This window comes from Acetomicrobium sp. S15 = DSM 107314 (assembly GCF_016125955.1).
In the GTDB taxonomy this organism is placed as follows: Bacteria; Synergistota; Synergistia; order Synergistales; family Thermosynergistaceae; genus Thermosynergistes; species Thermosynergistes pyruvativorans.
Genome location: NZ_JADEVE010000184.1, coordinates 1 through 57,671 on the forward strand (window position 1 = coordinate 1; position 57,671 = coordinate 57,671).

The following is a 57,671-nucleotide window of genomic DNA, read 5'->3' on the forward strand; positions in this document are numbered from 1 at the left end:
AAAGTTTCACTTCCTCATATGTAGGATAAAAACAGATGATTATATATTGTGTGTGTTTTTTAAGAAAGAAGAGTTTCAATTCCTCATAGGTAGGCTAAAACCGACGAAGGAAAGAGAAGTGGAATTGTGGGAGTTGTAGTTTCAATTCCTCATAGGTAGGCTAAAAACAGTATGTTGAGGGACGATGTAGAGCTTTTGAAACATTGTTTCAATTCCTCATAGGTAGGCTAAAAACCAGAGGATAAATGGTTGCTTTGGGAGTGGTCTCAAGTTTCAATTCCTCATAGGTAGGCTAAAAACTTGGCATAGACCATATTGAGAATATGTTGTCTTGTTTTGTTTCAATTCCTCATAGGTAGGCTAAAAACAGTTTCCTTCTGCGTTCAGCCACTTTCGCCAATCTTGTTTCAATTCCTCATAGGTAGGCTAAAAACTTTATACTAATGATGAATATTCTATTACAGTTGCAGTTTCAATTCCTCATAGGTAGGCTAAAAACTAGGGACATAAGCGAATTGCCCACACCTAACTTCAGACGTTTCAATTCCTCATAGGTAGGCTAAAAACATAACCCTATCGGGAGGCTCGTATTCCCAAGATCCCAAGTTTCAATTCCTCATAGGTAGGCTAAAAACGGAAAAATGATAGTTTGAAAGATGAACAACTTAATGAAGTTTCAATTCCTCATAGGTAGGCTAAAAACTGCCTCCTATTCGATGCCTAAAGCAGCTCTAACTTGTTTCAATTCCTCATAGGTAGGCTAAAAACATCTATTCGCCAACTTTGGAATGGGTGAGATGTGCCGTTTCAATTCCTCATAGGTAGGCTAAAAACGCGATCTATTTTAAAGCGAATAGAATTTTACTATAAAAAGTTTCAATTCCTCATAGGTAGGCTAAAAACGTAGTCCACGCTTGTAGCATCAACACTCCGGCTCTAGTTTCAATTCCTCATAGGTAGGCTAAAAACGCTGGTAACATCCTCCACGGCCTTGAGATTAAAACTGCGTTTCAATTCCTCATAGGTAGGCTAAAAACCGAGAAACGATGAGCTTATAGCCCAGCTTATCCAAAGTTTCAATTCCTCATAGGTAGGCTAAAAACGAAAAGTTATTTGAGACCATTGCTATATAGTATTAAAAGTTTCAATTCCTCATAGGTAGGCTAAAAACCGATCACAGAGATCGTGTTTTCACCCGCTCCATAGAGTTTCAATTCCTCATAGGTAGGCTAAAAACCTGCTCATCTGCGAGCTACCCCATTTTAGCAAATAGTTTCAATTCCTCATAGGTAGGCTAAAAACTTAATGTCGTCTCCCCACTTTAGCCATGCCGCTACACGTTTCAATTCCTCATAGGTAGGCTAAAAACTCCTCTAATTATGTTAAGAATTTTTGCTCGTTCAGCTGTTTCAATTCCTCATAGGTAGGCTAAAAACCAAAATATGCAGGACCAATAGGTGATGATGGTAATTAGTTTCAATTCCTCATAGGTAGGCTAAAAACAAGGATGGGCGCATTCCTCATTGATTCCTCTAATTAGTTTCAATTCCTCATAGGTAGGCTAAAAACCATGGAGCGACCAAGACTCCCTGTCGTATCCCACGCGTTTCAATTCCTCATAGGTAGGCTAAAAACCTGGGCCTACATCATGGCGGCATAATAACACATTTAGTTTCAATTCCTCATAGGTAGGCTAAAAACTATGTTGCAGGCAGCGATAGCACCTATAATATTAAAGTTTCAATTCCTCATAGGTAGGCTAAAAACAGATTGTCTGCAAAGTATTTCAAAATACCTTCGTCGCGTTTCAATTCCTCATAGGTAGGCTAAAAACTATCTAAAGCGTCTTTTGGCGGCTCTCGTTTTTCAAGTTTCAATTCCTCATAGGTAGGCTAAAAACACTTTTAGGTGATGACTGTGTTGAGATTGCACCGCCTGTTTCAATTCCTCATAGGTAGGCTAAAAACATCGGCCCAAAGGTAAAAGTCCATCGGTATCAGAAGTTTCAATTCCTCATAGGTAGGCTAAAAACGTGGCAGGGATCACTTGATAGGGGTAGAATCGTTGGTTTCAATTCCTCATAGGTAGGCTAAAAACCAGTTGAAAAGATTGCAAAAGAGTTATTGATGAAACAAGTTTCAATTCCTCATAGGTAGGCTAAAAACGGATATGCAGAAGCTACGTCATAGTCGTAGAAAATCCCGTTTCAATTCCTCATAGGTAGGCTAAAAACACCTGATTCCTTACAAGAACTCAAAAACAGGCAAGTTTGGTTTCAATTCCTCATAGGTAGGCTAAAAACACTAACAGTGCAAGCTGCTCCCGCTACAACAACATTGGTTTCAATTCCTCATAGGTAGGCTAAAAACTTGGCACTAAACGCCTATCTTGGTGCGGAGGTGAGCAGTTTCAATTCCTCATAGGTAGGCTAAAAACAAGCCAAGGCATGGCGGATCAAGGAGGGCATTTATAGTTTCAATTCCTCATAGGTAGGCTAAAAACTTTAATGATGCAGCGATTGCTGAAAACACTAAGGACTGTTTCAATTCCTCATAGGTAGGCTAAAAACCATAGCCTGAGACTGCTCTTCCCAGCGCTTCTGCTGTTTCAATTCCTCATAGGTAGGCTAAAAACCGTATTGGTCTTTTACAATATATTGCTGAATGTCTTAGTTTCAATTCCTCATAGGTAGGCTAAAAACCAATTCCGTATCCGATGGCTACAGAAATTATAACTTACATGGGTGTGGAAGTCAAGCGCTTTTTCAAGTTGAAGGATAGTGATAATTACTGAGTTTAGAGGTCATCGGGAGCTTTGTCGATCCCCAGGCATTTTTACACTACCAGGGGTCGACAAAAATTATATCATCGTGGTTTGACCGCCTTTGTTTAGGCCTAAGGTTTGCCTTTCGAGATATTGTTCTCGGCGCGATATATAAAAGACAACAGAGTCCTGCTCATCGTTGATTATTTTGTGTAGATCTGCTTTAAGTCTGGCAAGTTGTGCCTTGGTGAGCTCGCCCTCTAAGAGGGAGTTTTGAACCCAATTTAGATACCGTCTTCCTACGTGCAGGACCTTTGTAACGCGTTCTACGTTAACGTCATAAGCCATAATTACAAACATATTTACCACCTTGAAGCATAAGGCTCATAAGGCTTATCTCCTAAAAGGTGTTTTTCAATTTTGTACAGATCAAGCCTTATTAAGCTGCGATAAGAGACTTTTCGCTTTAAAGGGGGATAGTCAATGGTTGTTTTTAGCTTGTTTTCCCATTCTTCTATAAATGTTTGCCGTCCTGACTCAGAGAGAAATACCCCTTCAACACCGGTAGAGAAGTCCTTTGCCTTCAGTTGGTTTTTATTTATTAAGGAGAATATCAATCTGTCGACAAAGATGGGCTTAAACACTTCTGCCACATCCAAATTTAGGCTAAAACGCCTAAAATTGGTAGAGTGCAAAAAACCGATTCTGGGATCTAAGTGCGTTCTGTAGATCTCACTTAAAACGGTAACGTAAAGCAGAGAATTTCCGAAGCTAATCAGGGCATTAAGACGATTCTGCGGAGGCCTTCGCGTCCTTTTGGCGAAGGAAAAATCTTCACTGTCCGTAATGATATCAAAGGCACTGTAGTAAATTTCACGAGCGTTGCCTTCGATTGCCATCAGCGCCTCAGGCGAGTCCTGGGTTTCGACAGCAGAGCTAATGTGACTTAACTCTTCCAGCGTAGTTGAAAGCTCTTCGGCTCCTCTTCTTATATAATATTCTAAAACTTTATTCATATTATTGATGGCACCATAGACGAATTTTTTCGCTAAATCCATCCGTTTTAATATATCTAAATAATATTCTGCCTGTTTTAATATTAAATAACCTGAATTATAATATTCCCTCGGATAAAACGAGCCAATATAGTAACCATAATGGTTAAAGAAATGCAGAGTGATTTCGTTTTGGGTTAGGAACTCAAGTAACCGTTTATTAAAGTCGAGTTCGCCAAATACATGGATATCGGCTATTGTTTCGACCGGCATATACCGCTTTTTGCCATCGCCATCCTTGAAAACTAATGTGTTCTGCTGCCTTTCGAGGGTTCCACTTGAAAATATGTATATAGGTTTTCTCATATTCCTACCCCCAACAGAACTCCGCGTAAGCACAAGGGCGGCATATACCAGACCATTCGACAATGGGCGGACTTGGAGGCTCGATTAATTGCGCTATATTCTGTAGGGCTGCTTTAACTTCTCCTTCTTTTTCCTCGGTTAATATCACGTCTTCTTTTCTTTTCTGTCGCGGGAAGCGCAATTCACCGACCAGTCCATCAAAACCCTTGCGCTTTAGGTAGTAAAGGTAATACAGCACTTGCAGCCTTGAAGCTTCTATCATTTTGCTCGAATATTTTACTTCAAGAATTTTGCCGCTTTCTTCTAAAACATCTATTTTGATTAAAGAATCAATCAGCATCTCGCGTTTCTTCAAACGTGGGTAACTTGTTTCGTGAAGGAGGGCACCTAAAGCGACCTTGTCGCTCGATTTTTCTAATTCTACCCGATGAGAGTAAAGCCAAAGTTTTCTATGGCATATTACATAGTAGTACACTTGGGTGCCAGTGTAGAGGAATTGCTCCTCGTTATAAAATTCAATTTCATTACCTTGTTGCGGTTCTTTTTGCTGTTCCATGATTATATAAATATGTCCTTTAGACTATGCGTTTTAGACATATCATCTTGATCTTCCTCCAAATAAGGCGGCAGCAGGCCAATCTCGCTATTATAAGGAAGGTCAGCAACGGGATGTTGAATGTCTTTACATGGAGGGAATCGATCGCTAAATTGATAGATCCACCAAATTGGCACTGGCGTTAGGTATTCTACTATACGCCAAGCCTCGCCTATTTCATAAAGATGATATACATCTTGTAAAAACGCCGCAGGTATTACATCAACAGATATCTGGCCTCGACGAGTGATGAATTTGTCGCGCATATTTTCATCCGATAAATCTATTGTGTAACATCCTAAGATGTTTTGAACTTCCTCCAATGTTTGAGCCCCTTCGTTAAATTCCTTGTTCCAACTTTCTAAAGCCATAATGTGAGAATAAAGTCTATCGGTGGCATTGGCCAAATCCTGGTCGGTTGGTGATGCAGGTAGCTCTTTTAAAATTTCAAGGCTATAGTCAAGTATTTCTTTGCCATAAACATGCTTAGAGTTTTCGGAGTATTTACAACACACAATTACTGGAGTTTGAGGTTGGTCGCCACTTCGGTTAACCCGACCCATGCGTTGGACTAATGCGTCAATTGGAGCTATTTCGGTTAAAAGCATATCATAGGAAATATCTAAACTAACTTCGACTATTTGAGTGGCGATAAAAATGGTACCTGGCTTGGGGTCTTTTACTTTTTCTTCTTTTTCTTGTCTGTCCCTAAAGGTGAAACGAGCATGCAGTAAATGGCATTTATCCCAATTTAACTCGTTTTTCAATGTTTGATAAAGCATTTGGGCTTCGCGAATAGTATTAACCACTATTAGGACCCTTTTGCCGCTAGTAGCGAAAGATAAAGCTCTTCCTAAAACATTTTGCAGCAAGTCATCTTCAAGGTGTAATCGATGACGAGTCCGTTGCCATAGGTTGTGTTCGGCCTCTATTAACGTTCCTTTGGGGAATAGCTTTAATAACGACGGCGGGAGTGTGGCGCTGGCTATCGCAAAGCGAGCAGGTGCATCTGTTTTAAGCGCTTTCACAAGAAGCCCCAACGTATAAGGTTCATAAGCATGAATCTCGTCCAAAACGACCGTAGCTTGTTTAGCAAAGCATCTGCGCTCTTCCCAATGGCGCCCGTTAAGGTGCGCGAACAGGTACTGGTCGAGGGTTGCTACAGTTACGGGTTTGGCGAATACAGAACCGAACAAGCGCATTTCTAAGGGGTCTTCATCACTTTCATTGCGAAGCATGTAGTTAGCTCGCTCATGCGCCAGTGCTACATAGTCATCGCCATAGATACATTGCAGGCGCTTCCACATGGCATTGACAGTAGCCTGGGTGGGTAGCAAATAGATTAAACGCTCAGCGTCGTTTGCCCATAGCAAAAGTGCTTCGGTTTTACCTGTACCTGTGGGGGCTCGAAGTTGAATATTATCATTATAGCTATCTTCTGCTTGTCGTTGGAAGTTTCGTAATGGGAATTGACTTGTAAAGGATTTGACTATCTGCTTGCCACTATTCAAAAACAATACAGAAGCATCATGCTTACCTGCCGAGGCTAACCAATCTGCAAGATGCAACACTGACTTTACTTGGGCAAAATCATGAGCTGGCAAAACTTGCAATAGGCCTCTTATGCTGTATTTCAACTGTCCCTTAGCATGAATTACACAATCGAGAATGGTAGCAGGCGAGCTATCCTTATTAAGTAATGGTTGTGTAAATTGTAAAAATTGTTCTACACCTGGTAGCCCATTTACTTCGTAAGATTCAAGTAAATTCCATAGATCTCCTAAAAATATTTTTAGATTAGGATGATATCCTGGAGCTTCAAAACCTCTATAAAGTTCAGGCCCTAAAGGGGAATGATGAGTTAAGACAGATGCTGTTGCCGTTAATTCGTAGCTGTCCCAACGATAATAATTGTTCATCATGCCTTCAGCTGCTAATATAAGCGGAAAAGAAGCCAGAGCATGGGGATAGGCTTTTCTTTTTTTACGACGTATATATTCCTGAAAGTCTATTGTTGCCTTTCCTATGTCGTGTAACGCGCAAGCAAGTAAAGCTTTCAGGCGTAAACGACTATTTAGCTTCATACGGTTAGCAAGGTCATTGCCTAAATGCATTACATCTGTTGAATGCCTTAAAAGAGACATGTCAGGTTTAGCTAGCAGTTCATCCATACGAAGTTTCTCCCTTGATATTTTAGGGCTTGCATTTCCGGTATTTCCATTTTTAACTGAAAAGGCAAAAAACTTAAAACGGCATAATTTTGTGGATGGCGCAACCTTTTATTGTCAACACTAAAATTCAAAGGAAGTTCAGCGATTATGGGTGGTTCAAATTGTATCCCTGGTTCAAGCATCGGATAAATCTGCATTTTTCTTACATCACCCGCTATTACTGTACCGTAAAATATAGGTTCACCCGGAGAGGCTTCATCTATTGTTATATTTTCTACTAATATCAACTCGTCTTCTCGCCCAAGCGATAAGGGATAGGCAGGGTTTTGAAAAGCTTGATATAAGTTTGTAAGTAGCTGTTCATCAGCGTTATAGATGATCGTATAAAATACGCCAAACAAAAGTTCACGCATGTAAGGAGAGCGTTCCATTTTCATATCTTTAATTTTCAACAATGTCCACATATCACTAGCACGGCCCGGTTCTTGATCCATCCAGACTGAAACTTTTACATCATTTAAAAGACTATTTTTTGCCCAAAGCTCGCGATCTGAGAGTCCCAATGCAGAACCAGCAAGACCAATGAGAGTAGTAGGAGGAGGTAAGGTCAGTGTACGTTGATAGTTGTGATCTAAAGGTCGTCGGAAAGAAACAACTGGCGACTGAACTTTCAAGCAAAGTATCATTTCCACAAGTCTTCCACCTCTTTTTTGGCCTTTTGAAGGGCCTCATGCACAGACACAACTCCTCCATAATTTTTAAGGCAGTCTCTGATTTCAAGCTCATTATCAAAAACACCCGGTTCTAATCCGAATATTGTGCTCTTGCGATACGTTTCAAACTTATATAGTGCATTTAAGAGGGGCTCTAATTCCAGGACATATTTATTATTTTCATATTGAGCACTTAGGGCTTCAAGGAAAACTGGATGTTTGACGTTAAGTCTGCTGTATGCGATAAATTTTGGCGAAAGATCCGTAAGCATCCTGGCAGTTCGTCCTCCGCCCCACAATATATTCAGAGCCTCCAATAAATCTTGTAACCTTTTTCTGCGGTCAGGGATAGGAAGTTCTTTTTGTTCTTTTTCTTTGATCTCTAAAGTAGGGAATACACCTATTCTGTCGAGCTCAACCAAAATCGTACCTTTAAATAGATTTGCATATAATTCCGTTTCAAATATATTGCCTCCCGCCGACATTGCTTGCCCAAAACGCTCAAACGACCTAGTTCCAAGATCGCGATCACCTTGAAAAGGGAATAACCCCACTGCCGCAGATACCCTTACAGGTGAAGTCCGACGATATCCTTTGGGGTCTAGATAACCAAAGAAATCTTCATCTACATACTCCCAGGGACGAATAGGCGGGGTCACTTGCTGTCCACTAACCTCGGCAAAGGGCTCTGATAGGGCATGCCCCAGTTCAGCCAATCGATCTCTCAACATTCGGCGTATAGCTTGCCCAGAAATATAGGGTATTGTGCTGCCATCAGGAAGGGTTACTTTTTTAGTGACTATGACGTTACCCTCTGTATAGGAGGCGTTCACGTTTGCTGCTGAAACTTTGATCAAATAACCTATAGCAATCGCCTTGCACATGTTTACTCCTCCTTTTCTGAAGTTGCAGAATCTTTTTCTTGTTTAGCATTTTCTCTCAAATAGCTATTCATTGCATAAATTGCAAGTAAGGTTTTGACTCTTACCCAAGGCACACCGGAGATACGTTCTCCTTTTTCAATGCGAAGCAGAGCTTCCGGGATGGTCATTTCTAAGCGAAATTGTGCATCATTTAATACACGATAAAATTCTTCTGGTTTTTTCGCGTTGCGTAAAGCATAAAGCAGGCCCATTTCACTATGTTCTTTTGCTGCCTTTCCTAGTGCATAACCGAACCCGGCAAGGGTTCGTTGAAACTGCTCATCCATATCAAGCACCTCCCTGAGATAGACATTAAACATATCTAAAGTCCCCATTACCAAAGGTTTTGTGGGGTTTTCCTTAGCACGTACGTCAAAAATGAATGTTTCCAGAAACGGAAATGGATCTGTAAAATGAAGTATTGCCCAAGCAATCTTATCACGCCATAGTGTTTCTTCTTTTTTATTCTCTTGTCGAGACACGAACTGTCGGAATATCCATGCTATTTGTTGGGGTGGATTATTTATTTCTTTTCGTTCAAGCTCATTTACCCATTTTTCATAAATTCGATAAACGAAATGAAGTTTTGTAAATTCTTTTAACTTCATAAAAAAATGCTGCCCCATTATACCTGTAACTGCATAAAGCGTAATAGGTTGGGGTGGGAGGAAAGACATGGAATCTACTTTAAACAAGGAAACCAAGCATTTGTTCGTCTCTTCGGGAACATCCTGAGGATCTGAAATGTATGAAAAAAGCGAAAGCAACAGTCCAAGGGTTGTTTCATGGATATACAGTCCCCAGAAAGGCAAACGAGGAGTATTGCCGCTCTTATCCCCTTCTATTCTTAAAGGCACAAATACCTCACGATGAAGTCTTTCCATTGTTCTAAGATCAGAGTGAAAGATAAAAAAGTGAAGCACACTCCTTTGAGCCTTTCCTTGGCCCTTTCTTTGGACCTTCCAAAGCCATCCTATGTAACCCGCCAGTCCAGCCAATGCACAACGAGCACAAAACTTAAAACCTTGTTTTGAACCTGAATAGAAGTTCCCAAACTTAGATGGTTCTACTATGAAAGGGAATATCCACATCTTAGCGTCTGTAACAGGAGCCTTTGTTCCACAGATATCGCAAACCCCGGGTGTTTTACTTAAGCTTAAATTAAGGTCAAAAACAGGCGGTTGAGTGGGATAAGTTTCTCCGTCGATTTCAACTTTTTCATCAGATTTTCCTGACACTCTAATAAATTGGTTCGTTGGATATTTCCAATTAACCTTTTCGTACTCCACGATTTCTTTCTTTTTTTGATCGAAATATTTAGTTTTTCCACCAGTTTTTAGCACTAATTTTTCCGTTAGTTTTTCTAGAATATAATCTGAATCATAATCACCCTCTCCAAATTCACAATACAGGGTAACTAACCCGTTATCTATCCAGAAATTACCAGTGGGACTAGATAAATTGATAGACACGCTGTGACTCATTATATCCACCTGCTTTAACTATGACATTTAGTTTCTAATGTTTTTGGTTTTCAAAAAACATCCCGCTTAAATCAAACTGTCTTAATCATCCCAAACCCCTGACTGTTTTTAGCTCCCAAACCGGCATCATAGGCGAGGTAGAAGAAGTCTTCTGGCAGGTCTAATTCATAGACTCCTGTCCAACCTTTGATCACGGTGTCGCGATATTTCACAATTCTTAAGTCTTGTTTGCCTACGCGAATCGGTTTAATCCGTGCCCCTTTTAAGTATTCTGGGTTTTTGGGGCCTAAACCCAGTGCCTGACTTTTTCGCCACAGATTTGTGAGGACTTGGATTTCCCAATCTTGTTCTGTTGGGCTGTAGTAATAAGTCTTTTTGCGCCCATCACCCATTGTCAGAGTGCTATAGACCGTAATGGGCGAAAGCGCTTTGAATTTTATTGGTCGAGCTAACTTTGGCCTTTCTTCTACTTCTATTCGTATAAGTTCACATAGGTTACCTTCTAATTGCATTTGCCCTTCCACGAGGAGATGTTTTACCATCGATTCTAAAAGGTTTTCATGGACTGAAGATATATATATTTTGGCAGGGCCCGTAAACTCAATGTTTTTGTCATTCATCATGTATCTTCCGGTTATGCGGCTAAAGGTGAAGAAACGGAACTGTCGTTTCTCAAAAGGCGTACCTTCGTTGTGGAGGTGGTCTGAAATAGCTCGATCGATGTGGTTGTAGATAAAACCTTGTATTATGCTATTATAGTGAATGGGGAGTATAAGCTTCCCCGCTGTAGGAGCAAATTCTAACGCTATCCTCATATTTTCTTTATCACCTCCCAGATAAAGCACGCCATTTTTGCGAAAACGCGCTTAGTCGGAGCATCAAAGACTCCGAAGACTTTACTGCAACCTCGACACTTATGACCACCTATGCCTTTGTGTCGTTCGGCCACCTCAGGCAAAACATGAGCAGGCTGTAGAAAAATCATAACATCGTAGTAGAATGAAAGCAATAGTTCGACGGTTTTTTGTCGGTTTTGATGAAACCGAGCGGCAGTTGATGGCGCTTAGCGGTGCATGTCGTCGCAGGTGTCCAAAACATGGCGGTAGATGAGGTTTGATGTAACATAAGGAGACATCGAGCCACAGCAATGGGAGTGGTTTTTATGAAGAAGTATTTAACCTTGGCGGTGCTGCTTTTTGCCCTCATATCGGCACAATGTGGGCATGCTGAGCTTCTTTATGGCACCGTAAAAGAAGTAGTAGATGGCGACACGGTAAAGGTAGAGCTTGCTTCAGGTGCTGTGGAGACGGTGCGGTATCTTTTGATCGATACTCCCGAACTTCACCACCCCAAGCGCGGGGAGGAGGAGTTAGGGAAAGAGGCATACTTGGCCAACAGGGCGCTTGTGCAGGGCAGGCGGGTGGCCCTTGAGCTCGACCAAGTGACAAAAGACAGATACGGGCGCTTGCTGGCTTATGTGTGGCTCGAGACGCCGTCGGGAAGGGAGTTGGTCAACGCCGTTTTGGTGGAGAGGGGATTGGCCCTTCCTTACGTATTCCCCCCAAACGAGCGATATCTGCCTCTCATACGCGAGGCTGCTTCGAGGGCGCAACGTCGGGAAAAGGGCCTGTGGGGCAGGGCAAAATGGAGGTTTTTTACGCCCGAACAGATGTGGGCCGAATTGCCGTACCTTGCCGGATTTTTCGTCACCTTGAGGGTAAAGCCGGAGGAGATAGTGCACAGCGGCAGTCGATACTTATTGGTCCAGGGTAAAGGCAGGAGCGTCGTTGTGGTCTATAAAGACAATCTGCACCTCTTTCCTTCCCTGGACGAGCTGAAAGGGCGCCCTTTTAGGATAGTAGGCAAGGTTACGGCGGGATACAGAGGGGCCGAGGTCGTGTTGAACGACCCGCTTCAGATAATGGCCGTCCAGAGACCCGCCGAATTGGCGCAGATGTAACAAAAGTGTAAATTTTTGCGATTTATCCACAATTGGCTCCACTTATCCACATCCCAGGCTAAATCCATAAAGCTACCGACCTCTTCGCCAGGCGGCAGGGTATAATAAAAAGGTAAATTTAGGAGGTGAACGGCGTGGATAAGAAGAAGTTATCCAAGTGGATTTTGATATGCGCCGGCATCGTCGTAGCCGTTTTGGCGATAGGGTTCATCGTGCTTTTAAACAGCGACATAGGAAGCGAGCAGGTTGCCAAAGAGTTGGAGTCAGCCGGCCAGGCGATCAACGGCGATATATCGGTTTCGTCGGTCCGCGGAAATCCTATAGTAGGCTATTCGATAGAGGGACTTTCTCTCACCTCCCCTGTGGGGCTTGACCTCTCGGCCGAGAAGATCAACTTAAACCTGGACCTCTCGGGCCTGCTGAAAGGAAAGGTTGCGCTGAGTTCCGTCAACCTAAAAAGGGTAGCAGTCGACATAAAGGACCCTGCGAGATTGAAGGAACTTTTCCCGGCAGGGCCGGGAGGGGAGCTCGTTCTGCCCGAGCTCGAGATCAATGTCAGCGATATCGCGGTAACGATACCTCAGGTCAGTTTTGCCATATCGCAGGGGAAAGCCAATCTCTCCCCTTCCGCCGTTGACTTTAGCTTCAAAGGGAAGGTTTCGGATATAGAGGTCGAGGAGGAGGGAAGGGTCAGGATAGACAAAGGCACCATCGTTTTAGAAAAAGACACAGTGAGGATGGGCGGAGCCGTGCTTGAGGCCTCGGGAAAGCTCTATCCGGAGCTCGATCTTTCTGGAAAGCTCGAAGGGCTCGATCTCGTCAGATTGACGGCACTTTGGCCGGCCTCCCAAAAACTGGGCGTAGAGGGAAAGCTATCCGGCGCCTTTACCGCTCGAGGCCCGTTGAGTGCTCCTTCGATCGAGGGAGAATTGGCCGTAAGCGGCGGCAAGATATACGGGACCGCCATCGATAAGGCCACTGGCAAGTGGCGCTTTGCCGAGGGCAAGCTGTACGTAGAGCCCATCGAGGGGAAAGTCCTTGGCGCATCGGTAGGCGGGTCGCTTGCCTTGACGCTCGAGAATTTGCAGACTAAGTTGACACTAAATGCAGAAGGGTTTGATCTCGCTCAAGCGCGGCAGATATTTCCTAAACTCCCGCCCGTGGAGGGAAAGGTAGAGAAGGCCACGCTCTCGCTGGCCGGGTCTCTCTTAACGCCCACTGGAGAGGTGAAGGTTTCAATCCCTTCCCTGAAGGTCGCGGGCATTCCGGTCGAGTCCATTGAAGCGACGGCTGGGCTTTCTTCTAAAAAAGAGATTTCCTTAAGCAGTAAGGGGCTCTTTATGGGTTCTCAGGCCACGGCCACGGGCAAGGTGTTTTTGGAGGAAGAACCGCGCATAAACGTCTCCCTTGCGGCACCGGGCTTGTCGCTAAAAAAGGTGACCAGCTACTTCCCTCAAACTCAAAAACTTAATATCGACGGCAACGCGGAGGTCAAGCTCACGGCGGAGGGAAAAGCATTCGCCCCGAACCTGAGCGGTACGCTGCGTTCCGATAGCGTAACCGTGCAGGGGGTGGCGCTTCGCTCCATAGATGCCTCGTTTGCGTTAGAGGGCGATTCTTTCGTCGTCAATTCGGCATCAGCTAAGTTGTACGACGGAACGCTTTCTGCCTCCGGACGCATCGAAAGCCTGCTCAAGGAACCGGTGCTTGCTCTACAGGGCGATGGCAAGGGTTTGCCTGTGGAGGCCGCAAGGTCTTTTGTGCCTGCCATTCCAGAAGGCGTTGCGGGTAAGGTCGATGTGGAGTGGAAAGCGTCGGGCAAGCTCGCTTCTCCGAGCATCGAGGCGACCGCGCGGTCTTCGGCACTCAACTTATATAAGGGCATGAGCCTCAAGGCTTTGGAGGCGCAATTCGCCTACGCTCCTCAAAAATTGGAGATCTCAAAAGCCAAGGCCTCTCTGTTGGACGGCAGCCTTGAGGCTGCGGGTGCGGTCTCTTTGGCCGATGGGGGTGCCCTCGACGTTAAAGGCTCGTTCAAAGAGGTCTCCTTGGGGGCTCTGCCCTTCGAGGCGCAGCTTCCGTTAGAGGGGCGCCTTTCGGGGACGTTCCAGTTGAGCGGCGCGCTGACTGCACCCGCGCTTCAGGCAGAGGCGCAGGTGCCCCATCTGACGGCGGGGCCGGTCTCGCTGGAGAACATCCAGGTTGCGCTCAAGGGAAGCCCAACCCATTTTGCCACGGAGAAGTTGACCGCATCGCTCGGCGGCGCTCCTATCGTCGGGAAGGTGGAGGCCAAAAGCGAAGAGGGCAAGTGGAAGGCCAATTTTGAGGCCTCTGGCGAGGGCATAAATGCAGCTAAGTTTTTGTCCGAAGGATATGCTGGTTTAGTTGAAGGGACCTTGAACTTCAACTTCAACGGAGAATATGGCGGAAGCCTCAAGGGGACCGGGCGGATCACGTCGCCCGAACTGACCGTCCGCGGAGCAAGGCTCAACGACGTCGAGCTCCCTGTAGCCTTGGACGGCGAGAAGCTTTCGCTGGGCGAGGGGAACGCCCTCCTATACGGTGGTAAATTGACTGCGGGCGTAGCGCTATGGTTGGAGGGGTTGGAATGGCAGGCCAAGGTGCACGCCGAGGGCGTAGATATGGAGCCGCTCCTGAAAGAGGTCGTAGCCCTTGAGGGGAGAGTAACCGGCAAGGCCTCGCTCGATTTGGAGGCAAAGGGCAAGGGTGCGAACACGAAAAACCTATCCGGGCAAGGGAAATTCCAGGCCAAAGACGGCGAAATAGCTGACTTTAAGGCCGTCAAGGCTGCAGCCGCCATCGCCGGGCGTAAAAGCATACCTTACAGCACTGCAGCGGTTAACTTCGTCATGGACGGGGTTTCCGTGTATATAATGCCGGGAAGCCACATGACGGCTCCAGCGGGCGACCCGCTTTACCGCTATGTGAACATAGACGGAAGCGTGTTCTACACCAAGAGGCTGGAGCTTCACGGCATGGCCGAGGTGAATTTACAAGTTTTAAATGCTTTTGTCGGTGCTGTGAAGGGGGTTGCTACGGGCGGAGCATCGATTCAAGAGGCGCTTCAAGGGCTTTTGGGCGGCATAATGCCCGGCTCTTCGACGGGGGATTTTCGGGAGGTCTCTTTCGACATCGCCGGCACGTTCGACTCTCCAAAACTCATGAGCCTGCAAGTCCAAAGAAAGCCTACAGAGCAGCAACCCACGGGGACCACAGATGACAAGCAACAACTCAAGCTCGATATACCCGTGGGGAGCGGAACAGAATCGGGCAACAGCACGGGAGATCAACTGAAGAAGCAGATCCTTCAGCAGATATTCAAGAGCATTCAGGACTGAGCGCTATCGGTGTTTTTGGGAGGGTATTTCAGGGCCTTTATGTCCTCGAACTCGACTTTCTCTTTCACCAGGTCCCCCAAGCGGGAAACCTTCACTCGTACGAAAGGTCCGCCCTCCCAAAGCCTCTTTTGCTCGATATTGCGCTCCATCCTCATTCTTGAAACGGGCCAGTAGCGGACGCCTATCGTCGTCGTATCCTCCAGGATACACCTGAGCGCCGCATCGAGCTCTGCGTACGTAGCCAATGCCCTGAGAACGAATAGAGGACGGCCTTTTTTGCCCAAACCCTGGAGGAGGTGGGCCTCGAGCGTCGACTCTTGGAGGCGTTCGAGGGCAAGGGCGATCTCTTCGCCTGTGATGTCGTCGAGCGTGGCCTCGAGCATATAAACCTCTTCGAGGCTTTCATCTCTTGTTTTTATGGCCCTTATGGGCGTAGTGTAGCGTGGGTCGAAAGAGGCGCCATAGGAAGTTCGCTGCGGAACTATCGAAGGTAGGGCACGGACGAAGCGCGCCCCTGTAGCTAACATCACGCATCCGAGCGGGGAAGTTCCCACACCGTGACGGTTGCTGCCGAGAAGGGGGATGTTTCTCTCGGCGGCGATGGCGAAGATGACCGAATTCGCCAAAAACGTATCACCGTCTGGAGCTCCGGAAACGCACAAGGGCGTCGAAAGCGCCTCTTCTTTCATCTCTGAGAGCAAGACGAAAAAAGTCAGGGCCGAGGCGATCCTCGAAACCTCTCCTTCTATCCCTAAAGGAGTTTCGTCCACAGGCGTGCCGCTCAGCGATGCGCGGCAACGCGCGACCAATTCGACAGCGGAGAGTGCCCTTTCTAAGGCTTCCCTCGGAGCAGAGGCAGCATCGGCAACTTTTTCGAGCCAAGACTTCGCTTCGTCCAGCGATCTATGTCTATGGTGCGATGCACGGGAAACGCAAGGGCAAACCTTGAGGGATGTCATGCCGTCCCGCGCAACGCTTTCAATGGAGAAAGAAAGGCCCTCCGTCCAGTTGCCGTCGGTCAGGCGCTTTGAAGCCGCTTCGCCCGATATCGATACGAGGCTCGAAAGGAGTCTGCCTTCGTCAACGCCTGAAGTGTGTGCCTCAAATATTATCATCGCAGTTAACCTTTGAAATTTTGGCTGTCGGGCAACTGGCGGCTCTCTTTTTGTATGGAGCGGTTGAGCTTGCCGCCGACATGCCCTTCGAGGTCCATCGCCACGAAAGAAAAGCCAAAACCCCTCAAGAGACTTGCGATATCGCGCCGCAGTGACCATGCCCTGTCCATCTCTGTTGGACTTACCTCCGCCACGGCGAGCCCGTGGGGGAAACACCTCACTCTAAACTCTGAAAAGCCCATTTCGTGCAGGCTTTTCTCTGCGGCTTCCACCATCTTTAGCAGCTCGGCCGAGAGTGGAAAGCCGTATGGGAAGCGAGATGCGAGGCACGGCGAGCTGGGGCGGTTCCAGCATTCCAACCCCATGGCTTTGGCTGCGCTCCTTATTTCGGCTTTGGAAAAGCCCACCTCGGCCAGCGGATGCCGCACGCCGGCTTCGTCCGCAGCCCTTAGGCCCGGCCTGTAGTCGTTTAAGTCGTCGGCGTTTGCGCCGTCGCAAAAAGCTCCATCCCACCCAGTTTCTTCAGCCCATGCCAGGGCCAACTCTTGGCGGTGCTTCCTGCAGTAGTAACAGCGATCCGGCCCGTTTGCCCTGACTTCGTCAACGTCAAATTCGTTTGAGTCGATGATGTAATGCTCCATTTTTGCAAGCTGAGCCCACTTTGCGGCTTCTTCGGCCTCTTCTGCCGGGGCGAGGGATGAGCGAAAAGTGATAGCGACGGCGTTACCGCCCAAGGTTCGCCGCGATACCTCGGCCAAGAATGTGCTGTCTACTCCGCCGGAGAGTAGTATTGCCACTTTGCCCATCGATGCGATATGATTTTTTAGTCTCTCTACTTTATCCGCCAAATTCCTCTCCAAATTGTGCACCCCTTTTGTAATTATAGGCGAAAGCGCAATCTTGCCTCTATAATAAAAGCGGCTGCGCGAAAAAATCCAGCCGGGGGGATGGCCTTGAGGATAAAAGCCCCGCCGCTTAAGGCGTATTTTATAGCGATGATTGCTGTGGCATGCAGCGCCTTTGCCCTTGGCGGTTTTCTTTGGCTCGGTGAGCGCAATCTGGGGACAGGCTTGGTGCGCTCGCAGCTTTATGGTGCCCTCGCTTCTGTCTGCGGGAACTCTGCCGAAGTGGGTGAGGTGACGGGGAACTTCCTCATCGGCTACAGAGTCAACGGCCTGCGCATATCAGGTCCGGATGGGGAGGCTTTCTCGGCCGAGCGTGCTCGGATCAGGATAGATTTGTTTTCGATCTTGAGAGGAAAACCTGCTGCGAAAGAGCTCATAATAGCTGGATGCGCTGTCGACCCAATAAGACTGGGTTCCCTCCTTAAGTTGGGGAAAAGCGGTGGTGGGACTCCACCCGTCGAGCAACTCCATTTTCGAGATGTCGCCGTCAGCTATCCGATGGGCGAGATCTTTTTTGAAGACGCCCTCCTGGCTCTCCGGGATGACGGCGTAGATGCCGTTATGGAAGGAAAAATAAACGGCCTGGACTTTCAGGGGAAGCTCTTTGTTAAAGGCCACACTTCTGGCACGGGCGCAAGCCTCGAGAGGTTTTCGCTCAAGCTCGCCTCTGGAGGGAAGGTCGCTCTTTCGGGGGATCTTCTTCCCGAGTTGGACTTGGTTGGCTTGGCTCAAGACATAACCCACGAGGCCTTGCTTTCTCTCTTTCCTCAGCTTGCGGCGGTAGGTCCTCATGGCGTGCTCGATATGGAACTCCGCATTGCCGGTTCGCCAAGGCAAGCGACGGTGGAGGGAAAAATCACTAGCGCCAGTGGGCGCATCGCCGGTTTTCCCATAGAAAGCGCAAAGGCCTCATGGCAGCTTGTCGGTCGGTCGCTGCGCTTTTTTGATCTCGACGCTTCTGTTTTTGGGTCGCGCCTCTTGGGTGAGATGTCTTTTGACCTATCGACAAGGCCGGTTGTCATAGAGGTGAAGCTCTCTGGTGAGGGTTTAGATATAGATAAGTGGAAGGCGCGATTCAGCTGGCTTTCTTTCGCAAAAGGTGTAGCCAACTCGTTCGAAGCCGATTTGTCTGGAGCGTTGTGGGCACTTTCAGGTGATGTCAAGGTCAATGCCAAGTCCTTAGACCTTGCCGGTTATAAAATAGACGAACTCAAGGCAGATCTTTATTTAACTGAAGGAAAGAAAGTTAAAGTAAAAGGAGACGGCAAATGGCTGGGTGCGCCATTAAAAACCCAGGGTGTTGTGGCTATTATCAATGGTAAAACTAATTTAGACCTCGAAGTAACGCTTAAAGGATTTTCACTTAATGGACTGGCTAAGCGCTTTGATGCGTTATCTCCTATTTCACCTGAGGGACTTGTAGATTCATCGCTCCGCCTTAAGGGCTTTCTTCCGAATGTGGCTGTTGAGGGTAGCGCGCGCTCAAGCGTCATAAGGATTTTTGGCGAACGCTTGGAGCAATTTGACGTTTCTTTCGAGTTGCTTAATGGAAATTTATCGATTAAGAGCCTATCTGCGCGATGGAACGGAGCTAGTGTATCTGCAAGTGGTGCATTTAAAGAGCTTCCTTCAGGTAATCCTTTATTTCAAATGCAAGGCAAAGTGTCGCGCCTTTCTGTAGCGGCGCTAAAAAGCAAATTTAAAATTCCAGAGGGGATATCTGGAGAATTCGATGCTTCTTGGAGCCTTTCCGGAAGTTCCAAAAGCCCTCTTTTTCGAGTTAATGCCGTTTCTAAGGGGGTCTTGACCCCCTTAGGTGTGCTTAAAGATACTAATATTGTTGTTAATTACGAAGGCGCTAAGGCGTTTTTGGATTTAAAGGGCAAAATATTTGGAGGAAGCGTGAATTTAAGCGGGCAGATATTGCCAGACGTCGCCGTTGAAGGTGCTGCTAAAGGGATCGATTTAAGAATGGCCGGTGAAGCGTTTTCCCTGCCCTTGAATGGGGTAGCAAACGGGCAATTTAAGGCTTTTGGCGCCTTATCTAAGGTTCAGTGGAACTTAGAGCTTGAGACTGAGGAATCCTTTATTGGCCCAGCGGCGGTTGATATGGCTAAAATTTCTTTCTTTAATAAAGATAAGGAACTTAGCGTGAAAGTTGATGCTAACATGCTCGGTGGAAGTGCAAATATGGCTGGTCTTATTTTGCTTTCCGAGAAAAAGATTGCCCTTGAAGGCAATTTTTCGGATGTCGGAGTTGATTCAAAGTCCGGTTTTCCTTTTAATGGAACGCTTTCTGGTAAGATTGCCGTTGGCGGTGCAATTGCTTCGCCTGAAGTTAGGCTTGAAGGAAATTCTTCTGAACTTGGCATTAGAGGGTTTTACCTTTCTGACGCGACGTTTGCCCTTGTTATGAGGGGAAAGAGCGCTACTATAGAAATGATCAAAGGGCGCTTAGGGGAATCTCCCTTTGAGGCCTCAGGAACAGTTGTATTTAAAGAAAAAGGAGCTTTAAACCTTTCCTTAAACGCTAAAAGAGTAAGTGTGGCATCAATTTTAAAAGATAAAAGTGGCTTGTTTCGCGGTGAGGCAGATGTTTCGATTTTCTTGCGAAATAAAGGACATAATGCTTTTAGTGGCAGCGGTAGATTTTATTCAAAAGAGCTTTCCATGGGTTATTTTTCTATTTACGATGTTGATATCCCATTTTCTATTAGTGGAAGCGAAATAGTCGTAAAAGGCGGCAAAGGGTTATTATATGATGGAGAAAGCAGCATTAATGGCTCATTTGATATAACAAAGCGAGTTTTCAAAGCTACATTTGAGGCAAAGGGGTTAGATTTAAAAGCAGCGCTTGCCGAGGCACTTCGCTCAAAAGGTTCGATCTCTGGCAAGGCTAATCTTTCGCTCAGTGTAGAAGGCAGTGTCGCCGGAAGGTTGTTTTTAAGAGGCATAGGTCAGCTTAATGCCACGAATGGTGAGCTTTATAAATCTCTATCTATAACTTTTGCCTTCGATAACGGAGGCCTTTACATATTTCCTGGCAGCAGGGCGTCGGCTCCGGTTAACAGCCCTCTATATCGCTACATAACGGCAGACGGAAGTATTACTAAAGAAGCGGTAGACCTTAACTGCTATGGCAACATTAACATAAAGGCTTTAAATGCCCTTGTAGGCGCACTTAAAGAGTTGTCTCAGTTAGCTCAAAGTAGCCAGCAGTTATCTCAAGAAAGTTTGGCAGGAATCCTTGCCGGCTTTTTTGGCGGCATTACGACGAAAGAGTTCCAGGAGGTTTCTTTCCACCTTGGTGGGAGGCCAGATAAGCCATATCTCCATAATTTGCAAGTATATAAGCCTACATCTACTTCGCCTCTACCTTATTCTTCTATGGGGCCCGATAGAAAAGGTTATGACGATACGGACAAGATCGAAATCACCCTGAACTTTCCCCAAGGAGGAGGCGGTAGCGGAGACCAGGTTACAGGGCAGCTCTTGGAACAGCTTCTTAAGCAATTGCTAAAGCCGAAGGAGCCGTAGGCAGATTGCGAGCCATAAAAATTTGGAATAAAAGAGTGGGAGGAGTCAGATTGAAATACAATTTTGATAAAGCGATCAACCGCAAAAATACTGGATGCAAGAAGTGGGACGGTCTCAAAACTTGGTATGGCGAAGACGACTTGATACCTATGTGGATAGCGGACATGGACTTCGAGTCTCCTCCATGTGTAGTAGAGGCGATTGAGAGGCGGGCTGCCCACGGGGTGTATGGCTACCCGATAAGAGAAGATTCTTTCTACGAGGCAGTCACAGGCTGGATGAAACGCCACCACGGCTTTTCTGTAGACCCGAGTTGGGTCGTTCCATCCCCAGGTGTGGTGCCGGCGCTTGCCTTTGCTATTTTAGCCTTTACAAATCCAGGCGACAAAATAATAGTTCAAAGTCCAATATATCCGCCTTTTTTCTCCGTTATAGCGGACAACGGGAGACAAGTGCTCGTTAATCGCCTAAGGCTTGAGGGTGGCAAATATGCCATGGACTTTGACGACCTTGAAAGGTCTATTGACTCGCGCACCAGGATGATCTTATTGTGCAACCCCCATAATCCAGTGGGGAGGGTCTGGAAAGAGAAAGAACTGTCAAAACTTGGGGAAATATGTCTGAAGCACAACATAACTATCGTTTCTGATGAAATTCATTCAGACGTCATTTATCGAGGAAATAAACACATCCCCGTAGCCACCCTTTCTCCGCAGTTGCTTGAAAGTTCTATTACATGTATGGCTCCGAGCAAGACGTTCAACATACCCGGTTTGGCCACCGCGATAAACATTATTCCAAACGAAAAAATGAGGCAGGATTTTCAAAACGTCATCGAAGGCTTACATCTTGCGACAGGCAATGTTTTTGGGATCGTGGCGTTGGAAGCGGCGTATAACAGAGGAGAGGAGTGGCTTAAAGAGCTCATCGACTATCTTGAAAATAACATTAACTTTTTGTCTTCTTTCCTCAAAAAGCGAATCCCCCAAATAAAACTGATAGAACCGGAAGGCATGTTTGTTGTGTGGCTCGATTGTAGGGAACTCCCGATCGAAAGCGCGCACCTGAAGGACTTTTTCGCGAAAGAAGCTAAAGTAGCCTTAAACGACGGGATTACCTTTGGCCCGGGCGGCGAAGGTTTCATGCGCATGAACGTAGGATGCCCCCGAAGCACCTTGGAAGAAGGGCTTTTGAGGATCGAAAAAGCCGTCAAAAGCCTTTAACGATAAGCCACCCTTAGGGGGGCGCCCTGCTCCGTCCCTAAGGGTGCGCTTGCCATGCAAAATTTTTGCCTCTTGGTTGGACCTCACCTCAGCATAGCGGGCATAGAGGCCTCGAAAAGTTGTTACATAAATCTTGAGGAGCTATGCTATAATACAAAGCAAAAGGCTCACGCGCTATTTGAAATGCTATCTGATAATCTATGCAAACAAAGTTTATACACGCAATATATGCCATCGCAATTTTACTGGTCAATCTTGTTTTACTTTAGTGGCATACACAATCACGATTAATTAGTAGTTGTTTAATTTGTCCCCAAGTTACTTGGTAAGGTATATTTTACCCATTAATATATCAAGAATAGAATATATTATAAGTAAAAATTAAATAAACGGAGGTTGGTTCAATGAAGTATGATCTTTTACTAAAGGGAGGACGTTTAGTCGACCCCAAAAACGGAGTAGATAAACTGTTGGACATTGGTATTAAAGGCGGAAAGGTAGAGGACGTTGGGGAAGACCTTGATCCATCTTGTGCAATGGAGTGCTTCGACGTTCGAGGGCTTGTCGTTATCCCTGGTGTGATCGATATACATGTCCACGTTTCGGAGTGGATTGGAGGACGATTGGGTCATAAAATGATGGCTCAAGCTGGAGTGACCACCGCTGTGGATCTCTCTGGACCTATAGATGGCGTACTTGCAATTGCTAAGGATTATGGAGCTGGTTTGAATATCGCATGTCTTCATTATGTTAGACCTGGCCATACGGTATCTAGCGATAATCCGTCTATGGAAGAACTTATGCAACTTATTAATAAAGTGATGGAAAAGGGTGCGTTGGGTTATAAAATCTTGGGTGGCCATTATCCATTAACCCCTGAAGCTACAGCTCGCGCTATCGAAGTAGCGAATAAACAAAGGGCTTACGTGGCATTTCATGCTGGAACAAAAGCTCACGGATCCAACATTGATGGTTTCATTGAAGCAGTGGAATTAGCAGGCAAAAATAGATTACATTTGGCTCACATAAATAGCTACTGTCGTGGACAAATTATGCCAACACTCGAGGAGACCCAAAAAGCCATCGATCTTCTTGAGGCGCACAAAAATATCATAACTGAATCCTATCTCTCTCCGCTTAATGGGACAAGCTCCCAGTGTTCAGGTGGAGTTCCCGAGAGCGCTGTAACGCGAAAATGCTTGGAGGTTGGAGGATTTGAGCCTACAGAAAAAGGGTTTGAAGAGGCTATTCGTGCAGGCTGGGCCTTAATAAATGCAGAGCGAGGTGGCGTCAACGTTCTTCTTTCGGGGGAAGAAGGGGTTAACTATTGGCGTGCGCGGAATACGCTTGGCACTGTGAGTTTTCGGGTTAATCCTGGAGAGAGCCGCTATATTCTGGCTACAGCTAAAAGAAGGGACGCATCCTTCGTAGTCGATGCGATAAGTACTGATGGTGGAGGGATTCCGCGAAATGCCACCGTGGAGCTGGGTTTAGGGTTGGTGCATTGGGGAGGTATGACATTAGCTGAATTCGTTCAGAAAGCCTCCGTAAACCCAGCAGCAATTTTGGGTCTTTCCACCAAAGGGCACCTTGCTCCTGGTGCTGATGCAGATGTTACCGTGGTAGATTTGGAATGCTGCAAGCCATATCTTGCCATTGCAAATGGGAAGCTTATCATGCATCGGGGAGCTGTTGTAGGAAAGTCTGCCATTATAATCACAACTGAAAAAGGTCGAACTGCCGTTGAGAGTCTTGGCTTTCAACCTTGTATTGTAGATTTAGAGCAAAGCGGTTTTTATAAAATGCGCGCGGGTGAGTGTTGACAATTGATCTGACTATGCTACAGTGCTATAAAGGTGGTGAGGGCAGGTGGAAGATTTTGCCTTCTTGAAATCATGTTTTGATCGTTTTTACCATGTAGGGGCTTTGCCTAACGGGGGTGTTAAACGCCTGGGTTATACCGTTGAGGAAAATGCTATGCATCAGATCCTCAAAGAAATCTCTAGTGAAATGGAATTCTTTTTTCGCACTGACGAAGTAGGTAACAGTTTCGTTTCCTTGAATAATCCATTATTTCCTTTTGTAGTTGGTTCTCATTTGGACTCTGTGCCTAACGGTGGCAGATACGACGGCGTAGCGGGTATATTGGCAGGACTGTTGCTCCTAAAATGGGTCAAGGAACGCGCTCTTGATCTTCCTCTCTCTGTGGTGGCGTTCAGATGCGAAGAATCCAGCCGATTTGGCCAGGCCACAGTAGGAAGCCACCTCGCATCAGAAAAGCTTGGAGATAAATTGGCTATTCTCCACGATAGTGATGGTGTTACCCTTGAGGAGGCCATAAAAAAGGCCGGCTTTAGTCCTCGCCCTTACAAGCTTAAAGTTCGAGGTTTTCTTGAACTTCACATTGAACAGGGAAGAGTCCTCGAAGAGAAAAGGATTCCCATAGGAATTGTTACTTCCATTGCTGCACCGGTGAGGTTGTGGCTCGATATAAAGGGGCGTCAAGACCATTCAGGGGCAACGCCAATGGAGATGCGAAAGGATGCCCTGGCTTTTGCATCGGAGGTAGTGCTCCTCGTAGAAAAACTTGGCAGGGCTGAATCGCACAGAAAAAGCGTTGCAACAGTAGGCGTGCTTCATCTGGAGCCAAACGCGATGAATGTCGTTCCTGGACATGTGGAGCTTGGGATTGATATCAGGGGGATTGATCTGCTAAGCAGGGAGGAGGTGGTTCAGGGCCTGGTAAAGGGCGTTGAGGAAATTTCTCGAACGAGGGATGTAGAGTATGTGTTAAAGGAAATCTCCAGGGAGGATCCTGTTTCAATGGATGAAGAGATCATATCTGGCCTCAAACATGCTGCTACTTTCGAGGGTGTACGTTTCCTGGAGATGCCTAGCGGAGCGGGACATGATGCAATGGTAATGGCGAGTGTAACAAAAGCAGGAATGCTTTTCATTCCATGTAAGGGAGGAATAAGCCACAACCCTCAAGAGGAGGCCAATCTTGAGGATGTACAGTTGGGGGCAAGGATAATGTTGCGGTATCTGGAAGAAGCTGCAAAAGGAGGCGATTGACATGGTATATATAGGTGGAATAATCGTTATCTTGACATTCGCAGCTATTGTTAAAGGTTACGAAACACGACTTACACTTTTCATTTCGGGGCTTGTAATGTCTCTCCTCGTTTTAAAGCCTATGGCTGCCTTTGATGCTTTTTTCAAAACGGCAGCGCATTCTACTCTTGTGCCGATTATATGTAGCGTTATGGGTTTCGCTTATGTGGCAAAGCTTACTAAGTGCGACGAACACCTTGTGCGTATGTTAACGGATCCATTGAAAAAAGTGCAAGCAATTTTAATCCCAGGCGCCGTTATTGTAACCTTCGTTATCAATATCGCCCTGACCAGTGCGGCTGGAGTCTCTGCGGCAGTAGGAGCTATACTTATACCGGTGCTAATTAGAGCAGGTGTTAAACCAGAGATGGCTGCTGCTGCCGTATTCGCGGGAACATTTGGTAGTGTCTTAAGTCCAGGAAATCCTCACAACGTCTACGTAGCTGATCTGGCCAAGGTAGAAGTTATGAGCATTATTTCAGTTCACGCTTTAACGAGTGTGATCTGCGGTATTATAAGTGCCGTTGCCCTATCTGTCGTGGCGCACATAAGAGGTGAGGTTAGTGGATGGGCCTCTGATAGCACTGCTCAGACAAGTGGTACCATTCAAGATGGCTCTATCAATGTTCTTATGGCTATCGTGCCTCTTATACCCTTAGCCATTCTTATACTCGCTACTCCGCAAGTGGGTCTTCTCCCTAAAAGTATTAACGTGCCGACAGCTATGATCATTGGGGCCTTTATCGCCTGGGCTGTAACGCGCGTAAAACCGAGAGAGATATCTAAATCTTTCTTCGAGGGGATGGGATACTCATACGCTAACGTTATAGGGATAATTATCGCTGCATCAGTCTTCACTGCGGGTATGGGAGCTATCGGGCTTACTGATTCACTCATTGAAGCTATGAAACGGTCTGAGCACGTGGTGAAACTTGGAGCAACGTTCGGCCCATTTCTTATCGCCGTACTCGGAGGTTCTGGAGATGCCGCAACTCTCGCCTTTAACGCAGCGATCACTCCTCGAGCCGCTGAATTCGGGCTTTCGATACCAACCCTTGGTTCTATAGCCAACCTCGCTGGGGCTTTGGGAAGGACGATGTCACCAGTTGCTGGTGCAGCCATTGTCTGTGCTGGCATAGCCAAGGTGAATCCTATTGAGCTTTCAAAACGAACCTGGCCTGGGATGTTGATAGCTGCTGTGGTAGCTATGTTGATGCTGCTTTAAATGATAGTTAATAAAAAGATTCTTAAGAAAGGAAAGGAGAACAAATCCATGACTCTCAAAATCGAACAGCTCGTTCAAAAGATTGAGCCACACCTTATTGCAATGCGACGAGACTTTCACCGCTATCCTGAACCTGGTTGGACAGAGTTTAGGACAGCCTCCTTCGTGGTTAAAAGACTTAAAGAGCTACAATTCGACGTTTTATATGGTGGTGAAGTAGTAAAAGAAGAAGCTATGATGGGTGTCCCCTCAAAAGAGGAACTCGATGAAAGCGCAAAGAGAGCCATATCCGAAGGTGCCGACCCAGAAATTGTGGCAGCGATGGCTGGGGGTAAGACGGGTGTTGTTGGGATACTTGATACTGGCCGACCGGGACCGACATTGGGCTTTCGTGTTGATATGGATGCAAACGATGTTGACGAGGCAAAGGATCCAGACCATCGCCCAGCGAGAGAAGGATTTGCCTCGACACACCATGGCGCTATGCACGCCTGTGGCCATGATGCTCATACGGCTATAGGTTTAGGTCTCGCTGAGGTATTGGCAGAGCTTAAAGATGAGCTAAAGGGGAAGATCAAGCTTGTCTTCCAACCAGCTGAAGAAGGAGTTCGAGGAGCCAGAGCCATGGCTGAGGCGGGTGTGGTAGACGACGTAGATTATATGATAGGTGTTCATGTGGGTGTTACATGCAAGAAGCTTGGTGAATTGATCTGTGGCGGCACGGGGTTCTTAGCCACAACCAAGCTTGATGTAACATATGAGGGCGTTCCGGCTCACGCAGGAGCTGAACCACACCTTGGTAAAAACGCTCTTCTGGCTGCCGCTACGGCTGTTTTAAATCTTCATGCCATACCAAGGCACGGCGAAGGTGCTACACGCATAAATGTAGGAACACTCCGCGCAGGGACAGGAAGGAATGTGATTCCCGCTAAGGCTGACATGAAAATCGAAACGCGAGGGGTTACAACAGAACTCAACGAGTTTATGAAAGAAAAGGCTCTGCAGATATTAAAAGGTAGCGCTGCGATGCATGATGTGAAGGTCGAGATTGTTGAAGCTGGGGGTGCTTTGGGAGGTGAACCTAGCGAGGGATTGGTGCTTAAAGTAGCCGAGGTTGCCAAGACAATCCCAGACTTTAGTGAGATCCATAAATATGGTCCAGGCGGAGGGAGCGAGGATTACACTTACTTTATGTCTCGCGTGCAACAAAAAGGAGGAGAGGGAACTTTCATCTATGTTGGAACAGAGCTTGCTGCGGGACACCATAACTCGCGTTTTGACATAAACGAAAAGGTCATTCCTCTTGCAGTAAAACTGCTGGCAGAACTCACACTAACCCTTGCCAAGTGAGATTAATATGGATAAATGGGGTCAGAGCTGGGCTGTGTGTTAAAGAACAGTATCTGGCCCCAAGTTGCTTTTGGACTCACATGATATCAGGAGGGTGCACTTTACCAAAAGATGTTCTTTGCGACGAAGAAAATCTTTTCGCCACCCTGAACCTTTACGTTGTTGCCCTTGAGATTTTCTCCTTTGAGTCCCACCTTGGCTTTGATATGGTTAGGTTGATCCTTTGGGCGGAAGGCGACCTTCAGGTTGATCAGGTTGAGCTCTTTTCCCGCTTTCTTCGGCAGATCGACCTTAATAAGAAACATGTGGTTATTGACGTGGACCTTTACGGTGTGGTCTTTTCCTGGCTTATCTTCAAAATCTTTTAATGAGACAGACGCATGTACAAAGGAGCCATCCGGAAGGTCTGTCTCTCCTCTTATGTGGAGTTTGTGCCCTTTGATGCTTAACTCGGTGATTTCAAATCGGGAGAAGAAGTCATCAGCGCCTGCCGTGTAGGGCAGGAAGCACGCCAAGAATAGCGCCGCCAAAACGACGCCGACGGCTGTCTTCTTTCTTCTCATTTAGATCTCACCCCCATATGCGCTCATAGCTATTTTGAATTAATTTACCTCCGGCATTGCTCATCGGCATCGGTAAATATACCGTGATCCGTGTCGTAGCAACAGCGCTTTTGCTCAAATATCGTAAGCGTCTTTGAATCATTTAAAATCTTCCGACCTACTATCGTCCTTAAAAGAATTGTCAGTTGATAAATCCCGTTAGGCGTGGAAGAAGGAGAATTAAATCAGGTATGTAAGTAATGAGGAAAACGGCGACCATTTCGGCCATTACAAAAGGCATTGCCTTCGGGATAATTTTTTCTAAAGAAACCTTCGCAATAGGGCTTACGGTAAAAAGACACACGCCGACCGGAGGCGTGGCAAGGCCTACGTTCAGGTTAACCAGCATGACGAGAGCGAAGTGAAGAGGGTGTATACCAAAACTGATGGCCACGGGAAGGAGTATCGGAGCCAATAAGATTACGCTAGCTCCTGTCTCCATAATCATTCCCATGAAAAAAAGCAGTATATTAACAATCAATAAAAAAATATATTTATTGGGGACTACGGTGGTCATGACTTGTGCAATATGTTCAGGGATTCTTTCAAGTGTAAGAACCATACTAAAAACTTGACTTGTAGAAATGATAAAGAGAATAGTTGCAGAGACTATACCGGCTCCGATAAGGCTATCTATCATATTTTTTGCTGTGAGGGCACGGTAATAAAAGATTCCCACTAAAAAAGCATAAAAACATGCTATGGCTGCTGCCTCTGTAGGCGTAAACATGCCTGACAAAATACCTCCGATAATTATAATGGGCACGAGAAGGGCAACCAGAGAACGCTTGATTATTTGCATTGCTTCTTTTCTTTCGATCCGTTCCGTCCTTTTGGGGTGGTTGTTTTTGACGGCGTAGTAGTAGGCCAAGACCATCAAAGAGGCGGCTACCAAAAGACCGGGGATAAATCCGCCCATAAAGAGGGCCCCCACCGATTCGCCCGTCACAGATGAGTAGATGACCATGATAATGCTTGGGGGAATAATGGGCCCGATGATCGACGATGTGGCCGTTACCGCCGCTGAATATTCTGGAGAGTATCCCTCTTCTACCATCGCGGGCACGAGTATGGACCCTATGGCGGCCGTATCTGCCACTGCCGCGCCGGTGAGGCCCGCGAAGATAATGCTAACCACGATGTTGACCTGCGCCAAGGCACCTCGCACACGGCCCACCAAAAGCCGAGCGAGGTTTACGAGGTCTTTTGTGATTCCGGTGTGGTTCATAAGGTTTCCGGCTAAGATAAAAAATGGAAGGGCAAGAAGTGTGTAGTTGTCTATGCCGCCGTACAACCTCGATGCGATGGCGACAAGAGGAATCCCTCGAAAGAAAATAAGATAAAGCAGGGGAACCAACCCGAGGACGAATGCGATCGGAATGCCGATTACGAGAGCCCCTACAAAAACAAAAGTCATAAAAAGTAACCCGGCATTCATTGTTTGATCTCACCTTCTTGTCCGCCGCTAATCATGTAAGGACGGAAATTTTCTTTTTCCCGCAAGATGCCTGCGAAAAAATATGTCATATGAACGATCATGAAGATAGATCCTAAAGGAAGGTTCATTTTGACCCATATCATAGGAACTCTAAGAATGGCCCCATATTGTCGGCGCGCGAGAAGCGCAGTTTGAAAAGTATATTTTGTAGTGATGACTAAAAAAACTATGATCGCAATATAACCAACGATAATGGCTATTTTCATCGTACGTTTGTTCATTTTTAGGAGAAAGTATTCAATGCCGATGTGGTTTTGCACTTTTAACGCCACTGATGCTCCTATATAGGCAATTCCGATAAGAAACCATCGCATAAGTTCTTCGTTCCAAGAAAGAGCACTGCCCATTATACGGAAGAAAACTCCAACGATTGCTAAAATAGTAACGCCTAAAACGTATGCGAACATGATCCACTTCGCTATTGTATATGTTAGATCGCTTGCCTTTTTGAGGATGTTAATCATGATAGCGCCTTGATACCACCTTATTAGGGATTTTGTCGGTCAAAAGGAGGGGCAGTCCGCTGTCTCCAACGAACTGCCCGAGATTTGCTCACAAAGGCCGATCTCGAAAGATCATCGTCTCCAACCAGTTCGGGCTTCTGCCTTTTTGACCTCGAGCAGGAAGGTGTCAACCACTTCTTTCCCCAACTTGCCTTGGAGATACTCAATAACTGCAGGTTGTGCGAGTTCTCGGAACCGCTGAATTTCATCAGCGGTTGGGATATATATCTGCATATGTTTGGCAATAATTTCATACTCTACAATATTGGACACCATGCGTTCGGCAACCCTGTCAGCCTCTGCGCCTAACTTGGCCCCTTGTTTAATAATTTGCTGGGCGGCTATTGGGAGGCTGTTGAATTTGTTGGCGTTCATGACCATGATGTCTTCGCTCCAAACGTGTCCATCCAATGTCAAATATTTTTGGACCTCATAAATCTTGCCAAGAGCAATAGGGGCAAGACCGTTTTCGTGACCATCGACTACGCCTGTTTGAAGCGCAGTATATGTTTCATTCCATGCAATTGGCACAGCGCTAGCACCCAACGATTCAATTAGCTTTACGTAAACAGGACTTTCCATAACGCGAAACTTAAGCCCTTTGAGGTCTTCGGGTTTGCGGATTTCGCGGACGTTATTGGTGAAATGGCGCCAACCGTTTTGACCGATTGAAAGATATTTGAAGCCCGTTTGTTTTTCCATCTTGTCCATCAGTTGGGCCCAAAAAGAACTATTATCGAAAAATTCCTCTACAACATCATCTGAAAGGAAAACATATGGAATTGTGATGAGCTGGATGGGCTCAAAGAAAGACCCTAAAGATCCTGTGCCTATATTTATATCAAGCGACCCATTTTGAACCATTTCAAGAGTTTGTCGATATGTCCCAATGGAACCTCCTCCAAATAGTTCAACTTTAATTTTCCCGCTCGACGTCCTTTCTACGTAATCTTTGAAAAAGAGAGCATATGCATGTTCGGGATAAGGAACGTTTGAAGATTTCGGCCACAACGTTGGATCATCGTAAGCTACCTTAAGGATGATTGGTTTATCAGGGAGAGACATGTCGATCATTGGAGGGATCTCGTTCGCTGTTGCTTCTTGCGCTTGAGCTTGCCGTGCCTCTTGTCCTGCGACGCAGAAAAAGGTGAACAAAACCAGAATAGCGAGGAGAAGACCAAATTTTCTGAAATAAAATCGCATTTCTACACCCTCCTCCTTTTGGATACATCACATTACACTGTTTTTAGGGGCAACCCCTCTGTCGAAACTCAAAACCTCGCACTATCCAATCTTATTTTTTTCCATTTCTATATCTGCTTTGCTAATATCACCCCCTGATTACAAACCGATAGCGCATCGAAAATCAGCATTCATCAGTAACTATTTCCCCACGCAAACCTTCTCCGACTTCATACAAAACATAGGTTGTATCCGTGAGTTTGTCAATACCTCGTCTTCAATTTATACAATATAGACTATAGCTTGCAAAAGGAAGCGCAAGGGAAGTGGCCTTCTCTGGGCGCATTGTCACTGCATCCGTGATAAAATTTAAAAGCATATGCGTATGACAATGAACTCGACGAGGAGGAATAGGCGATGAAAAAACAGCTTGCGCCCCAAACTTTGCTGTACCCTGTTCCGGTCGTGTTGGCCACATCAGGCGATTTCAACGGTCGCAAAAACATCATTACCTTGGCCTGGGCTGGCGTAGTGAATTCTGAACCGCCTATGGTGGGCATAAGCGTTCGCCCCGCCCGTTACTCTCACGATCTCATCGCACAAGCGAGAGAATTCGTAATCAATGTCCCTAAGGCCGACCATCTCGAGGCTGTAAAGCTCTGCGGGAGTGCCTCCGGAAGGACAACCGATAAATTCGCGGCTACCGGCTTATCCGCTGTGCCCGCAACCGAGGTGAAAGCTCCCCTCATCGCGGAGTGCCCCGTGAACCTGGAGTGCCGGGTAAAGCAGGTCATAAGCCTGGGGAGCCATGATCTCTTTTTGGGGGAAATCGTGGCGGTGCATGTATCTCAAGAAGTCTTAGACGAAAGAGGGCAGATCGACCCTGCGAAGGCTCACCCGCTTGCTTACTGCCAGGGAAATTTCTGGCATGGCGCAGATATGCTTTAGCCATTTGCCGCAATAGACCGAAGCGCTGCGGTGCGCTTCGGTCTCAGGTCGTTGGCCCAGCTTTTGTGTGCACAATCGTGCCTTGCCTTGCCTCGATCGTGCAGATAGTTTAATTCCCTTCTCGCAAATTCAGAAAAACACAGAAAGCCCATGCGAAGCGACAGGGTCGTGGGTTGCAGCTTAGGTGTTGCATGCCTATGTGCATCGCACATTCCTATTTGGTTTTGACCAAGACTCAAAAACCTTTGCCTTTCTGTGCTTGGTCATTAACGAAATCGAAGCAGAGAGATAAACTATCCTCCTGACACTTGACAAACCAAATTTTTGGTGGTAAGTTATTTGCGCTATGATTGCATACCAGTAGTATGATGGTTGTATACAAACGGGGTGAGGCCGGTTATGTGCGGAAAAACAAAGAAGGATTTGGCTTACGAAGAGATAAAACGACTCATACTCGATGGCAAACTTTCTGGCGACATGACCATATCGGAGAATGTTCTGGCGGATATGCTGGGCGTAAGCCGGACCCCCGTAAGGGACGCCCTAAGGCGCTTGGAGATGGACGGGTTCGTTAGGGTCATACCAAATCAGGGTGTGGTGATCCGCGAGGTTTCCATAAGCGAGGTCAAGGAGATTTACGACATGCGCATAGCCTTGGAGGAGTTCGTGGTGAGGGAGCTTGCCGATGGACTTTCCGACGAAGACTTTCGCAACTTAGAGGCGATCCTTAAAAAGCAGGAGGAGGCGTGCAAAAAGAGGGATGCCGTGGCTTTCCACGAGGAAGATCGCAGATTTCACGACTACCTCATGAGGGCCTACGGCAATGCGATGATAACCAATTTCATATCGAGGCTTCGAGATCGCATAGAGGGCATCAACGTGAACATGCTCAAAATGCCTGGGAATATGCAGCTATTTTATGGCGAACACAAAAGGATTTTCGAGGCCTTGCGCAGGAGAAGCGGGGAAGAGGCCGCCAAGGAGATGGACGAGCATCTGAAGGGCGGGAAGATGAGGTTGATCGCGAGCTGATCTTGAAAGTTGGACGTCGTAGAAAGCAAAAGGAGGCGTTCGTTGGTGGTCGGTTGGGATGAAGAGCTGTTGTGTCGCTTTTACAGGACGATGGTAACCATCAGGTTCTTCGAGCAGACAGTGGAAAAGCATTTCCTCGCCGGCGAGATACCAGGGTTTGTGCACCTTTACATAGGCGAGGAAGCTATCGCGACGGGCGTGTGTGCTAACCTCACCACAGATGATTACATAGCCAGCACACACAGGGGGCATGGCCATTCTATAGCCAAGGGAGCCGACGTAAGCAGGATGATGGCCGAGATATTCGGTAGAAAGACGGGGTATTGCAAGGGCAAAGGGGGATCTATGCACATAGCCGATTTCAGCGTAGGGATGCTCGGCGCTAACGGAGTTGTAGGTGGCAGTTTGCCTTTAGCGACAGGGGCGGCCTTAGCTGCGAAGATGCTCAGGCAAAAGAGGGTTGCCGTGGCCTTTTTTGGCGATGGCGCCTCAAACCGCGGGACGTTTCACGAATCTGCTAACTTAGCCAGCGTTTGGAAACTTCCGGTGATATTTTTGTGCGAAAACAACCAATATGCCTCGACCACTCCCTATAGGAGCAGCACATCGGTAGAAGACATAGCCGACAGGGCACGCGGATATGGCATGCCGGGCGTCATTGTCGATGGAAATGACGTGTTTGCGGTATATGAGGCTGCAAAAGCCGCTGTGGAGAGGGCAAGAGGCGGCGGCGGTCCGTCTCTCGTAGAGGCCAAGACATATCGCATCAAAGGGCATTTCGTGGGGGACCCGGAGCTTTATCGCTCCAAGGAAGAGGTGCAGGAAATCTTTGCGAAGACAGACCCTATTTCCCGTTTTGAAAGGCAAGTGTCGAGCGAAGGCTCGCTTAGCCGAGAAAAGCTTGATAGCATTAAGCTTGAGGTGCAGGAGCTGATTGACAAAGCGCTCGCCTTTGCCAAAGAGAGCCCAGAGCCGGATCCCTCTGAGCTGTTTAGCGATGTGTACGCGTAGGGGATGAATGCCATGAGAGAGATTACATTCGCTCAAGCCACGCTTGAGGCAATGGAAGAAGAAATGACCCGAGATGAGCGCGTCTTCGTCATGGGAGAAGACATCGCACGTCAAGGGGGCATATTCGGCCAGTTTAAGGGATTGCCGCAGAAGTTCGGATTGGATCGCGTCAAAGATACGCCCATTTCAGAAACGGCTATCGTAGGGGCTGGAGTGGGTGCGGCCCTCGGAGGCATGAGGCCAGTGGTTGACATGCACTTCGCTGACTTCATGGGTGTGGCCATGGACGAGCTCTTTAATCAAATGGCCAAGATACACTTCATGTTCGGCGGACAAAGGCCCGTGCCTGTAGTAGTACGCGCCCCAGACGGTCTCACCAACCAGGCCGCTGCTCAGCACTCCCAATCCATAGAGGCCTGGTTTTTGCACATACCGGGCCTGAAGGTGGTTATCCCTTCAAACCCGGCAGATGCCAAAGGGCTTTTGAAGTCTGCGATCCGCGACGACAACCCAGTCATATACTTCGAGCACAAGAGGCTGTTCCCCGTAAAAGGCCCTGTTCCTGACGGAGAGGTCCTCGTTCCCATAGGAAAAGCTGCCGTTACAAAACCGGGCAAAGATATTACCATCGTTTCATACTCGTACACGATGAGAGTCGTCATGGATGCCGTCTCCATACTGGAGAAGGATGGAATTGACCCTGAGGTTATAGACCTGCGGACGATCTCTCCTATAGATAAAGATACAATCTTAAATTCCGTAGCGAAGACGAGGAAACTTGCAATAGCCCACGAGGCTGTAAAACAAGGTGGTGTCGGGGCTGAAATTGCAGCTATCGTAGCGGAAGAGGGGCTTGATTATCTGGATGCCCCTGTATTGCGCTTCGGTGCACCTTTCACGCCCGTGCCGTTTGCCAGGACGTTGGAAGCGGCATATAGGGTAAAGGCGGAAGATATCTATTCTGGAATTAGAGCATTATTTTAATTAAATGCTTGAGGAGGTGGTAACGAGAAGAAAAGAGACACTTCGCTGCGATGGGAAGTTTCAAAAAATGTCAGAGGGAGGTGAATTGTCCGGCTATAGTCGGACGTAAAGCGATGAAAAAGGTGCTGTGTGGGATTTTAGCGTTGGCGTTACTTTTTGGGGTGGCAGGGCTTGATAGGGCGTCCGCCGCGGCGCTCAAGAATGAGTATAAGCTCACGATGAACGTCTCCACCGATACTGCGTGGGGCAAGGGTGGCGTGAAGTTCGCTGAACTCGTGAAGGAGTACACTGGAGGCAAAGTCAACGTAAAGGTATACCCCAACGCTCAGCTCGTGGGCGGTGACCAGATGCGCCAGGCGGAGATGGTCTCAAGCGGCGCTATAGACTTCATGCTAAACTCTACCATCAACATCGCTCCCATAATTCCGGAATGCAACGCCTTCTCTCTCCCCTTCATGTTCCCGAGTTACGAAGCTGTGGATGCCGTTACTAAATCCGCTGGCGGAGAAATGGTTCTTAAGGCTCTCGAAAAGCACAACATGGTAGGCCTCGGTTGGGGTGAAAACGGCTTCCGCGAGCTCACGAACAATGTGCGTCCAGTAGCGCACCCGGATGACTTGAAGGGCTTAAAGATAAGGGTCGTCACGCCGATCTATGTTGATATCATGAGAGCCCTGGGGGCCAACGCCATCGCTATGAACTGGGGCGAAGTCTTCACCGCGTTGCAACAGGGCGTCATCGACGGACAGGAAAACCCCATCGTTGGGATCATCATACCTAACAAGATTTATGAAGTGCAGAAATACCTCACCAACTGGCACTATTCCTACGACGCGCTCATTTTGGCCGTGAACAAGCAGGTCTGGGCTGGCTTCGACCCTGAGGTTCAAGAGCAGATCAAAAAAGCTGCTGCAGATGCTATGCGCTGGCAGATCTATGACGTGAGCCGCGTGGGCTTGAAGGATGGCATAGAATTCCTCAAGTCCAAGGGCATGGTCGTCACCGATCCTACGCCAGAGCAGTTGGCCGCGTTCCGTGAGCGCACAAAAGCCGTTTACGATAAGTGGGTGCAGAACGTAGGGCCGGACATAGTAAAGGCCTTTGAGGAAGCTGTGGCCAGCTACAAGTAGGGCTATGCGAGGGGAGTTGCCTTTGTGGCGGCTCCCCTGTTCCCGTTTAACGGCTCGGTGTGATTGTGCGCCGGGAGAAGGGGTGATGTTGGGGCATGCTTAGATTTCTTGACAAGGCCGAAGAGTGGACGTGTGCCGTCATGCTCTTTTTCATGGCCATTTTAGCTTTTATTAACGTGATCGTAAGATACCTTACAACCTTTTCTTTCTCCTTCTCAGAGGAGCTCTTGGTCAACTTGTTTGTATGGATCACGATGCTTGGAGCATCTATAGCTACGCGGAAGGGAGCGCTTTTGGGCGTCACTTTTTTGGTCGACCGGCTGTCTACAGGGCTCAAAAAGGTTGCGTCTTTAGCGGTCACTCTTTGCGGCGTAATCCTATTTCTACTCCTTGCGCTTCACGGCGTGGATATGGTGAGGTCGGAATACAGGTCTGGAATGACCACCTACTCTATGGCTCTTCCTATGTGGATATTCGGCCTCGCCGTGCCGGTGTGCGCGTTTCTGCTGATAGCGAGGACTATTCAGAGAGGCATAGATGAATGGAAGGCCCTTTCTTCGGATGTGCCCGAAGTTGAGCCCGATGTGGAGGTGAAGCCGAAGTGAACATAGATCCCGGTGTAGTATTGTTAGGCCTTTTCTTCGTCATGATCGCCTTTAAGGTCCCTATAGCGATAGCCTTAGGCCTGGCAGGGATGGCCGTCGTGTATTGGTTTAACCTGGGTGCCCAGATGTTCGCCCCCGTATTCTTCGCCAATATATCGAAATTTTCTCTATTGGCTATCCCCTTTTTCATCCTGGCCGGTGTAATCATGGGGAGGGCTAAGATATCGGATAAGATTGTCCACTTGATAATGCTACTTGTGGGCCCGATAAGCGGCGGTATGGCTATCGTGACGGTCATAACTGCGCTCTTTTGGGGAGCCGTCTCCGGATCGGGACCTGCTACTGTGGCTGCTTTGGGTACCATACTAATCCCCGGCATGGTAAAAGCCGGTTATGACCGAGGTTTTGCCGCGGCGATTACATCTGCTGCAAGTGGCCTCGCTATCGTGATTCCGCCGAGCATAGGGTTTATCGTCTACGGCGTAATCACGGGCGCCTCAATAAGCGAATTGTTTCTTGCCGGCATCATACCCGGTATTGTGGTGGGACTCTTTCTCATAGTTGTAGCTTTTATCATCTCAGTGGCTCGTGGGTATAAGGGTGAGCGGTTCGGTACGGCCCGTGAGGTATTGCACGCTTTCAAAGACGCCTTCTGGGCGCTCATCACTCCGGTCATCATATTGGGTGGCATATATGGAGGAATATTTACGCCCACTGAAGCGGCTGCGGTAGGTGTGGTTTACGGCCTCTTTGTGGGCTTCGTGGTGTATAAGACGCTCACTCTCAAGGACTTATACGAGCTATTAGTGGAGACCTGCGTCTCCTCAGCGGTGGTAATGCTCGTGGTTTCCTTTGCCGGGATCTTTGGATGGGCCATGACGGTTCTGGGCGTGGTGGAGAGGATATCCCAGGCGGTGATATCGTTGAGTTCTAATCCTTATGTCGTCATAGCCCTCATAAATGGCGTCCTGCTCGTGGCAGGAATGCTCTTGGATGCCATCTCTATATATTACTTGCTTCTGCCCATCTTCATGCCGGTGATGGCTCACTTCGGCTGGGATCCGGTTTGGTTCGGCATAGTAATGACAATAAACCTGGCCATAGGACAGGTAACGCCGCCGGTGGCGGTCAACCTCTATGTGGGGTGCAATATCGGTGGCGTATCGATGGACGAGATCTCCCGTGCCGTAATCCCCTTCGTTATAGCCTCGATAGCGGCCTTGGTGGTTATCGTTTACGCTCCCGACGTCACGTTATGGCTTCCGCGGCTCTTGATGCGATAAAAGTGCACAAGAGCAGGTGTTTTGCGGGCGGGCATTGAGGGCGCTTTCTATGACCAACGCCACTCCGTCTTCGTCGTTGCTCTTCGTTATAATTTGCGCCCTTTCTTTTACTTCAGGTCGTGCGTTTGCCATTGCTACGGGAAGGCCGGCGGCGTCGAGCAGCGAAACGTCGTTACCAGAGTCGCCTATGGCCATTATTTCTTCTTTCTTTATGCTTAAGCTTTGGGCTAACATTGTCAAAGCCTTTCCCTTGCTCACCTCGGGATGACAGATCTCCACATATATGGCGTTAGGAGCTTGAGAGATAGCGATAAAAAGCTTTGTGCCGAAGTCAGCATTTAGATATTCATACATTGCGCCAGCTTCCTCCGGCGAATCGGCTATGCCGAGCATCTTGGTGGGCTCGCCTTTGATCGTGTATAAAGCGTCTCCCAATGGGATCGCTTCCACCCCGGCTATTGTAGCGTATGCCTTTGCCTTTTCATCGAGGTGTCGTACATATAGGGTGTCGTCAATATATGTCTGAATGTGCCATCTCATTTCTTTGAATAACATCATAATTTCGTGTGAAAGTTTTTCTGGTATCGGGCGATGGTAGTAGACTTTTCCGCTTACCGAGCGGACGAGCGCTCCGTTATAGGTGATTAATGGGACATCGAGATCAAGTTTTTTTGCGATGGCGAGCGCCGAACGATACATACGCCCCGTAGCGATCGTTACAACTATTCCAGACTCCGCAGCGCGCCTTATGGCTGCCTCGGTGCGGGGCGAGATCGCATTTTTTGAATTTAGAAGCGTTCCATCCAGATCTATGGCTATCAGTTTCAGCGACAAGTAAAACTCCCCTTTTGGTCATGATAAAATTCTTACCTATTATGGTACATTTTACATGGCTGCGATTACAGGTATGTTCAAAGGTGGGGATGGAGCTGGCAAATGTCGCCTCGAAGAAGACGGTCTTAGTGGTCTCAGCTGTAGCCTCTTTCCTTTCTCCTTTCATGATATCTTCAGTTAACATATCGCTTCCTTCCATTGGTAGAGAGTTCAATGCCGGCGCCACCCTCTTGGGATGGGTGGCCACGACGTATCTGTTGGCCACCGCTGCCTCGTTGGTTCCCATGGGCAAGTTCGCTGACATAGTAGGAAGAAAGAAGATCTTTGCCCTGGGTGCTGTTTTATTCGCTGCCTCGAACTTTTCGGCTGCCGCATCCCCGTCGCTTTTATTCCTCATATTTTTTAGGGTCATCCAAGGGGTCGGCGGCGCTATGATCGTTACGACCTCGGTGGCCATCTTGGCATGCGTATTCCCGCCTGGCGAACGGGGAAGGGCTATGGGGATAAATACGGCCTCTATATACCTGGGCATGTCTATGGGCCCCTTCTTAGGCGGGACTTTAGTGCATCGTTTAGGTTGGAGGAGCGTGTTTTTGGCCGGAGGCATCGCCAGCGCGTGTGTATTTTATCTCGTAAAGAGGCACCTTCAAGGAGAGTGGGCCGACGCCGAGGGAGAGGAGTTTGACGCAAAAGGAAGCCTTCTTTATGTGACGTCGCTCGTATTTTTCATGTATGGCGTTTCGCTTTTGCCTGCTAATCTGGGGATATATTTTATGATAGCAGGCGGAGCACTCTTGGTTGCCTTCGTGAAGTGCGAGCTTTCCATATCCAATCCCGTCTTTGAAGTGCGCCTTTTCATTACAAATCGGACGTTTGCCTTCTCCAACCTGGCAGCCCTCATCAATTACTCTGCCACGGCGGCCGTGGCCTTCCTCCTCAGCCTTTATCTCCAATACGCCAAAGGGTTATCCCCTCAAAGTGCCGGGCTAGTCCTGATGGTGCAGCCGGCCTTCCAGGCGCTGCTTTCCCCTTCGGCGGGTAAACTTTCCGACAGGATAGAGCCGGGCATAATAGCTTCTCTGGGCATGGCCTTGACGGCCCTTGGGCTTTTTATGCTTTCCATGCTCGAGCTTCATACGTCGCTTTATTTCATGGCGCTCTCGCTTTCCTGTTTGGGCGTTGGATTTGCGCTCTTTTCCTCGCCCAACATGAACGCTATCATGAGCTCCGTATCAAGGGAGCATTACGGCATAGCTTCGGGGTCTTTGGCCACGATGAGGCTTTTGGGGCAGATGACAAGCTTAGCCTTGGCGACGGTGCTCTTCGCGTTTACTATGGGCCAGGCGCAAATAGGGCCGGGCAACTTGCACGTTTTCGTGAAAAGCGTGAATACAGCTTTCATCATCTCCGCCGTCCTCTGCGCCATTGGCATATACTTCTCCTACGCCAGAGGCAAGCTGCATCAGCGCCAGTGAGGTTGCACGCTATGTTGGTGCTTCCCTTGCTTCTATCCGAGATTTTTTATGGCGTAAAACCTGACGGCTCAAAATACCCTTCTTCCGCCCAAATAAGTCTCTGCTGTCCTTACGGTGCGCAGGTGGCGCTCATCTACGGTCAGAGGATCGTCTTCCACCACTACGAAGTCGGCGATTTTTCCTTCCTCCAGGTTTCCCAAGAGCTTTTCTTCGCCCATAATGTAAGCCGAGCCAAGGGTATAGCAGTAAAGCGATTCTTCTACGGTTAGCGCTTCTTCTTTGGATGTTTCATACACTGAGGGAGCTTCAAATTTCCCCCTTGTGACGGCCGCATATAGGGTTTCAAAGGGATCGATCGGCTCGACTGGCGAATCCGTCCCGAAGCCCACCGGCACTCCGGCTTGCATTATGCTTCTAAAGGGATAAATCCATTTGGCCCTCCGTTGACCGACCCTTTCTAAGAGCCACCAGTCTGTGAGGACGAAGTGAGGTTGAACTGTTACGGCGATGCCGACTTGCGCCATTCGCTCGATTTGGTCAGGCCTCGATAAGGAGGCGTGTTCGATCCTGTGCCTTAGATCGCTGTGTCCCAGCGCCTCGTATGCGTCGAGGATCATATCTATGGTGGCGTCGCCTATGCCGTGGATGGCGAGCTGCAATTTGGCTTCGTCAGCCTCCGCCGCGAGCGAAAAGAGCTCGTCTCTTCTGACGTTATACTGGCCGAAGGCCTCGGGGTCGTCCTCGTAGGGATCGGAAAGCCGTGCCGTGCGGGCCCCGAGGGAACCGTCTGCCAATATCTTTATGCCTTGAATCTTGAGCAGGTCGTCTCCGAAGCCTCGCCTTATGCCCAGGCCCTTTAAAGCCTTCAAGACGTCTCTTTCGGGGTTGAGGTAGGCCCTGACCCTCAGAGGGAGCTCTTCGCCCAACTCGATCAATGCCGCCAGTTCCCTTGCGCCGCAGCTTACGAAGCCGAGGGTGCTTACACCGCGCGAGGCGGCATGAAATGCGCCAGCTCGCAAATATTCTTTCCAGTCTTCGATGGTGAGAGACCTCCTGAACTTCTCCTTGGCGATATTTAGAGCTTCCTCTACGATCACTCCGGAAGGAGCCCTGTCTTTGCCCTTCAAGACATTCGGCGAGGAGGGGTCCAATCCTAACTCTTTTAGGGCCGGCGTGTTGATGACTGCCGCATGGAGGCATACTCTGGACAGCATGACAGGTCGCTTCTTCTCTACGGCATCCAGATCGTATCTCGTGGGCCACCTGTGCTCTGCGAATAGCTCCTGGTCCCATCCGTATCCCAATATCCACGGCGAGTCGTTATCTCGTGCGAAGGCATCGAGTTTTCCCTTGAGCTCCTCGAGACTCTTCGTGCCTCTCAAGTCGACGGAGCGGAGGGAGAGTCCGACTTCATCGAGATGAGCGTGAGAGTCTATGAAACCCGGAAGGAGCGTCTTTCCCTTTAAATCTACGATCTCGGCCCCAAGTCTCTCAGCGAGATCCCTGATCTGATCCTCTCTGCCTGACGATAATACTCGGCCTCCAGCGATCAAGAGGCCGCCCGCCTCTTTCTTCGGGCAGAAGGAGATATAAATGTGACCGTTTAAGAAGGCTTTGGCTCCCATCGAAACGAGACCCCCTTTTTATGTTTGCTCCATTATAATGAATATACTCGACAAATGCTTTCGGAGAACGGTGCACCGCAAAGTCGGCATCCGAAGATGGGACGAGACCGAACGAAGGTGAGAAAACAAATGAAGATAGAGCTGAACGAAGGTTTCCGCCGGGCCTTAGAGTTGATGGAAAAAACCGACAAGGGCGTCTTTGTAACGGGGCGGGCAGGCACCGGCAAATCTACGCTGTTGAGCTATTTTCGTGCTACGACCGCAAAGCGGATAGCAGTGTTGGCCCCTACCGGCGTGGCTGCCTTAAACGTCTGCGGGCAAACCATCCACTCCTTCTTCGGCTTTAAGCCGAACGTCACGATGGAGCGCATAAAGAAAATCCCTTCCTCAAGCGATAGGGGCGATGTGTATCGGAACATCGACACTATCGTCATAGACGAGATCTCCATGGTGAGAGCCGACCTGCTCGATTGCGTGGATAAGTTCTTGAGGTTGAACGGCCCTCTAAAAGGCAAACCTTTCGGGGGAATCCAGATGATCTTCATAGGCGACCTTTACCAGCTTCCACCGGTGGTCACCGGGAGCGAAAGGGCAGCCTTCGGTTCGCTCTACGAAAGCCCTTATTTCTATAGCGCTCATGTCTTCAAGTCCATCGATATGGCCTTCGTGGAGTTGGATAAGATCTACCGTCAGCACGATCAGCGGTTCATAGATCTGCTCAACGCCATCCGGAACAAGTCCGTCTCCGAAGAGGAGATAGAACTCCTCAACAGCAGGGTTATGCCCGAATTTGAGCCTCCGCCGGACGAATTTTACATCTATTTGACCACTACCAACAGGCAGGCCGAAGAGATCAACAGGCGACAGCTGTCAAAGTTGAAAGGCCCTATGTACAGCTTTACGGGTTTTATCGAAGGAGAGTTCGGCGACGATTACCTGCCTACGGCAATCGAACTCCAGCTCAAAGGGGGAGCTCAGGTCATGATGCTCAACAATGACCCTCAGGGCAGATGGGTAAACGGCAGCGTAGGTAGGATCACCGATATAATCCGATATCCCGATGAGGAGGCGGTCGTTGTCGTAGAGCTCGCCGATGGCGAGGAAGTGGAAGTGACGCCCAATACATGGGAAATCTTCCGCTTTTTCTCGGAAGACGACAAGTTGAAATCGGAGGTCATCGGAAAGTTCACTCAATATCCCTTGATGCTGGCTTGGGCGGTGACCATCCACAAGAGTCAGGGGAAATCCTTCGACAAAGTCATTATAGATATAGGAAGGGGTGCCTTCGCTCATGGCCAAGTCTACGTTGCGCTGAGCCGATGCACATCCTTTGAAGGCCTCGTCCTCAAAAAACCTATCCTCAAGAGGCATATTTGGATGGACTGGCAAGTTGTGAAGTTCCTGACCAGGTATCAGTACAAGAAGGCTGAGGAAGACCTCCCCATCGATGAGAAGGTCAAGCTCATCGAGGAGGCCATCCTGAAAAAGGCGGCTTTAGAGATAGTCTATCTCAAGCCCAATGACGAGAAGACCAAGAGAGTCGTATGGCCTAAGGAAGTAGGCGAAATGGAGTATCGGGGCAAGAGATACTTGGGGATGCGGGCTTTTTGTGCGCAGCGAAACGAGGAGAGGACCTTCAGGGTTGACCGAATACTGGAGATTAAGGGTATACATGGACAGAGCGAGGAAAGTCACTCGGCCGAATTCGAAAGGGCTGAGTTAAGCGCGTTTCAGGAGAGTGACGTTGTATAATTAAAGTAAATACTATGAAGGAGGTGCGAGCCCGATGAAGATCAGCGCGAGAAACGTGCTAAAGGGCAAGGTCAAAAAGGTGATCCATGGAGCGGTGAATTCCGAGGTGACCTTGGAGCTCCCAGGTGGGCTTGAGATCGTCTCCATCATTACGAAGACGTCGGCGGAAAACCTCGGTCTGACCGAGGGGAAGGAAGTCTATGCCGTAATAAAGGCTTCCAATGTGATGATCGCTACTGATTGACGGAGCGCGAGGGCGAAGATCCTTGCTTCAAACGATAAACGTAAGGACGCAAAAGCGGACTGAGCTGGTGGATATTACGGCAGAGGTGGCAGAGGCCGTAGAAAGGACGGACGTGCAAAGCGGCCTCTGCCACCTCTTTCTGCCTCACACTACAGCTGCCCTCGTGATAAACGAAAACGCGGACCCCAGCGTAGCGATCGATATCACCGAGTCCCTCGACAGACTTATACCATGGGATTTCGATTATCGGCACCAGGAGGGGAACGCCGCGGCTCACATAAAGTCAAGCCTGTTGGGAAACTCCTTGACCGTCTTCGTGGAAGACGGCAAGTTGCTACTGGGCAAATGGCAGGGGGTGTTTTTGTGCGAGTTCGACGGCGGAAGGGCGAGGAAGGTGGTGGTAAAAGTCGTCGAAGGCTAACCTTGCGCGGCTGAAAGAGGCATTGATAACCCTAAAGGAGCGGACGTTCGAGGAATCTTCCGTCATTTTGCCCCTTTTGGCAGTGGTGCTCTTTGTCGTTTATATTGTGAGCGCTTACTGTGGGTTACGGCTCGGGGAATCGGAGCAGGCCGGTTTTTTTGCCTTCTTCAGTGCTATCAGTCCATATGCCGGCCTCTTCCTAACGCTGTATGCCGTCTTTGCAGCCGTCGTAATCTTTTTTGAAAACAAGAATCCCGACAGGACAATAGCTTGGATGCTCATTCTTCTGTTTCTGCCCATTGTCGGCTTTGTTTTGTATTTTCTGTTCGGTCCGAACTTAGACAAAAGGGCTGCATTCAGAGGGTTGAAGCATAAAAAGAGCGCGATCATGGAGCGCTGGGCGGAGGATGAGCTAAAGGCCTTAGAGTCAATGGCAGCCTCCGTGTTCCCCTGGAAGACCGTCATTTCACTTTTGAAGACATCAATGGCACCGCTCATCTTTAGAAATACCTTGGAGGTCTTGACCAATGGTGATGCCACGTTTATGGCCATAAAAAGCTCACTCTCCAAGGCTGAACGCTTCATTCATATGGAATATTTTTCCATATCAAACGATGGAATAGGCAACGAAATAAGGGAAATCCTCGAAAGGAAAGCTAAAGAGGGATTGAGGGTTAGGGTCATATATGACAGCGTCGGCAGCTGGAATATAGGGAAGGATTACATAGAATCGCTAAAGGGTGCCGGGGTAGAGGTGTATCCCTTCGCTCCCATTTCTTTGCCGATGCTCCGCCGTAAGCTGAACCACAGGAACCATCGCAAGATCATCGTCGTGGACGGCAAGGTGGGCTTTATGGGCGGGCTCAATATAGGCGACAAATATCTGAGCCGAGATCGTCGCTTCGGTTTTTGGCGCGATACGCATTTGAAGGTAGAAGGAGAAGCCGTTCACAAACTGCAGGATGTCTTTTTGAGCGATTGGCGATTCTGCAGCGGCCAAGATCTCGACGAACCCGATCTATTCCCGCAAGTGGAGGGGCCCAGTTTGTGGATCCCCGTTCAGATTGTGAATAGCGGTCCGGACCTGGAGCTGAGCCCTGTTATGATAGGCTATTTTTCCTTGATCGCTTCGGCAACTGAGCGCATATGGATCACGACACCCTACCTGGTTCCCGGCGAGAGCATAAAGACCGCCCTCAAAGCAGCTTCCCTAAGCGGCCTCGATGTGCGTATAATTGTGCCCGGTTTGGCCGATCATATTTTTGTGTTTTGGGCTTCCCAAGCCAATATCGACGATCTTTTGACTGCTGGCGTGCGCATATTCAGTTACAATAATGGCTTTATTCACTCAAAAGTTGTCATCGTCGACGGGAAGGCTGCGTCGGTGGGCACGACCAATCTGGACTTGAGGAGTTTCGAGATAAACTTTGAAATTCAAGCCTTTATATACAGCAAGGAGGTTGCCTCTCGGCTGGAGCAGGATTTCATGGATGACCTGACTCAGTGCAGCGAATTTACGCTGGAGGAGCGAGCGCGAAAGCCTTTCGCCCAGAAGGCGAAAGAAGCGATTGGGAGACTTTGGACAGCTCAAGTGTGAGGGAATCTTCTGCTGGCTTGTAGGATCTTTAACTATTGTTATAATGGTTTCGGGCATATTAGGTGTAAAGGATATTGCATACGTTTGGGGAGGTGGTTTGCTTGGTAATCTTCATCCTTTCCGCCGTCACTTACCTTTTGCTCGTCTGGAGCGGCGGAGGGATACCGTTGTCTGAGGTCGTAATAGCATTAGCTCTTGCGACGATAATGGCCGTCGCCGCAAAGAGTTGGAGTCCCTATGTCGTGCGCTTAGGGGCGCTGCGACCAGATAGATGGGTTCGCTTTGTCGTCTATCTGTTTGGTCCGTTCCTTGTGGCCATGGCCAAGGCCAACATCGATGTCGCGTTGAGGGTCATCACAGGCAAGATCAGGCCCGGTATAGTAAAGGTCGATATCGGGCTCACGAACGATATTTCCACGACCTTGCTCGCCAACTCCATCACGCTCACCCCCGGCACTCTCACCGTTGACGTAGACGAGGAGGAGCGAGCGCTTTATATCCATTGGATCAACGTGACGAACAAGACCCCCGCTGGGCCGGAATTGTATGGCCCTTTTGAGGAATGGGCAAGGAGGATTGCGGAATGACATCATTGCTCCTCTTTGGCAGCGCTGTGTTGGGTATAGCGGCGATTTTGATGGTAGGCCGCGCGATAGCCGGCCCCACAAATCCGGATAGAGTAGTGGCGCTCGATGCCCTTAACACCTTAGTTGTAGCCCTGATGATCCTTTTGTCGGCTGTCTACGATTCGGTGGTTATGGTGGATGTGGCCATAGTCTATGCGGCTCTGTCTTTTGTGGGGACAATCTTTATCGCGCGCTATTTGGAGGGGGGTCTTTAGGAATGTACGCGATCGCGTTCCTCTTATTGGCCATCTGCCTCTTTATAGGGCTTGCATTTAATTGTCTTGCTACAGTGGCGTTGTATCGTTTTCCTGACGTATACACTCGCCTCCACGGAACGACCAAATGCACAACCTTTGGCTCCATATTCACGTCGGCAGCTGTGGTGGTATATGCCCTCTACAAGTACGGAAGCACGGGAGACGGGCGATTCTTGGCGCTCTTCATCCACGTGGTGATTGCGGTTTTGGCAATTTTGATCACAAACGCCACTGGTGGTCATGCCATAGCCAGGGCAGCCCATAGGAGCGGAGTCAAACCTGCCATGGCCGTGGTGGATCGCCTGGCCGAGAGAGAAAGAAAGGGCGGTGTCGCTAATGGCTGACGTATTGCATGCAGCTGTGCTGATCCTCATAGTGGTGTCGGCCTTTTTTGCGGCGTGGTTCAGAGATCTATTGGCGGCCGTGGTCTCGCTTGCGATTATGAGCCTCGTGATTTCATTGGAATTCTATATCCTGCAGGCTCCCGACGTGGCTATAGCCGAGGCTGGAATAGGAGCCGGCCTCTCCACGGCTATATACATGATCGCCCTGCGGGCGTGCAAGCGCACCAGGAGGTGAAGCGCATGAGAGGATGGCGAATCTTTTATCTATTGGGGCTCATGGTGATGTGCGGACTCTTCTTCGGAGCGCTTCAGGATATCCACCCCTTCGGTGAGCCCTTGGAACCCGCTATGGACGACTATTTCCTGGAACGCGCTCAAGAAGAAAGGGCGGCCAACAACGTGGTCACCTCTATAGTCTTCGACTACAGGGGCTTCGACACATTGGGAGAGGCTGCGGTGCTGTTTACGGCCGTTACATCCGTGGTAGCGCTTTTTAGAAAGGGAGGTCATGAGCGATGAATCCCCTTTCCGTAATAGTTAGGACGGTTTGCAATGTCTTCGCCTGGTTCATGGTTATCTTCGGCGCCTACGTCATAGTTCACGGGCACCTCTCTCCGGGAGGAGGTTTTCAGGGCGGAGCCGTTGTTGCCACTTTTATAGCCTTCTTGTTGGTCGCCCACGGAGGGAAGAGGCTTCTCGGTTGGGTCAAAGAGGGGCTATTCAGCGCCGCGGAGAGTACTGGACTCTTGGTATTCTTGGGGGCAGGACTTTTCGGCATATCGACCACCTTCTTTTACAACTTCTTAGCGAAAAAAGGAGGCCTCTTCGGCTCGATGGTTCCTCTCGGCAGTAACCCTGGAGTGCTGAACAGCTCAGGAACCATAGCGCTGATGAATTTGGCTGTCGGGTTGGAGGTAATTGCGGGGTTGTCGCTCATAATCGTTTACATGTTCAAGGGAATCCGCATGGAGCTCGGGGGAGAGGAGGAGAGTCATGACAGGTAACTTTCCTTTCGTCGTGGTCGGATTGGTCTTCGCTATAGGTATGGCTTTGATCCTCTTCGACAAAAATCTCATCAAAATAGCGATAGGCGTATCCATGGTCGAGGCAGCCACAAACCTGTTCCTCATAGTCTTGGGCTACAGAACGGGCGGATCCATCCCGGTCTACACCTTGGCTGGCGAAGTTAAAAGGATGGTGTTGCCTACGCCGCAGGCGCTGACGCTTACATCTATCGTCATAGGCGTAGCGACGACAGCGCTGATGCTTTCCCTCATCATGTTGCTCTATCGCCATTACGGCACTCTTGACGTCCGCGAGATAAGGAGGCTGCGAGGATGAACTGGCAAATCCATCTACCTGCGTTGCTCATAGCCGTACCGCTCTTGGGGGCCTTTGCGGCGCCCGCTTTCGCCAATCGTCGCCTGCGGGACGTCTGGTTTACGGTTATGATCGCCGCTACGACTGTCATAGCTTTTCTGCTTTGGCGGCGAGTGGGGACAGAAGGGATTGTAGTCTACGTAATGGGGGGCGAAAACTGGCGCCTCACGCTCCCATCCGGTATGAAACTTCCCATCCGCATCATAATGGAAGTGGACGCCTTCAGCGCCTTTATGGCTCTCTCTGGTTCCATCGTTTCCTTCGCGGGAGCCATTTTCTCACTAAGGTTCTTGGACCGCACGACCGGCGGAGAGAAGTTCGTTGCCCTCTATTTCCTCCTTACAGCCGGAATGCTCGGTATGGAGACCACGGGCGACCTCTTTAACTTCTTCGTCTTTCTGGAGATCGCTTCTGTAGCCTCTTATGGCCTTATCGCCTTTTGGCGCAATACTCCCGAGGCCATCGAAGCCAGCTTTAAGTACATGCTGCTGTCTACTATAGCGGCTCTCATGGTTTTGATAGGGGTGGGCATCCTCTACGGGCGGTATGGGGCGCTCAATATGGCCGCCATCGCGAAATCCATGCGGTTGGGATTGCCCGAAAAGGTGGCGCTTGCGCTCTTTGTGGCTGCTTTAGCCATGAAGTGCGGCGCCGTGCCGCTACACATGTGGGTTCCCGACGCTTATTCCCAGGCGCCGGCAGGCATATCGTGCTTCTTGGTCTCCGTGAGCCAGGCCTCCCTTTACGGCCTGTTCCGTATCTCCTTCTCCGTTTACGGTCGAGCCCTCGATACTCCTGCCGTGGCGTGGATCATAATAGTCTTCGGGATCCTCTCCATGTTCATCGCAGTCGTAATGGCCGTCATACAGAAGGAAGTAAAGCGCCTCATGGCTTATCACGCCGTTTCTCAGACGGGCTACATGTTGTTGGGCGTCGGAGTGGGGCTGTTGGCCTTGACGCACCCTCAGGCCATGAGCGAATACGGCTTCACGGCGATGCAGGGCGGCATCTTCCACATAATCAACCATGCCATGTATAAGGGCTTGCTCTTCCTCACCGCCGGATCTATTTTCTACGCGTCTGGGACGCTCGATCTGAACCGGTTGGGAGGGTTGGCCAGGAATATGCCGTATACCACGGTCATGTTCGTCGTTTCGGCTGCGGCTATCGCCGGGCTTCCTCCGGTCAACGGGTTCGTGTCGAAGCTTTTGGTGTACGAGTCTTCCTTTGCCGTGCACCCCATCCTTACGGTTATGGCGCTGGTCACCTCGATCCTCACTCTCGCTTCCTTCGTGAAGGTCTTTCAGTCGGCTTTCTTGGGCCCGGCGAGGGCACGCTTTTCTGAGGTGAGGGAGGTTCCGAGGAGCATGCTCGTGGGCATGACGGTTTTGTTGGTGGCCATACTCTGGCTGAGTTTTATGCCTACGTGGTCTTTGTCGAAACTGGTTGGCCCAGCAGCGCAGGCTTTGGTCGATCAGGCGGGCTACATTGAGGCCATCATGAGGAGTGGATTGTGATGATGTTGGGGACTGTGCAGTCTGGCTTCGGGTATTGGAATGTATATGCCTGGATCGTCTTCTTCGCCTTGGCGGCCGTGTTGGTCTTTTACTTCAGGTCCGCCGGCAGAAGCGACTATAAAGTGGGCACGTACCAAGACGAGATATTCTATGGCGGCAACCCCGTCCCTAAAGACGGAGACGAGATAGCGGTGCCCGCCAGCTCGGCCTACTGGGGTTTCACGGAGGCCCTTTCTCCCTTTTATAAGTTGCTTTTGAGCCTTCACACCGGGATCGCCAGCGATTACGTGGGCTATCTCGTAGTGACTACCGCCCTCATTTCTGCGCTCATCGTGCTGTAGGAGGCGAAAGAGATGCTGAAGATGGATTTAGCGAAGACGTTGGAAATCCTGCCCAGATCTATTTGGGTGTTCTTGTGCAACAGCGGCTCATGTAACGGTTGCGATATCGAGGTGGTGGCGACCTTGACCCCTCGCTATGACATAGAGCGGTTCGGTATGAAGCTCGTGGGCTCGCCAAGACACGCGGATGCCCTCTTGGTCACCGGGCCGGTGACCAAGTATATGACGGAGAGGTTGAAGCATATCTACGATCAGATGCCGGATCCTAAGGTGGTGATCGTCGTGGGCAACTGCGGATGTTCCGGTGATGTCTTCTACAAATCGTATAGCCTCGATGGGCCGGTGGACCAGGTGCTTCCCGTTGATGTCTATGTCCACGGTTGCCCGCCAAGGCCTGAGGCCATCATAGAGGGCGTAGCCAAGGCGGTCCTGAAGCTCGAAGCTTTGAGGGAATCGCTTGACAGCAAGGAGGCAGATGTGGCCGATGTCGCGCAGAGCTGAGTATACGGACAAGGCGCTGGCTCCCGAAGCTGTGGTCAGCGTAATTAAAGAGCGGTTGGGGGATGCGGTCGAAGTTGTGGGACTGAGAGATCGGAAGGCCGGTTCGAACGATACCGTATGTTTTCACGATCTGTGGCTTCGCTGTCCCAAGGACAAGTTCCTCGAGCTCTTAGATATCCTATTCGAGCTCGACTTCCCATTTTTCCACGTCATGTCTGGGAACGATGAGGGGGAGGCTGTGCTTTTAAACTATCATTTCACTCTATTCCAGAGCAGTGGTAAGGCTTCAAGATTGGGCGTGGCGGTGAGCGTTTACCTCCCGAAGGACGATCTGACCATGCCGTCAATACAGGACCGTATCCCAGGTGCAGAGTACAGCGAGCGGGAGATGCGGGAGATGCTCGGCATCGCTTTTTCTGGGATGCCTGACGAATCGCTCGTATTTCTGCCGGAGGATTGGGATGAACAAATCAAACCCTGGCGGCGCGATGAAGCTGGTCCAAAACCGGAACAGATACGGGAGCTGTCTTAGGAGGGCATACAATGGCTGTAGGAGAAGCTAAAACCTATAAAATACCGATAGGCCCCGTTCACGTTGGCCTCAAGGAGCCTATAACCACATGGCTTGAGGTGGATGGGGAGAGGATAGTAGACATAAAGGTTCGCCCGGGTGCCATCCATCGAGGGATAGAATTCATGGCCAGGGAACGCAATCCTATCCAGGTTATATATCTGGCGGAGAGGATATGCGGGATCTGCTCCTTCGCCCACATCGAAAGCTTCGTCAGAGCCGTGGAGGACGCCGCATCAATCTCCGTACCCAAGCGGGCTCAGTATATAAGGACGATCATGCTCGAGCTCGAGAGGGTCCACTCCCACATCTTGTGGGCCGGCGTAGCCTGTTATACCTTCGGCTACGATTCGGCTTTCAATCTGGGGTTGCTGCTCAGGGAAAAGGTCATGGATGTGCTCGAGGCCGTGTCGGGCAATCGCGTCAATTACGGCGTAGGAACGATAGGCGGCGTAAGGCGAGACATAACGCCAGAAGCGGCGGCGGCGCTTGAGGACATGTTGAGTTATTACAGGAGGGAGTTCGCGGCCTTTTACGAGGTGGCTACAGAAGACCCCATAACGAAGGCGCGCATGAGGCATGTTGGCACTCTGCCGCCCGAGGATGCCGTGCGCTACTGTGCGGTGGGACCGACGGCGAGGGCGAGCGGCCTCCGGGTCGACCTGCGCTGGTCGTCTCCCTATGAGGCTTACGCCGACATAGAGGTGACGCCCATAGTGCCGCAAGACTACATGGGTGAGGTCTACGGCGACGTCTTCGACCGTTTCCTCGTGCGGGTTTTAGAGGTCTATCAGTCGCTTGACATAATAGAAAAAGCGCTGTCGGGTTTACCCGAAGGGCCACTCATGGCGGAGCCGAAACTCCCCAAATTATTGGCCCTTTTGAAGGCCGCCGACGGCGTAGGTTGGAGCAGCATAGAAGCTCCCAGAGGCGATGACGCGCACATTGTGAAGCTCACGAAGGGAGACGAGAACGTCACGTGGTGGAAGGTGAGAGCCCCAACCTATGCCAACATCGTCTCGTGGCCGATCATGTTCCGGGGACAAGAGATAGCGGATGCCCCTCTCATCGTAAACAGCATAGATCCGTGCATATCCTGTATGGAGAGGGCCCTCGTGATAGACAAAAGGAGCGGCTCGTCTGAGGTTTTGACGAAGGAAGAGCTCTTGAAGCGCTCAAGGGAGAAGACGAGGAGGTTGATGGGGCGATGAGCGTCTTGATATTCGTGGCCAAGCTGATCGCAGGCGGTGCGCTTCTATGCTTAGGAGTGCTCCTCGCACTGCTTTACGAGGGCGTCGATCGCATAATCAGCGCACGTATGCAGCGCAGGTTCGGGCCTCCCCTCCTGCAGCCCTTTTACGACGTATTGAAGCTCCTGGGCAAAGAGTCCATAGTGCCCCGCAGGGCGGTGGCGTGGGCCTTCAATGGGGCTCCTTGGATGGCCCTCGTCACTGCGCTCATGGTTTTCCTCTACATACCGATGGGGGCGCTTCCTCCTATATTGGGAAGCGAGGGGGACTTGATCCTCATCACGTATCTCTTAGCCCTCTCTGCCGTGGCCCTCGTCGTAGGCGGCTTTGCCAGCGGCTCCCCTTATGCGAACGTGGGCTCTCAACGCGAAATGGTGCTGATGATGAGCTATGAGTTGCCTTTGGCCCTCGTCGTATCGACGATGGCCTGGCTCGTATATCGTCGAGGAATTCCTGGCCCGGCTTTCAGCCTCGAGACCTTTTCTTCCCTTTCTCTGTGGAATACGGTCGGCTGGGTCGGGGCGCTAGGGCTTTTGTCGCTGTTGCTCGCACTGTTGGCTGTGGTGCCGGCCGAAGTGGGAAAGGTCCCCATGGACATAGCGGAGGCGAAGACGGAGATCCTCGAGGGGTTGATCTCCGAATATTCGGGGCGCAACTTAGCGCTGCTCAAGCTCACTTACTCCGTTAGGACATTGGCGCTGTGCGCCGTGGTCGTCGCGCTTTTCTTCCCTTGGTCTTTAGGCAAGGCGATGGGTCTCTCCGGCGTTGGGCTGTTCGTCATAGATTTCGTCTGGTTTTGGATCAAGACGTTCGTTGTCCAGACTGTGGGAGTAACGACGGTGCGGACGGCCTTTGGTAGGTTTAAGATCTGGCAGGCCGCGCGCTTCTATTGGATTCAGGTCGGCGGCTTGGCCCTGGCGGGCATGCTGCTTCTTACGCTCGAAGTGGCGATCTATTGAGGAGGGAATGCCAGTGTTAAATCGCATGACTTTGCAGATCTTAAAACAAGTTGTCGAGAAGCCGTTTACTAACCTCTTTCCGGTGCCTCATATGCCCGACAATTTGGGAGAGGTATTGAAAGCAGCCGCCGAAGGGCGCGTGCAGATCAATCCGCCTGTGGAGGTGCCGAAGCATTTTCGCGGCAAAATCGGCTACGATAGGGAAAAGTGCATAGGCTGTCGCCTTTGTACGCGCGTGTGCCCGGCCAACGCCATAACCTATATCCCTGAGGATAAGAAGGTTATGGTGCATGTTGATCGTTGTTGTTTTTGCGCGCAGTGCACAGAAATATGCCCGGTGCAATGCTTGTGGATGACGGAAGAGTTCCTGCTCTCATCATACGACAGGAAAGCTCAAGTGGTGATCGATTCAGGCAAAAAAGCCGAAGAGGTACCGCAGGTCGAGCGCATCCCGTCTGAAGCGCAAGTAATGGAGACCGCCGCGCCAGAAGCCGCATCGTCGTGAGCTTTTGAGCGCACGGCGCGCTTTTTGAGGGCGGAGGGGAGCTCTGATGTGACTGAAGCTTCCCTCCGCCAATTTCAGATCAGGTTGTAATGAGATAGGCGCTTTTTTACCTCGTCGCGCCCGAGTAGCTGGGCCACCTCGAAGATTCCCGGGCTCACCTTCCTTCCGGTGAGGACCAATCGCAACGGCATCGCCACATCTTTCAGCTTCATCCCTTTTTCATCGCACCATTGTCGTGCGAAGTTTTCCATCTGTGGCGCTTCCCACGGCTCTATCGCCAGAAGGGCACGGAAGAAGGGGCGAAGGCTCTCTGCTTTATCTGCCGACTCCTTGCCGTCATAGCGTTTAGCGACGCTATTAAAATCGAAGAAGTAATCCGTAAATTCGGCGATCTCTACGAGTGTCCTCCCTCTGCCCTCAAGGAGGCTTACGGCTTGCTCTAAATAGGAGCGGTCGAATTGCTCGACTGGAAGCCCGAGCTTTTTCCAAAAAGGTAGCACCGCATCGACGAGGGATTTAGGGTCCATCATCTTTATATGTTCCTGGTTGACGTAGTTGAGTTTATCCATGTCGAAAATGGCGGCCCTCTTCACGACGCGAGAGATCTCGAAGAGCCGAGTTGCCTCCTCCCTCGTGAATATCTCCTTGTCGCCGCCTGGCGACCATCCGAGGAGGGCGAGGAAGTTAAAGACAGCCTCGGGTAGGTACCCCATGTCCTTGTACTCGTGGACGCTCGTGGCACCATGCCTCTTGGAGAGCTTCTTCTTGTCTTTGCCGAGTATCATGGGCAGGTGGGCGAAGCGCGGCAATTCCCAGCCAAAAGCCTTGTAAAACAAAATCTGCTTGGGCGTGTTGGCTATGTGGTCTTCCCCCCTTATGACCCAATTTATGGCCATGTGGTGATCGTCTATCACTACGGCGTAGTTGTAGGTGGGGGTGCCGTCGCTCTTCATTAAGACCTGGTCCTTCAGCGTCTCGCTTTTGACGCTTATCGCTCCGTACACGGCATCTTCGAACGATATCGTCTCTCCCTGGGGTATTTTGAATATTATCGCCGCTCCGTCGCGATAGGCCAGACCGCGCGATACTAAATCTTCGGCGCATTCCATATAAAGCTCCAATCTCTCAGACTGCCGATAAGGGCCATAAGGACCTCCGCAATCCGGTCCTTCGTCCCAATCCAGTCCCAACCATCGCAATCCGGCATATATCGTATCCTCATAGGCCTGCGTGGATCGCTCCCTGTCCGTATCCTCTATCCTCAACACAAATCTTCCGCCGTGTTTTTTGGCCCATAGCCAGTTGAAGAGAGCCGTATGGGCACCTCCTATGTGAAGGGCGCCCGTGGGGCTCGGGGCAAACCTGACGCGCACATCTGTCATCGTGCTATCCTCCTATTTCTCATCTCGTTCCTTGCGGCCTCGGCGAAAAGGCTTTTACAGACCGGCATTCTGTGAGATTATATACAAATATGGCTTTGTCTGCCAGGAACGGAGGGGGAAAATTGGCCAAGCAAAAACTATTGCTCGTGGACGGCCATGCCTTGGCCTTCAGGGCTTTCTATGCCCTGCCGGAGCTGAACGCTCCGGACGGCACGCCCACGAACGCCGTTTTGGGCTTCGTGAACATGCTCCTGAAGGTCCTCAACGATGAAAAGCCGACACATGTGGCCGTAGTGTTCGATGCCAAGGGTGAGACTTTCAGGCATCAAGCTTACCGCGAATACAAGGCAGGACGCCAGCCGGCACCTGACGCTTTCAAGGTTCAACTCCCTTTGATAAAGGAGCTGGTCGCGCTTTTGGGGCTGCCGGTGTTCGAAGTGGAAGGGGTAGAGGCTGACGACGTCATAGCGTCAGCTGCCTTGCGCGCTGCAAATTCTGGCGTAGAGGCCCTGATCCTCACGGCGGATAAAGACCTAATGCAGATCTTGGCACCAGGCATCCGGGTCATCAAGCCGTCGAGGGGGGTGAGCGATTTTAAGGTTTACGACGCCGAAACCTTCACAGAAGAGTACGGCTTTCCTCCGCGAGCGTTCGTCGATTATCTGGCTTTGGTGGGCGATAAGGTGGACAACGTGCCCGGGGTTCCGGGAATAGGGGACAAGAGGGCATCTTCTCTGTTGCGCGAATACGGCTCCGTTGAGGGCATCTTTGAGCATCTGGATGAGCTGCCTTCTTCTCTGAAAGAGAAAATAGAGCCCCTTCGCGACCGCATATTGGAGAGCAGGAGTTTGGCGAAGCTCGAGGCCGATTTGCCGGTCGAGGTTGAAAGCTTCCTGCCCAAAGAGCCCGATGTCGATGGGCTTAAGGCACTTTGCAGGAAGCTCGGCCTCAAAAAGTTGGCGGAGAGGCTCAAAATAGAGATAGACGATCCGAAAAAGTCGGAGGAAAGATCGATAACAGCAAAGCCCGCACTGCAAAATTCTTCCATCGATGAGTTGGCAGGCGAAGACGAACTCGTCATAGCCTGGCAGGGTGAGGGAGTTTACCCAAAGCATTTCGCCATTAAAAAGTTGCTCATTTCGTCGAGGGATGGAAGGCGCTCACTTATAGAATCCCCATCCAAGGGTTGGCCTGTTGAGGCCTTGAGCGCGCTTCGCAGCTCCAAATTTTACCTCTGGGGTTATAAGGAATTCTGCCAAGCCTTAGGGGAGCTGCCCGTGCCCTGCGAGCGCATCTGGGACGTAAAAGTGGGCCACTACCTGTTGCACCCTGATATGCCCGACCACGGCCTTAAGACTTCGGGAGGCTTATTTCCGGTCACCTTGCTCGAGCAGGGCGACGCGATATGGCATGCTAAAGAAGCGCAGGAGGCAGGCTTTGGCGACGAAGCCCTGCGCAAGCTCATGATAGAGATAGACCAACCCCTCTCTCCCGTCCTGGCTGAAATGGAAGCC

At 49.4% G+C, this 57,671-nt stretch carries 53 protein-coding genes and 1 CRISPR repeat array (1 of these 54 running past the window's edge); of the genes, 35 read left to right on the top strand and 18 right to left on the bottom strand.

Features of this window, described 5'->3' with window-relative positions; genetic code table 11:
• The first annotated feature begins 3 nt into the window (after positions 1-3).
• Positions 4-2,701: a CRISPR direct-repeat array (repeat unit 30 nt; unit sequence GTTTCAATTCCTCATAGGTAGGCTAAAAAC).
• A gap of 158 nt (positions 2,702-2,859) precedes the next feature.
• The 8 genes from cas2 to cas6 form a co-directional block, all read right to left on the bottom strand.
• Positions 2,860-3,123, bottom strand: a complete 264-nt coding sequence (gene cas2, locus EZM41_RS04725) for a CRISPR-associated endonuclease Cas2 (RefSeq protein ID WP_198469989.1) — start codon at positions 3,121-3,123, stop codon at positions 2,860-2,862.
• A gap of 2 nt (positions 3,124-3,125) precedes the next feature.
• Positions 3,126-4,124 (bottom strand): type I-B CRISPR-associated endonuclease Cas1b, encoded by a 999-nt coding sequence (gene cas1b, locus EZM41_RS04730; protein ID WP_198469990.1) that lies wholly within the window; start codon positions 4,122-4,124, stop codon positions 3,126-3,128.
• Positions 4,125-4,128: 4 nt separating this feature from the next.
• A complete protein-coding gene (gene cas4 / locus EZM41_RS04735) occupies positions 4,129-4,680 on the bottom strand; it encodes a CRISPR-associated protein Cas4 (protein ID WP_198469991.1) in 552 nt (183 codons plus the stop codon).
• A gap of 2 nt (positions 4,681-4,682) precedes the next feature.
• A complete protein-coding gene (gene cas3 / locus EZM41_RS04740) occupies positions 4,683-6,890 on the bottom strand; it encodes a CRISPR-associated helicase Cas3' (RefSeq protein ID WP_198469992.1) in 2,208 nt (735 codons plus the stop codon).
• Positions 6,875-7,576: a CRISPR-associated protein Cas5 gene (cas5, locus tag EZM41_RS04745; protein WP_232619081.1), complete on the bottom strand. Its 702-nt coding sequence runs from the start codon at positions 7,574-7,576 to the stop codon at positions 6,875-6,877. The genes cas3 and cas5 overlap by 16 nt, the downstream gene beginning before the upstream one ends.
• Positions 7,573-8,487 carry a type I-B CRISPR-associated protein Cas7/Cst2/DevR gene (gene cas7i / locus EZM41_RS04750; protein ID WP_198469994.1) on the bottom strand — a complete coding sequence of 305 codons (915 nt, stop codon included), beginning with the start codon at positions 8,485-8,487 and terminating at the stop codon, positions 7,573-7,575. Before cas7i ends, cas5 begins: the two co-directional genes overlap by 4 nt.
• 2 nt (positions 8,488-8,489) lie before the next feature.
• Entirely contained in the window at positions 8,490-10,010 is a 1,521-nt protein-coding gene (locus EZM41_RS04755; RefSeq protein WP_198469995.1) for a hypothetical protein, read from the bottom strand.
• A 71-nt stretch (positions 10,011-10,081) separates the two neighbouring features.
• Positions 10,082-10,825, bottom strand: coding sequence for a CRISPR-associated endoribonuclease Cas6 (gene cas6, locus EZM41_RS04760; RefSeq protein ID WP_198469996.1), 744 nt, complete (start codon positions 10,823-10,825; stop codon positions 10,082-10,084).
• 347 nt (positions 10,826-11,172) lie between these two features.
• Between cas6 and EZM41_RS04765 the strand changes: the two genes are divergently transcribed.
• Together EZM41_RS04765 and EZM41_RS14320 are read left to right on the top strand one after the other, a co-directional pair.
• Positions 11,173-11,970 carry a thermonuclease family protein gene (locus tag EZM41_RS04765; RefSeq protein WP_198469997.1) on the top strand — a complete coding sequence of 266 codons (798 nt, stop codon included), beginning with the start codon at positions 11,173-11,175 and terminating at the stop codon, positions 11,968-11,970.
• A 134-nt stretch (positions 11,971-12,104) separates the two neighbouring features.
• Positions 12,105-15,329 (top strand): AsmA-like C-terminal region-containing protein, encoded by a 3,225-nt coding sequence (locus EZM41_RS14320; RefSeq protein ID WP_198469998.1) that lies wholly within the window; start codon positions 12,105-12,107, stop codon positions 15,327-15,329.
• Here the strand turns inward: EZM41_RS14320 and larC are convergent.
• From larC to EZM41_RS04785, 3 genes are all read right to left on the bottom strand, one after another.
• Entirely contained in the window at positions 15,320-16,444 is a 1,125-nt protein-coding gene (gene larC, locus EZM41_RS04775; RefSeq protein WP_198469999.1) for a nickel insertion protein, read from the bottom strand. The genes EZM41_RS14320 and larC overlap by 10 nt on opposite strands.
• A 5-nt stretch (positions 16,445-16,449) precedes the next feature.
• The gene (larE, locus tag EZM41_RS04780; RefSeq protein ID WP_198470000.1) at positions 16,450-17,304 is read right to left on the bottom strand and encodes an ATP-dependent sacrificial sulfur transferase LarE; all 855 of its coding nucleotides are present in this window, start codon (positions 17,302-17,304) and stop codon (positions 16,450-16,452) included.
• A gap of 324 nt (positions 17,305-17,628) precedes the next feature.
• A complete protein-coding gene (locus tag EZM41_RS04785) occupies positions 17,629-18,081 on the bottom strand; it encodes a hypothetical protein (protein ID WP_198470001.1) in 453 nt (150 codons plus the stop codon).
• Here EZM41_RS04785 and EZM41_RS04790 point away from each other — a divergent pair.
• The 6 genes from EZM41_RS04790 (at position 18,073) to EZM41_RS04815 (ending at position 27,798) form a co-directional block, all read left to right on the top strand.
• Positions 18,073-20,886 carry a hypothetical protein gene (locus EZM41_RS04790; protein ID WP_198470002.1) on the top strand — a complete coding sequence of 938 codons (2,814 nt, stop codon included), beginning with the start codon at positions 18,073-18,075 and terminating at the stop codon, positions 20,884-20,886. The two genes, EZM41_RS04785 and EZM41_RS04790, sit on opposite strands and share 9 nt — an antisense overlap.
• Positions 20,887-20,936: 50 nt before the next feature.
• A complete protein-coding gene (locus tag EZM41_RS04795) occupies positions 20,937-22,109 on the top strand; it encodes a MalY/PatB family protein (protein WP_198470003.1) in 1,173 nt (390 codons plus the stop codon).
• A 404-nt stretch (positions 22,110-22,513) separates the two neighbouring features.
• A complete protein-coding gene (locus tag EZM41_RS04800) occupies positions 22,514-23,932 on the top strand; it encodes a dihydroorotase (protein ID WP_198470004.1) in 1,419 nt (472 codons plus the stop codon).
• Between the two features lie 46 nt (positions 23,933-23,978).
• The gene (locus EZM41_RS04805) at positions 23,979-25,184 is read left to right on the top strand and encodes a hydantoinase/carbamoylase family amidase (RefSeq protein WP_198470005.1); all 1,206 of its coding nucleotides are present in this window, start codon (positions 23,979-23,981) and stop codon (positions 25,182-25,184) included.
• Between the two features lies 1 nt (position 25,185).
• The gene (gene dcuC, locus EZM41_RS04810) at positions 25,186-26,448 is read left to right on the top strand and encodes a C4-dicarboxylate transporter DcuC (protein WP_198470006.1); all 1,263 of its coding nucleotides are present in this window, start codon (positions 25,186-25,188) and stop codon (positions 26,446-26,448) included.
• Entirely contained in the window at positions 26,449-27,798 is a 1,350-nt protein-coding gene (locus EZM41_RS04815) for an amidohydrolase (protein ID WP_232619073.1), read from the top strand.
• A gap of 101 nt (positions 27,799-27,899) precedes the next feature.
• Here EZM41_RS04815 and EZM41_RS04820 read toward each other — a convergent pair whose 3' ends face one another.
• The 4 genes from EZM41_RS04820 to EZM41_RS04835 form a co-directional block, all read right to left on the bottom strand.
• A complete protein-coding gene (locus EZM41_RS04820; protein ID WP_198470007.1) occupies positions 27,900-28,361 on the bottom strand; it encodes a hypothetical protein in 462 nt (153 codons plus the stop codon).
• 181 nt (positions 28,362-28,542) lie between these two features.
• Positions 28,543-29,838 carry a TRAP transporter large permease gene (locus EZM41_RS04825; RefSeq protein WP_232619074.1) on the bottom strand — a complete coding sequence of 432 codons (1,296 nt, stop codon included), beginning with the start codon at positions 29,836-29,838 and terminating at the stop codon, positions 28,543-28,545.
• Entirely contained in the window at positions 29,835-30,362 is a 528-nt protein-coding gene (locus EZM41_RS04830; protein WP_198470008.1) for a TRAP transporter small permease, read from the bottom strand. Before EZM41_RS04830 ends, EZM41_RS04825 begins: the two co-directional genes overlap by 4 nt.
• Positions 30,363-30,473: 111 nt before the next feature.
• Positions 30,474-31,604 (bottom strand): DctP family TRAP transporter solute-binding subunit, encoded by a 1,131-nt coding sequence (locus tag EZM41_RS04835; RefSeq protein ID WP_198470009.1) that lies wholly within the window; start codon positions 31,602-31,604, stop codon positions 30,474-30,476.
• A 396-nt stretch (positions 31,605-32,000) separates the two neighbouring features.
• On the opposite strand from EZM41_RS04835, the gene EZM41_RS04840 reads away from it, so the two are divergent.
• From EZM41_RS04840 to EZM41_RS04870, 7 genes are all read left to right on the top strand, one after another.
• Positions 32,001-32,531: a flavin reductase family protein gene (locus tag EZM41_RS04840; protein WP_198470010.1), complete on the top strand. Its 531-nt coding sequence runs from the start codon at positions 32,001-32,003 to the stop codon at positions 32,529-32,531.
• Positions 32,532-32,930: 399 nt separating this feature from the next.
• Positions 32,931-33,563 (top strand): GntR family transcriptional regulator, encoded by a 633-nt coding sequence (locus tag EZM41_RS04845; protein ID WP_198470011.1) that lies wholly within the window; start codon positions 32,931-32,933, stop codon positions 33,561-33,563.
• Positions 33,564-33,608: 45 nt separating this feature from the next.
• A complete protein-coding gene (locus tag EZM41_RS04850; protein ID WP_342449237.1) occupies positions 33,609-34,574 on the top strand; it encodes a thiamine pyrophosphate-dependent dehydrogenase E1 component subunit alpha in 966 nt (321 codons plus the stop codon).
• Between the two features lie 12 nt (positions 34,575-34,586).
• Positions 34,587-35,558, top strand: coding sequence for an alpha-ketoacid dehydrogenase subunit beta (locus EZM41_RS04855; RefSeq protein WP_198470012.1), 972 nt, complete (start codon positions 34,587-34,589; stop codon positions 35,556-35,558).
• A gap of 113 nt (positions 35,559-35,671) precedes the next feature.
• The gene (locus tag EZM41_RS04860; protein ID WP_198470013.1) at positions 35,672-36,688 is read left to right on the top strand and encodes a DctP family TRAP transporter solute-binding subunit; all 1,017 of its coding nucleotides are present in this window, start codon (positions 35,672-35,674) and stop codon (positions 36,686-36,688) included.
• Between the two features lie 95 nt (positions 36,689-36,783).
• Positions 36,784-37,293, top strand: a complete 510-nt coding sequence (locus EZM41_RS04865) for a TRAP transporter small permease (protein WP_198470014.1) — start codon at positions 36,784-36,786, stop codon at positions 37,291-37,293.
• Positions 37,290-38,576, top strand: a complete 1,287-nt coding sequence (locus EZM41_RS04870) for a TRAP transporter large permease subunit (protein ID WP_198470015.1) — start codon at positions 37,290-37,292, stop codon at positions 38,574-38,576. Before EZM41_RS04865 ends, EZM41_RS04870 begins: the two co-directional genes overlap by 4 nt.
• Here EZM41_RS04870 and EZM41_RS04875 read toward each other — a convergent pair.
• Positions 38,547-39,410 carry a Cof-type HAD-IIB family hydrolase gene (locus EZM41_RS04875; protein ID WP_198470016.1) on the bottom strand — a complete coding sequence of 288 codons (864 nt, stop codon included), beginning with the start codon at positions 39,408-39,410 and terminating at the stop codon, positions 38,547-38,549. The two genes, EZM41_RS04870 and EZM41_RS04875, sit on opposite strands and share 30 nt — an antisense overlap.
• Positions 39,411-39,499: 89 nt before the next feature.
• Here EZM41_RS04875 and EZM41_RS04880 point away from each other — a divergent pair, with 89 nt between their 5' ends.
• Positions 39,500-40,885, top strand: a complete 1,386-nt coding sequence (locus EZM41_RS04880) for an MFS transporter (protein ID WP_232619075.1) — start codon at positions 39,500-39,502, stop codon at positions 40,883-40,885.
• Positions 40,886-40,953: 68 nt separating this feature from the next.
• Here EZM41_RS04880 and EZM41_RS04885 read toward each other — a convergent pair whose 3' ends face one another.
• Entirely contained in the window at positions 40,954-42,510 is a 1,557-nt protein-coding gene (locus EZM41_RS04885) for an amidohydrolase (RefSeq protein ID WP_198470017.1), read from the bottom strand.
• Positions 42,511-42,639: 129 nt separating this feature from the next.
• Between EZM41_RS04885 and EZM41_RS04890 the strand changes: the two genes are divergently transcribed.
• From EZM41_RS04890 to EZM41_RS04975, 18 genes are all read left to right on the top strand, one after another.
• Positions 42,640-44,262, top strand: a complete 1,623-nt coding sequence (locus tag EZM41_RS04890) for an AAA family ATPase (protein WP_198470018.1) — start codon at positions 42,640-42,642, stop codon at positions 44,260-44,262.
• 34 nt (positions 44,263-44,296) lie between these two features.
• Positions 44,297-44,506 (top strand): TOBE domain-containing protein, encoded by a 210-nt coding sequence (locus EZM41_RS04895; RefSeq protein WP_198470019.1) that lies wholly within the window; start codon positions 44,297-44,299, stop codon positions 44,504-44,506.
• A gap of 22 nt (positions 44,507-44,528) precedes the next feature.
• A complete protein-coding gene (locus EZM41_RS04900) occupies positions 44,529-44,927 on the top strand; it encodes a secondary thiamine-phosphate synthase enzyme YjbQ (RefSeq protein ID WP_198470020.1) in 399 nt (132 codons plus the stop codon).
• 22 nt (positions 44,928-44,949) lie between these two features.
• Positions 44,950-46,524, top strand: a complete 1,575-nt coding sequence (gene cls, locus EZM41_RS04905) for a cardiolipin synthase (RefSeq protein ID WP_198470021.1) — start codon at positions 44,950-44,952, stop codon at positions 46,522-46,524.
• A gap of 92 nt (positions 46,525-46,616) precedes the next feature.
• Positions 46,617-47,111, top strand: coding sequence for a Na+/H+ antiporter subunit E (locus tag EZM41_RS04910; protein WP_342449244.1), 495 nt, complete (start codon positions 46,617-46,619; stop codon positions 47,109-47,111).
• Positions 47,108-47,365, top strand: a complete 258-nt coding sequence (locus EZM41_RS04915; RefSeq protein WP_198470023.1) for a monovalent cation/H+ antiporter complex subunit F — start codon at positions 47,108-47,110, stop codon at positions 47,363-47,365. The genes EZM41_RS04910 and EZM41_RS04915 overlap by 4 nt, the downstream gene beginning before the upstream one ends.
• Positions 47,366-47,367: 2 nt before the next feature.
• Positions 47,368-47,751: a monovalent cation/H(+) antiporter subunit G gene (gene mnhG / locus EZM41_RS04920; RefSeq protein WP_198470024.1), complete on the top strand. Its 384-nt coding sequence runs from the start codon at positions 47,368-47,370 to the stop codon at positions 47,749-47,751.
• Positions 47,744-47,986, top strand: coding sequence for a hydrogenase subunit MbhD domain-containing protein (locus tag EZM41_RS04925; protein WP_198470025.1), 243 nt, complete (start codon positions 47,744-47,746; stop codon positions 47,984-47,986). The genes mnhG and EZM41_RS04925 overlap by 8 nt, the downstream gene beginning before the upstream one ends.
• A 5-nt stretch (positions 47,987-47,991) precedes the next feature.
• Positions 47,992-48,270, top strand: a complete 279-nt coding sequence (gene mbhE, locus EZM41_RS04930; protein ID WP_198470026.1) for a hydrogen gas-evolving membrane-bound hydrogenase subunit E — start codon at positions 47,992-47,994, stop codon at positions 48,268-48,270.
• On the top strand, positions 48,267-48,755 hold the full coding sequence (locus EZM41_RS04935; RefSeq protein ID WP_198470027.1) for an MnhB domain-containing protein: 489 nt from the start codon (positions 48,267-48,269) through the stop codon (positions 48,753-48,755). Before mbhE ends, EZM41_RS04935 begins: the two co-directional genes overlap by 4 nt.
• A complete protein-coding gene (locus EZM41_RS04940) occupies positions 48,745-49,092 on the top strand; it encodes a sodium:proton antiporter (protein ID WP_198470028.1) in 348 nt (115 codons plus the stop codon). The genes EZM41_RS04935 and EZM41_RS04940 overlap by 11 nt, the downstream gene beginning before the upstream one ends.
• Positions 49,089-50,648, top strand: a complete 1,560-nt coding sequence (locus EZM41_RS04945; protein ID WP_198470029.1) for a proton-conducting transporter transmembrane domain-containing protein — start codon at positions 49,089-49,091, stop codon at positions 50,646-50,648. Before EZM41_RS04940 ends, EZM41_RS04945 begins: the two co-directional genes overlap by 4 nt.
• A complete protein-coding gene (locus EZM41_RS04950; RefSeq protein WP_232619076.1) occupies positions 50,648-50,989 on the top strand; it encodes a hydrogenase in 342 nt (113 codons plus the stop codon). The genes EZM41_RS04945 and EZM41_RS04950 overlap by 1 nt, the downstream gene beginning before the upstream one ends.
• Positions 50,990-51,001: 12 nt before the next feature.
• The gene (locus EZM41_RS04955) at positions 51,002-51,490 is read left to right on the top strand and encodes an NADH-quinone oxidoreductase subunit B family protein (protein ID WP_446697814.1); all 489 of its coding nucleotides are present in this window, start codon (positions 51,002-51,004) and stop codon (positions 51,488-51,490) included.
• A complete protein-coding gene (locus EZM41_RS04960; RefSeq protein ID WP_198470030.1) occupies positions 51,474-52,022 on the top strand; it encodes an NADH-quinone oxidoreductase subunit C in 549 nt (182 codons plus the stop codon). Before EZM41_RS04955 ends, EZM41_RS04960 begins: the two co-directional genes overlap by 17 nt.
• Positions 52,023-52,033: 11 nt before the next feature.
• Positions 52,034-53,272, top strand: a complete 1,239-nt coding sequence (locus EZM41_RS04965) for a hydrogenase large subunit (protein ID WP_198470031.1) — start codon at positions 52,034-52,036, stop codon at positions 53,270-53,272.
• Positions 53,269-54,270 carry a respiratory chain complex I subunit 1 family protein gene (locus EZM41_RS04970; protein ID WP_198470032.1) on the top strand — a complete coding sequence of 334 codons (1,002 nt, stop codon included), beginning with the start codon at positions 53,269-53,271 and terminating at the stop codon, positions 54,268-54,270. Before EZM41_RS04965 ends, EZM41_RS04970 begins: the two co-directional genes overlap by 4 nt.
• Before the next feature lie 13 nt (positions 54,271-54,283).
• A complete protein-coding gene (locus tag EZM41_RS04975; RefSeq protein ID WP_198470033.1) occupies positions 54,284-54,775 on the top strand; it encodes a 4Fe-4S binding protein in 492 nt (163 codons plus the stop codon).
• A 74-nt stretch (positions 54,776-54,849) separates the two neighbouring features.
• On the opposite strand, the gene gltX is transcribed toward EZM41_RS04975, so the two are convergent.
• Positions 54,850-56,157, bottom strand: coding sequence for a glutamate--tRNA ligase (gene gltX, locus EZM41_RS04980; RefSeq protein ID WP_198470034.1), 1,308 nt, complete (start codon positions 56,155-56,157; stop codon positions 54,850-54,852).
• Between the two features lie 122 nt (positions 56,158-56,279).
• Between gltX and EZM41_RS04985 the strand changes: the two genes are divergently transcribed.
• On the top strand, positions 56,280-57,671 hold the 5' portion of the coding sequence (locus EZM41_RS04985) for a DNA polymerase (RefSeq protein WP_198470035.1). It continues 1,170 nt past the right edge of the window; 1,392 of the gene's 2,562 nt are visible here — the first part of the coding sequence; it begins with the start codon at positions 56,280-56,282; the stop codon falls past the right edge of the window.

Coding starts and splice junctions, on each gene's coding strand:
- cas2 (WP_198469989.1), bottom strand. CDS start 3,123: ATGTTTGTAATTATGGCTTATGACGTTAACGTAGAACGCGTTACAAAG.
- cas1b (WP_198469990.1), bottom strand. CDS start 4,124: ATGAGAAAACCTATATACATATTTTCAAGTGGAACCCTCGAAAGGCAG.
- cas4 (WP_198469991.1), bottom strand. CDS start 4,680: ATGGAACAGCAAAAAGAACCGCAACAAGGTAATGAAATTGAATTTTAT.
- cas3 (WP_198469992.1), bottom strand. CDS start 6,890: ATGGATGAACTGCTAGCTAAACCTGACATGTCTCTTTTAAGGCATTCA.
- cas5 (WP_232619081.1), bottom strand. CDS start 7,576: ATGATACTTTGCTTGAAAGTTCAGTCGCCAGTTGTTTCTTTCCGACGA.
- cas7i (WP_198469994.1), bottom strand. CDS start 8,487: ATGTGCAAGGCGATTGCTATAGGTTATTTGATCAAAGTTTCAGCAGCA.
- EZM41_RS04755 (WP_198469995.1), bottom strand. CDS start 10,010: ATGAGTCACAGCGTGTCTATCAATTTATCTAGTCCCACTGGTAATTTC.
- cas6 (WP_198469996.1), bottom strand. CDS start 10,825: ATGAGGATAGCGTTAGAATTTGCTCCTACAGCGGGGAAGCTTATACTC.
- EZM41_RS04765 (WP_198469997.1), top strand. CDS start 11,173: ATGAAGAAGTATTTAACCTTGGCGGTGCTGCTTTTTGCCCTCATATCG.
- larC (WP_198469999.1), bottom strand. CDS start 16,444: ATGATAATATTTGAGGCACACACTTCAGGCGTTGACGAAGGCAGACTC.
- EZM41_RS04800 (WP_198470004.1), top strand. CDS start 22,514: ATGAAGTATGATCTTTTACTAAAGGGAGGACGTTTAGTCGACCCCAAA.
- dcuC (WP_198470006.1), top strand. CDS start 25,186: ATGGTATATATAGGTGGAATAATCGTTATCTTGACATTCGCAGCTATT.
- EZM41_RS04815 (WP_232619073.1), top strand. CDS start 26,449: ATGATAGTTAATAAAAAGATTCTTAAGAAAGGAAAGGAGAACAAATCC.
- EZM41_RS04820 (WP_198470007.1), bottom strand. CDS start 28,361: ATGAGAAGAAAGAAGACAGCCGTCGGCGTCGTTTTGGCGGCGCTATTC.
- EZM41_RS04825 (WP_232619074.1), bottom strand. CDS start 29,838: ATGAATGCCGGGTTACTTTTTATGACTTTTGTTTTTGTAGGGGCTCTC.
- EZM41_RS04830 (WP_198470008.1), bottom strand. CDS start 30,362: ATGATTAACATCCTCAAAAAGGCAAGCGATCTAACATATACAATAGCG.
- EZM41_RS04835 (WP_198470009.1), bottom strand. CDS start 31,604: ATGCGATTTTATTTCAGAAAATTTGGTCTTCTCCTCGCTATTCTGGTT.
- EZM41_RS04840 (WP_198470010.1), top strand. CDS start 32,001: ATGAAAAAACAGCTTGCGCCCCAAACTTTGCTGTACCCTGTTCCGGTC.
- EZM41_RS04845 (WP_198470011.1), top strand. CDS start 32,931: ATGTGCGGAAAAACAAAGAAGGATTTGGCTTACGAAGAGATAAAACGA.
- EZM41_RS04855 (WP_198470012.1), top strand. CDS start 34,587: ATGAGAGAGATTACATTCGCTCAAGCCACGCTTGAGGCAATGGAAGAA.
- EZM41_RS04860 (WP_198470013.1), top strand. CDS start 35,672: ATGAAAAAGGTGCTGTGTGGGATTTTAGCGTTGGCGTTACTTTTTGGG.
- EZM41_RS04865 (WP_198470014.1), top strand. CDS start 36,784: ATGCTTAGATTTCTTGACAAGGCCGAAGAGTGGACGTGTGCCGTCATG.
- EZM41_RS04880 (WP_232619075.1), top strand. CDS start 39,500: ATGGAGCTGGCAAATGTCGCCTCGAAGAAGACGGTCTTAGTGGTCTCA.
- EZM41_RS04885 (WP_198470017.1), bottom strand. CDS start 42,510: ATGGGAGCCAAAGCCTTCTTAAACGGTCACATTTATATCTCCTTCTGC.
- EZM41_RS04890 (WP_198470018.1), top strand. CDS start 42,640: ATGAAGATAGAGCTGAACGAAGGTTTCCGCCGGGCCTTAGAGTTGATG.
- EZM41_RS04895 (WP_198470019.1), top strand. CDS start 44,297: ATGAAGATCAGCGCGAGAAACGTGCTAAAGGGCAAGGTCAAAAAGGTG.
- EZM41_RS04915 (WP_198470023.1), top strand. CDS start 47,108: ATGACATCATTGCTCCTCTTTGGCAGCGCTGTGTTGGGTATAGCGGCG.
- mnhG (WP_198470024.1), top strand. CDS start 47,368: ATGTACGCGATCGCGTTCCTCTTATTGGCCATCTGCCTCTTTATAGGG.
- EZM41_RS04925 (WP_198470025.1), top strand. CDS start 47,744: ATGGCTGACGTATTGCATGCAGCTGTGCTGATCCTCATAGTGGTGTCG.
- mbhE (WP_198470026.1), top strand. CDS start 47,992: ATGAGAGGATGGCGAATCTTTTATCTATTGGGGCTCATGGTGATGTGC.
- EZM41_RS04935 (WP_198470027.1), top strand. CDS start 48,267: ATGAATCCCCTTTCCGTAATAGTTAGGACGGTTTGCAATGTCTTCGCC.
- EZM41_RS04940 (WP_198470028.1), top strand. CDS start 48,745: ATGACAGGTAACTTTCCTTTCGTCGTGGTCGGATTGGTCTTCGCTATA.
- EZM41_RS04945 (WP_198470029.1), top strand. CDS start 49,089: ATGAACTGGCAAATCCATCTACCTGCGTTGCTCATAGCCGTACCGCTC.
- EZM41_RS04950 (WP_232619076.1), top strand. CDS start 50,648: ATGATGTTGGGGACTGTGCAGTCTGGCTTCGGGTATTGGAATGTATAT.
- EZM41_RS04955 (WP_446697814.1), top strand. CDS start 51,002: ATGCTGAAGATGGATTTAGCGAAGACGTTGGAAATCCTGCCCAGATCT.
- EZM41_RS04960 (WP_198470030.1), top strand. CDS start 51,474: ATGTCGCGCAGAGCTGAGTATACGGACAAGGCGCTGGCTCCCGAAGCT.
- EZM41_RS04965 (WP_198470031.1), top strand. CDS start 52,034: ATGGCTGTAGGAGAAGCTAAAACCTATAAAATACCGATAGGCCCCGTT.
- EZM41_RS04970 (WP_198470032.1), top strand. CDS start 53,269: ATGAGCGTCTTGATATTCGTGGCCAAGCTGATCGCAGGCGGTGCGCTT.
- gltX (WP_198470034.1), bottom strand. CDS start 56,157: ATGACAGATGTGCGCGTCAGGTTTGCCCCGAGCCCCACGGGCGCCCTT.